At 73.2% G+C, this 56,005-nt stretch carries 54 protein-coding genes, 1 pseudogene and 1 riboswitch (2 of these 56 cut by a window edge); of the genes and pseudogenes, 9 read left to right on the top strand and 46 right to left on the bottom strand.

Annotation, left to right across the window (positions count from 1 at the left end; genetic code table 11):
• From QSK52_RS24605 to pyrR, 9 genes are all read right to left on the bottom strand, one after another.
• Positions 1-380, bottom strand: the 5' portion of a protein-coding gene (locus QSK52_RS24605) for a dihydroorotate dehydrogenase (RefSeq protein ID WP_285738309.1). The gene continues 595 nt to the left of window position 1, outside the view; the window shows 380 of its 975 coding nt (coding positions 1-380); it begins with the start codon at positions 378-380; its stop codon lies off the left edge, out of view.
• Positions 377-1,195: a dihydroorotate dehydrogenase electron transfer subunit gene (locus tag QSK52_RS24600; RefSeq protein ID WP_285738308.1), complete on the bottom strand. Its 819-nt coding sequence runs from the start codon at positions 1,193-1,195 to the stop codon at positions 377-379. Before QSK52_RS24600 ends, QSK52_RS24605 begins: the two co-directional genes overlap by 4 nt.
• Before the next feature lie 70 nt (positions 1,196-1,265).
• On the bottom strand, positions 1,266-2,363 hold the full coding sequence (locus QSK52_RS24595; protein WP_285738307.1) for a quinone-dependent dihydroorotate dehydrogenase: 1,098 nt from the start codon (positions 2,361-2,363) through the stop codon (positions 1,266-1,268).
• 87 nt (positions 2,364-2,450) lie between these two features.
• On the bottom strand, positions 2,451-5,759 hold the full coding sequence (carB, locus tag QSK52_RS24590) for a carbamoyl-phosphate synthase large subunit (protein WP_285738306.1): 3,309 nt from the start codon (positions 5,757-5,759) through the stop codon (positions 2,451-2,453).
• Positions 5,752-6,909 (bottom strand): glutamine-hydrolyzing carbamoyl-phosphate synthase small subunit, encoded by a 1,158-nt coding sequence (carA, locus tag QSK52_RS24585; protein ID WP_285738305.1) that lies wholly within the window; start codon positions 6,907-6,909, stop codon positions 5,752-5,754. Before carA ends, carB begins: the two co-directional genes overlap by 8 nt.
• The gene (locus QSK52_RS24580) at positions 6,906-7,460 is read right to left on the bottom strand and encodes a hypothetical protein (RefSeq protein ID WP_285738304.1); all 555 of its coding nucleotides are present in this window, start codon (positions 7,458-7,460) and stop codon (positions 6,906-6,908) included. The genes carA and QSK52_RS24580 overlap by 4 nt, the downstream gene beginning before the upstream one ends.
• The gene (locus QSK52_RS24575) at positions 7,460-8,752 is read right to left on the bottom strand and encodes a dihydroorotase (RefSeq protein WP_285738303.1); all 1,293 of its coding nucleotides are present in this window, start codon (positions 8,750-8,752) and stop codon (positions 7,460-7,462) included. The genes QSK52_RS24580 and QSK52_RS24575 overlap by 1 nt, the downstream gene beginning before the upstream one ends.
• Positions 8,749-9,741 (bottom strand): aspartate carbamoyltransferase catalytic subunit, encoded by a 993-nt coding sequence (locus tag QSK52_RS24570; protein WP_285738302.1) that lies wholly within the window; start codon positions 9,739-9,741, stop codon positions 8,749-8,751. The genes QSK52_RS24575 and QSK52_RS24570 overlap by 4 nt, the downstream gene beginning before the upstream one ends.
• A gap of 6 nt (positions 9,742-9,747) precedes the next feature.
• Positions 9,748-10,359 carry a bifunctional pyr operon transcriptional regulator/uracil phosphoribosyltransferase PyrR gene (gene pyrR, locus QSK52_RS24565; protein WP_033252037.1) on the bottom strand — a complete coding sequence of 204 codons (612 nt, stop codon included), beginning with the start codon at positions 10,357-10,359 and terminating at the stop codon, positions 9,748-9,750.
• Between the two features lie 263 nt (positions 10,360-10,622).
• On the opposite strand from pyrR, the gene bldD reads away from it, so the two are divergent.
• Complete coding sequence (bldD, locus tag QSK52_RS24560) at positions 10,623-11,126, top strand: transcriptional regulator BldD (protein WP_014134541.1); 504 nt, start codon at positions 10,623-10,625, stop codon at positions 11,124-11,126.
• An 84-nt stretch (positions 11,127-11,210) separates the two neighbouring features.
• On the opposite strand, the gene QSK52_RS24555 is transcribed toward bldD, so the two are convergent.
• The 5 genes from QSK52_RS24555 to QSK52_RS24535 form a co-directional block, all read right to left on the bottom strand.
• Positions 11,211-11,999, bottom strand: a complete 789-nt coding sequence (locus QSK52_RS24555) for a hypothetical protein (RefSeq protein ID WP_285738301.1) — start codon at positions 11,997-11,999, stop codon at positions 11,211-11,213.
• Between the two features lie 185 nt (positions 12,000-12,184).
• A complete protein-coding gene (locus tag QSK52_RS24550) occupies positions 12,185-13,012 on the bottom strand; it encodes a thioesterase family protein (RefSeq protein ID WP_285738300.1) in 828 nt (275 codons plus the stop codon).
• A gap of 106 nt (positions 13,013-13,118) precedes the next feature.
• The gene (nusB, locus tag QSK52_RS24545) at positions 13,119-13,556 is read right to left on the bottom strand and encodes a transcription antitermination factor NusB (RefSeq protein WP_285738299.1); all 438 of its coding nucleotides are present in this window, start codon (positions 13,554-13,556) and stop codon (positions 13,119-13,121) included.
• 2 nt (positions 13,557-13,558) lie between these two features.
• On the bottom strand, positions 13,559-14,122 hold the full coding sequence (gene efp, locus QSK52_RS24540; RefSeq protein WP_285738298.1) for an elongation factor P: 564 nt from the start codon (positions 14,120-14,122) through the stop codon (positions 13,559-13,561).
• Positions 14,123-14,192: 70 nt separating this feature from the next.
• Positions 14,193-15,299, bottom strand: a complete 1,107-nt coding sequence (locus QSK52_RS24535; RefSeq protein WP_285738297.1) for an aminopeptidase P family protein — start codon at positions 15,297-15,299, stop codon at positions 14,193-14,195.
• 132 nt (positions 15,300-15,431) lie between these two features.
• Here QSK52_RS24535 and rpmG point away from each other — a divergent pair, with 132 nt between their 5' ends.
• The gene (gene rpmG / locus QSK52_RS24530; RefSeq protein WP_285738296.1) at positions 15,432-15,596 is read left to right on the top strand and encodes a 50S ribosomal protein L33; all 165 of its coding nucleotides are present in this window, start codon (positions 15,432-15,434) and stop codon (positions 15,594-15,596) included.
• 69 nt (positions 15,597-15,665) lie between these two features.
• Positions 15,666-15,908 (top strand): type B 50S ribosomal protein L31, encoded by a 243-nt coding sequence (locus QSK52_RS24525; protein ID WP_285738295.1) that lies wholly within the window; start codon positions 15,666-15,668, stop codon positions 15,906-15,908.
• 45 nt (positions 15,909-15,953) lie between these two features.
• On the opposite strand, the gene QSK52_RS24520 is transcribed toward QSK52_RS24525, so the two are convergent.
• Entirely contained in the window at positions 15,954-16,529 is a 576-nt protein-coding gene (locus QSK52_RS24520; RefSeq protein ID WP_285738294.1) for a helix-turn-helix domain-containing protein, read from the bottom strand.
• A gap of 119 nt (positions 16,530-16,648) precedes the next feature.
• Here QSK52_RS24520 and QSK52_RS24515 point away from each other — a divergent pair, with 119 nt between their 5' ends.
• A complete protein-coding gene (locus QSK52_RS24515) occupies positions 16,649-17,494 on the top strand; it encodes a DMT family transporter (RefSeq protein WP_285738293.1) in 846 nt (281 codons plus the stop codon).
• 7 nt (positions 17,495-17,501) lie between these two features.
• Here the strand turns inward: QSK52_RS24515 and QSK52_RS24510 are convergent, their stop codons facing one another.
• The 4 genes from QSK52_RS24510 to QSK52_RS24495 form a co-directional block, all read right to left on the bottom strand.
• Complete coding sequence (locus QSK52_RS24510; protein ID WP_285738292.1) at positions 17,502-18,635, bottom strand: HoxN/HupN/NixA family nickel/cobalt transporter; 1,134 nt, start codon at positions 18,633-18,635, stop codon at positions 17,502-17,504.
• A 30-nt stretch (positions 18,636-18,665) separates the two neighbouring features.
• A riboswitch (cobalamin riboswitch) is annotated at positions 18,666-18,876 on the bottom strand.
• 101 nt (positions 18,877-18,977) lie between these two features.
• Positions 18,978-19,670 carry a DUF6445 family protein gene (locus QSK52_RS24505; RefSeq protein ID WP_285738291.1) on the bottom strand — a complete coding sequence of 231 codons (693 nt, stop codon included), beginning with the start codon at positions 19,668-19,670 and terminating at the stop codon, positions 18,978-18,980.
• An 84-nt stretch (positions 19,671-19,754) separates the two neighbouring features.
• Positions 19,755-20,561, bottom strand: coding sequence for an Fpg/Nei family DNA glycosylase (locus QSK52_RS24500; RefSeq protein WP_285738290.1), 807 nt, complete (start codon positions 20,559-20,561; stop codon positions 19,755-19,757).
• 115 nt (positions 20,562-20,676) lie between these two features.
• Positions 20,677-21,243: a helix-turn-helix domain-containing protein gene (locus QSK52_RS24495; protein ID WP_285738289.1), complete on the bottom strand. Its 567-nt coding sequence runs from the start codon at positions 21,241-21,243 to the stop codon at positions 20,677-20,679.
• A gap of 92 nt (positions 21,244-21,335) precedes the next feature.
• Between QSK52_RS24495 and QSK52_RS24490 the strand changes: the two genes are divergently transcribed.
• Positions 21,336-22,238, top strand: a complete 903-nt coding sequence (locus QSK52_RS24490) for an SDR family oxidoreductase (RefSeq protein ID WP_285738288.1) — start codon at positions 21,336-21,338, stop codon at positions 22,236-22,238.
• A gap of 73 nt (positions 22,239-22,311) precedes the next feature.
• Here the strand turns inward: QSK52_RS24490 and QSK52_RS24485 are convergent, their stop codons facing one another.
• From QSK52_RS24485 to QSK52_RS24420, 14 genes are all read right to left on the bottom strand, one after another.
• Entirely contained in the window at positions 22,312-23,160 is an 849-nt protein-coding gene (locus QSK52_RS24485; protein ID WP_435053346.1) for an AAA family ATPase, read from the bottom strand.
• A gap of 73 nt (positions 23,161-23,233) precedes the next feature.
• Positions 23,234-23,677: a type II 3-dehydroquinate dehydratase gene (gene aroQ / locus QSK52_RS24480; RefSeq protein ID WP_285738286.1), complete on the bottom strand. Its 444-nt coding sequence runs from the start codon at positions 23,675-23,677 to the stop codon at positions 23,234-23,236.
• Entirely contained in the window at positions 23,674-24,768 is a 1,095-nt protein-coding gene (aroB, locus tag QSK52_RS24475) for a 3-dehydroquinate synthase (protein WP_285738285.1), read from the bottom strand. Before aroB ends, aroQ begins: the two co-directional genes overlap by 4 nt.
• Positions 24,761-25,291 (bottom strand): shikimate kinase, encoded by a 531-nt coding sequence (locus QSK52_RS24470; protein ID WP_285738284.1) that lies wholly within the window; start codon positions 25,289-25,291, stop codon positions 24,761-24,763. Before QSK52_RS24470 ends, aroB begins: the two co-directional genes overlap by 8 nt.
• The gene (gene aroC, locus QSK52_RS24465; RefSeq protein WP_285738283.1) at positions 25,288-26,472 is read right to left on the bottom strand and encodes a chorismate synthase; all 1,185 of its coding nucleotides are present in this window, start codon (positions 26,470-26,472) and stop codon (positions 25,288-25,290) included. Before aroC ends, QSK52_RS24470 begins: the two co-directional genes overlap by 4 nt.
• 169 nt (positions 26,473-26,641) lie before the next feature.
• Complete coding sequence (locus QSK52_RS24460; protein ID WP_285738282.1) at positions 26,642-27,469, bottom strand: shikimate dehydrogenase; 828 nt, start codon at positions 27,467-27,469, stop codon at positions 26,642-26,644.
• On the bottom strand, positions 27,466-27,951 hold the full coding sequence (locus QSK52_RS24455) for a GNAT family N-acetyltransferase (protein WP_285738281.1): 486 nt from the start codon (positions 27,949-27,951) through the stop codon (positions 27,466-27,468). The genes QSK52_RS24460 and QSK52_RS24455 overlap by 4 nt, the downstream gene beginning before the upstream one ends.
• On the bottom strand, positions 27,948-28,772 hold the full coding sequence (locus tag QSK52_RS24450) for an ABC transporter ATP-binding protein (protein WP_285738280.1): 825 nt from the start codon (positions 28,770-28,772) through the stop codon (positions 27,948-27,950). The genes QSK52_RS24455 and QSK52_RS24450 overlap by 4 nt, the downstream gene beginning before the upstream one ends.
• A 78-nt stretch (positions 28,773-28,850) precedes the next feature.
• Positions 28,851-30,560, bottom strand: coding sequence for an endolytic transglycosylase MltG (gene mltG, locus QSK52_RS24445; RefSeq protein ID WP_285738279.1), 1,710 nt, complete (start codon positions 30,558-30,560; stop codon positions 28,851-28,853).
• 119 nt (positions 30,561-30,679) lie between these two features.
• Positions 30,680-31,876 carry an endolytic transglycosylase MltG gene (gene mltG, locus QSK52_RS24440; protein ID WP_285738278.1) on the bottom strand — a complete coding sequence of 399 codons (1,197 nt, stop codon included), beginning with the start codon at positions 31,874-31,876 and terminating at the stop codon, positions 30,680-30,682.
• Between the two features lie 89 nt (positions 31,877-31,965).
• Positions 31,966-32,454 carry a Holliday junction resolvase RuvX gene (gene ruvX / locus QSK52_RS24435; protein WP_285738277.1) on the bottom strand — a complete coding sequence of 163 codons (489 nt, stop codon included), beginning with the start codon at positions 32,452-32,454 and terminating at the stop codon, positions 31,966-31,968.
• Complete coding sequence (gene alaS, locus QSK52_RS24430) at positions 32,451-35,117, bottom strand: alanine--tRNA ligase (RefSeq protein ID WP_285738276.1); 2,667 nt, start codon at positions 35,115-35,117, stop codon at positions 32,451-32,453. Before alaS ends, ruvX begins: the two co-directional genes overlap by 4 nt.
• Complete coding sequence (locus QSK52_RS24425; protein ID WP_285738275.1) at positions 35,117-35,557, bottom strand: DUF6167 family protein; 441 nt, start codon at positions 35,555-35,557, stop codon at positions 35,117-35,119. Before QSK52_RS24425 ends, alaS begins: the two co-directional genes overlap by 1 nt.
• Before the next feature lie 5 nt (positions 35,558-35,562).
• A complete protein-coding gene (locus QSK52_RS24420; protein WP_285738274.1) occupies positions 35,563-36,042 on the bottom strand; it encodes a DUF948 domain-containing protein in 480 nt (159 codons plus the stop codon).
• Positions 36,043-36,269: 227 nt separating this feature from the next.
• On the opposite strand from QSK52_RS24420, the gene QSK52_RS24415 reads away from it, so the two are divergent.
• Positions 36,270-38,450 (top strand): ATP-binding protein, encoded by a 2,181-nt coding sequence (locus QSK52_RS24415; protein WP_285738273.1) that lies wholly within the window; start codon positions 36,270-36,272, stop codon positions 38,448-38,450.
• On the opposite strand, the gene rpsD is transcribed toward QSK52_RS24415, so the two are convergent.
• The 4 genes from rpsD to ppk2 all read right to left on the bottom strand — a co-directional run bounded on the left by rpsD (position 38,438) and on the right by ppk2 (position 42,202).
• A complete protein-coding gene (gene rpsD, locus QSK52_RS24410) occupies positions 38,438-39,052 on the bottom strand; it encodes a 30S ribosomal protein S4 (protein ID WP_285738272.1) in 615 nt (204 codons plus the stop codon). The genes QSK52_RS24415 and rpsD overlap by 13 nt on opposite strands.
• A 321-nt stretch (positions 39,053-39,373) precedes the next feature.
• Positions 39,374-40,723 carry a replication-associated recombination protein A gene (locus QSK52_RS24405; protein ID WP_285738271.1) on the bottom strand — a complete coding sequence of 450 codons (1,350 nt, stop codon included), beginning with the start codon at positions 40,721-40,723 and terminating at the stop codon, positions 39,374-39,376.
• Between the two features lie 51 nt (positions 40,724-40,774).
• Positions 40,775-41,395, bottom strand: a complete 621-nt coding sequence (locus QSK52_RS24400; RefSeq protein ID WP_285738270.1) for an L-threonylcarbamoyladenylate synthase — start codon at positions 41,393-41,395, stop codon at positions 40,775-40,777.
• Positions 41,396-41,404: 9 nt separating this feature from the next.
• Positions 41,405-42,202, bottom strand: coding sequence for a polyphosphate kinase 2 (gene ppk2 / locus QSK52_RS24395; RefSeq protein WP_285738319.1), 798 nt, complete (start codon positions 42,200-42,202; stop codon positions 41,405-41,407).
• A gap of 288 nt (positions 42,203-42,490) precedes the next feature.
• Here ppk2 and QSK52_RS24390 point away from each other — a divergent pair, with 288 nt between their 5' ends.
• Positions 42,491-43,456 carry a LysR family transcriptional regulator gene (locus QSK52_RS24390; RefSeq protein WP_285738269.1) on the top strand — a complete coding sequence of 322 codons (966 nt, stop codon included), beginning with the start codon at positions 42,491-42,493 and terminating at the stop codon, positions 43,454-43,456.
• On the opposite strand, the gene QSK52_RS24385 is transcribed toward QSK52_RS24390, so the two are convergent.
• From QSK52_RS24385 to QSK52_RS24370, 4 genes are all read right to left on the bottom strand, one after another.
• Entirely contained in the window at positions 43,429-43,935 is a 507-nt protein-coding gene (locus QSK52_RS24385) for a GNAT family N-acetyltransferase (protein ID WP_285738268.1), read from the bottom strand. The genes QSK52_RS24390 and QSK52_RS24385 overlap by 28 nt on opposite strands.
• A gap of 171 nt (positions 43,936-44,106) precedes the next feature.
• Positions 44,107-45,897, bottom strand: a complete 1,791-nt coding sequence (gene aspS / locus QSK52_RS24380; RefSeq protein WP_033211585.1) for an aspartate--tRNA ligase — start codon at positions 45,895-45,897, stop codon at positions 44,107-44,109.
• On the bottom strand, positions 45,894-47,159 hold the full coding sequence (hisS, locus tag QSK52_RS24375; protein ID WP_285738267.1) for a histidine--tRNA ligase: 1,266 nt from the start codon (positions 47,157-47,159) through the stop codon (positions 45,894-45,896). The genes aspS and hisS overlap by 4 nt, the downstream gene beginning before the upstream one ends.
• A gap of 11 nt (positions 47,160-47,170) precedes the next feature.
• On the bottom strand, positions 47,171-47,878 hold the full coding sequence (locus tag QSK52_RS24370) for an MBL fold metallo-hydrolase (RefSeq protein ID WP_285738266.1): 708 nt from the start codon (positions 47,876-47,878) through the stop codon (positions 47,171-47,173).
• A gap of 224 nt (positions 47,879-48,102) precedes the next feature.
• On the opposite strand from QSK52_RS24370, the gene QSK52_RS24365 reads away from it, so the two are divergent.
• Together QSK52_RS24365 and QSK52_RS24360 are read left to right on the top strand one after the other, a co-directional pair.
• A complete protein-coding gene (locus QSK52_RS24365) occupies positions 48,103-48,852 on the top strand; it encodes a peptidylprolyl isomerase (RefSeq protein ID WP_285738265.1) in 750 nt (249 codons plus the stop codon).
• Positions 48,853-49,059: 207 nt separating this feature from the next.
• Entirely contained in the window at positions 49,060-50,289 is a 1,230-nt protein-coding gene (locus QSK52_RS24360; protein WP_285738264.1) for a DUF349 domain-containing protein, read from the top strand.
• A gap of 54 nt (positions 50,290-50,343) precedes the next feature.
• Here QSK52_RS24360 and QSK52_RS24355 read toward each other — a convergent pair whose 3' ends face one another.
• The 5 genes and pseudogenes from QSK52_RS24355 to secD all read right to left on the bottom strand — a co-directional run.
• On the bottom strand, positions 50,344-51,132 hold the full coding sequence (locus QSK52_RS24355) for a hypothetical protein (RefSeq protein WP_285738263.1): 789 nt from the start codon (positions 51,130-51,132) through the stop codon (positions 50,344-50,346).
• A 113-nt stretch (positions 51,133-51,245) separates the two neighbouring features.
• Positions 51,246-53,537, bottom strand: a pseudogene (locus tag QSK52_RS24350) (RelA/SpoT family protein); the annotation flags it as partial.
• Between the two features lie 188 nt (positions 53,538-53,725).
• Entirely contained in the window at positions 53,726-54,280 is a 555-nt protein-coding gene (locus QSK52_RS24345; protein ID WP_285738262.1) for an adenine phosphoribosyltransferase, read from the bottom strand.
• 19 nt (positions 54,281-54,299) lie between these two features.
• The gene (secF, locus tag QSK52_RS24340; protein WP_285738261.1) at positions 54,300-55,412 is read right to left on the bottom strand and encodes a protein translocase subunit SecF; all 1,113 of its coding nucleotides are present in this window, start codon (positions 55,410-55,412) and stop codon (positions 54,300-54,302) included.
• 3 nt (positions 55,413-55,415) lie between these two features.
• Positions 55,416-56,005, bottom strand: the final stretch of a protein-coding gene (gene secD, locus QSK52_RS24335; protein ID WP_435053345.1) for a protein translocase subunit SecD. It continues 1,198 nt past the right edge of the window; 590 of the gene's 1,788 nt are visible here — the last part of the coding sequence; its start codon lies beyond the right edge, outside the window; it ends in the stop codon at positions 55,416-55,418.

Below are 56,005 nucleotides of genomic sequence, written 5' to 3'. Positions count from 1 at the left end.
CGCACCCCGTCCCGTCCGGCCAGCCGGGCCGCCAGCTCGGCGAAGTCCTCCAGCCGGTGCCCGCCGATCGACACCACGGTGCGCACCCCGCGCTCCGCCAGCCAGGGCAGCTCCCGCCGCAGGAAGCCCTCCAGCCCGGGGTTGTGCCCGCCGACCGCGTTCAGCACCCCGGCCGGCACCGGCACCACCCGCGGCCCCGGCGCCCCCGCCCCGGCCCGCGGCAGCACCGTCCGGGTGGTCAGCGTCCCCAGCTCGTCCAGCGGCACGAACCGCGCCAGCTCCCGCCCGAACCCGGCGCACCCCGCCGCCGTCGACAGCGGGTTCGGCACCGTCCCGCCCCCCAACGGCGCGGTGAGGTCCACGTCCTGACGCTCCGTCACTCCCCCGCCCCTCCCGCGTCCGCCCCTTCCACGTCCGCCGGCACGGTGTCCAGCCCGCCCCAGCGCACCCGCACGCCGTCGAACACCGGCCCCTCGGTGCAGGCGCGCACCAGGCGGCTGACGCCGTCGGCGTCGCGCACCGGCAGCACGCAGCCCAGGCACAGCCCGGTGCCGCAGGGCATCTCGGTGGCGACCGCCGTCCAGCTGCGCGCCCCGCGGGCCGTCGCGGCGGCGACCGCGGCGGCGGTGAGTTCGGGGCTCGCGGCGGTGTAGAGCAGGTCGGCGTCGAGCGCGGAGAGGGCCTGGTCGAGGAGGGCGGCGGGGTCGTCGCCGAGCGGGAGCCCGGCGCTGCCGTCGGCGGTGAGCAGCAGGACGTCGGCGGTCAGTTCGCGGGCGGCGTCGACCCCGTACAGCCGCCCGGCGCTCTCCGCGACGAGCACGAAGGCGACCTGGCTGCCCGCCGCGAGGAGCTGTTCGGCGAGGGCGAGCAGCGGCCCGGCCTGGGTGTCCTCGCCCAGCAGCAGGGCGCAGCCGGGGGCGTCGGGCTGCGGGTAGGGGGTGCCGAGGGGGGCGATCAGGTCGAGCAGCGGCGGGGGGTCGGCGGGCAGCAGCAGGTCGAGCGTGTCGCCGTCGGCGCGCAGCACGGGCACGGCGTGGCGCAGCACGTCGACGCTGCCCGCGGGGGCGGTCAGGGCCGCGAAGTGCCCGGGCCGGAACCGGGCGGCCGCCGTGGCGCACCGCACGGTGACCCGCCGGGCGGGCCCGTCGGCCCGGGTGCCGACCACCTCGGCCCGGGCCACCACCGGATTGGCCATCCCCGCCGTCCCTTCCTCTCGCCCGTCCCCGCCCGTCCCCGCCCGCCCCGCCGCCGCTCCCGCCGGTCGCTCAGCGGTTGCCCTTGCCCACCGCTTCCCCGATCGTCGCGTACCCGGCCGCCCGCAGCCGGGCCGACAGGCCACGGTGCACCTTGCGCATCCAGAACGGCCCCTCGTAGATGAACGCCGAGTAGCCCTGGACGAGGTCGGCACCGGTCAGGATGCGCTGCCAGGCGTCCTCGGCGGTCTCGATGCCGCCGACGGAGACGATGGCGAGCCGGCCGTCGGTGCGCTTGCGGAGGCGTTCCAGCACCTGCAGCGAGCGCTCCTTGAGCGGGGCGCCGGAGAGGCCGCCCGCGCCGATCTCCTCGATCCGGTCGGCGGGGGTGCGCAGCCCCTCCCGTCCGATGGTGGTGTTGGTGGCGATGATGCCGTCGAGGCCGAGGTGCAGGGCCATGTCGGCGATCTCGTCGATGTCCTCGTCGGCGAGGTCGGGGGCGATCTTCACCAGCAGCGGCACGTGGTGGTTGGTGACCTCGTCGGCGGCCTTGCGGACGTCCCACAGCAGCGGCCCGAGCACCTGGACGGCCTGCAGGTTGCGCAGCCCGGGGGTGTTCGGCGAGGAGACGTTGACGACCAGGTAGTCGGCGTACGGGGCCAGTGCCCTGGCGCTCTTCAGGTAGTCGGCCGTCGCCTCGTCCTCCGGCACGACCTTGGTCTTGCCGATGTTGACGCCGATGACGGGCGTGCTGCTGGTGTGCGGGCGGGCGGCGAGGCGGGCGGCGACCCGGGCGGAGCCCTGGTTGTTGAAGCCCATCCGGTTGATCAGCGCCCGGTCCTCGACCAGGCGGAACAGCCGCGGCGCGGGGTTGCCGGGCTGCGGCTCGCCGGTCACGGTGCCGATCTCGACGAAGTCGAACCCGAGCATCGACAGGCCGTCGATGCCGATGCCGTCCTTGTCGAAGCCCGCGCCGAGGCCGAACGGCCCGGGCAGGTCGAGGCCGAGCGCGGTGGTGCGCAGCCGGGGGTCGCGCGGGGCGAGCACGGCGCGCACCAGCGAGCGCAGGCCGGGCACCGAGGCGGCCAGCCGGATCCAGAAGAACGCCAGGTGGTGGGCCTTCTCCGGGTCCATCTTCTTGAACACCAGGTTGAACAGGAGCTTGTACATCGCGGGTGGGTCCTCCGTGGGCCGGGCCGGGACATGGACGTGGGGGGCACCCGGCAACCGGACCGGCGTGCCCCCCACGGTTTCGACCTAGTTGCGGCCGGAGTTGATCAGCGTCGCGTGCTCCTGCAGCGACATCACGCCGACCTCGCCGCGCCGCAGCTCGGCGATGCCCTGCACGGCCGCGCCCATCGCCTGCACGGTGGTCAGGCAGGGCACGCCCCGGGAGACCGCGGCGGTGCGGATCTCGTAGCCGTCGAGGCGGCCGCCGGTGCCGTACGGGGTGTTGATGATCAGGTCGACCGCGCCCTCGTGGATCAGCTGGACGATGGTCTTCTCGCCGTCCGGGCCCTCGCCGTCGGAGTGCTTGCGCACCACGGTGGCGGGGATGCCGCCGCGCTGCAGCACCTCGGCGGTGCCGGTGGTGGCGAGCAGTTCGAAGCCGAGCTCGACCAGCGCGCGGGCCGGGAAGACCAGGTTGCGCTTGTCGCGGTTGGCGACCGAGACGAACACCTTGCCCTTGGTGGGCAGGGCGCCGTACGCGCCGGTCTGGGACTTGGCGTACGCGGTGCCGAAGACCCGGTCGATGCCCATGACCTCGCCGGTGGAGCGCATCTCGGGGCCGAGCACGGTGTCCACGCCGCGGCCGTGCACGTCGCGGAAGCGCGACCACGGCATGACGGCCTCCTTGACGGAGATCGGCGCGTCGGCGGGCAGGGTGCCGCCGTCGCCCTCGCGCGGCAGCAGGCCCTCGGCGCGCAGCTCGGCGACGGTGGCGCCGAGCGAGATCCGGGCGGCGGCCTTGGCCAGCGGCACGGCGGTGGCCTTGGAGGTGAACGGCACGGTGCGGGAGGCGCGCGGGTTGGCCTCCAGCACGTACAGGATGTCGCCGGAGAGCGCGAACTGGATGTTGATCAGGCCGCGCACGCCGACGCCCTTGGCGATGCCCTCGGTGGCCGCGCGCAGCCGCTTGATGTCGTACCCGCCGAGGGTGATCGGGGGCAGCGCGCAGGCGGAGTCGCCGGAGTGGATGCCGGCCTCCTCGATGTGCTCCATGACGCCGCCGAGGTACAGCTCCTCGCCGTCGTAGAGGGCGTCCACGTCGATCTCGACCGCGTCGTCGAGGAAGCGGTCGATCAGCACGGGGTGCTCGGAGATCAGGCCTGCGTGCCGCTCCAGGTAGGAGGCGAGCGAGGGCTCGTCGTAGACGATCTCCATGCCGCGGCCGCCGAGCACGTAGGACGGGCGGGCCAGCACGGGGTAGCCGATCTCGTCGGCGATCGCCTTGGCCTCCTCGAAGGAGAACGCGGTGCCGTGCTTGGGGGCGGGCAGGCCCGCGTCGCGCAGCACCCGGCCGAACGCGCCGCGCTCCTCGGCGAGGTGGATCGCCTCCGGCGGGGTGCCGACGATCGGCACGCCGTTGTCCTTGAGCGCCTGCGCCAGGCCCAGCGGGGTCTGGCCGCCGAGCTGCACGATCACGCCGGCCAGCGGCCCGGCCTGCTGCTCGGCGTGGACGATCTCCAGCACGTCCTCCAGGGTGAGCGGCTCGAAGTAGAGCCGGTCGGAGGTGTCGTAGTCGGTGGAGACGGTCTCCGGGTTGCAGTTGACCATCACGGTCTCGTACCCGGCGTCGGCCAGCGCGAAGGAGGCGTGCACGCAGGAGTAGTCGAACTCGATGCCCTGGCCGATCCGGTTCGGGCCGGAGCCCAGGATGATCACGGCGGGCTTGGTGCGCGGGGCGACCTCGCTCTCCTCGTCGTAGGACGAGTAGAAGTACGGGGTCTTGGCGGCGAACTCGGCGGCGCAGGTGTCGACGGTCTTGAAGACCGGGCGGATGCCCAGCGCGTGCCGCACCTCGCGGACCACGTCGGCCTTCAGGCCGCGGATCTCGCCGATCTGCTGGTCGGAGAAGCCGTGCCGCTTGGCGTGCAGCAGCAGCTCGGGGTCGAGCTTGTCGCCCTCTGCGAGCTCGACGGCGATCTCGTTGATCAGGAAGAGCTGGTCGACGAACCACGGGTCGATCTTCGTGGCGTCGAACACCTCCTCGGGGGTGGCGCCGGCCCGGATCGCCTGCATGACGGTGTTGATCCGGCCGTCGGTCGGGACGACGGCCTTCGCCAGCAGCTCGGCCTTGTCGCCCGGGTCGCCGACCCAGGTGAACTGGGAGCCCTTCTTCTCCAGCGAGCGCAGCGCCTTGTTCAGCGCCTCGGGGAAGTTGCGGCCCATCGCCATGGCCTCGCCGACCGACTTCATGGTGGTGGTCAGCGTGGCGTCGGCGGACGGGAACTTCTCGAACGCGAAGCGCGGCACCTTGACGACGACGTAGTCGAGGGTCGGCTCGAAGGAGGCCGGGGTCTGCTCGGTGATGTCGTTGGGGATCTCGTCCAGCGTGTAGCCGACGGCGAGCTTCGCGGCGATCTTGGCGATCGGGAAGCCGGTGGCCTTGGACGCCAGCGCGGAGGAGCGCGAGACGCGCGGGTTCATCTCGATGACGATGACCCGGCCGTCGGCGGGGTTGACCGCGAACTGGATGTTGCAGCCGCCGGTGTCGACGCCGACCTCGCGGATCACGGCGATGCCGATGTCGCGCAGGATCTGGTACTCGCGGTCGGTGAGCGTCATCGCCGGGGCGACGGTGATCGAGTCGCCGGTGTGCACGCCCATCGGGTCGAAGTTCTCGATGGAGCAGACCACCACGACGTTGTCGTGCTTGTCGCGCATCAGCTCCAGCTCGTACTCCTTCCAGCCGAGGATGGACTCCTCCAGGAGCACCTCGGTGGTCGGCGAGAGGGCCAGGCCCTGCCCGGCGATGCGGCGCAGGTCCTCCTCGTCGTGCGCGAAGCCGGAGCCGGCGCCGCCCATGGTGAAGGAGGGGCGGACCACGACCGGGTAGCCGCCGAGGGTCTCGACGCCCGCGAGGACGTCCTCCATCGAGTGGCAGATCACCGAGCGGGCGGACTCGCCGTGGCCGATCTTGGCGTTGACGGCCTCGACGACGCCCTTGAAGAGCTCGCGGTCCTCGCCCTTGTTGATCGCCTCGACGTCGGCGCCGATCAGCTCGACGTCGTACTTCTCCAGCGTGCCGGCCTTGTGCAGGGAGATCGCGGTGTTCAGCGCGGTCTGGCCGCCCAGGGTCGGCAGCAGCGCGTCGGGGCGCTCCTTGGCGATGATCTTCTCGACGAACTCCGGGGTGATCGGCTCGACGTAGGTGGCGTCGGCGATCTCCGGGTCGGTCATGATGGTCGCCGGGTTGGAGTTGACCAGGATGACCCGCAGCCCCTCGGCCTTGAGCACCCGGCAGGCCTGCGTACCCGAGTAGTCGAACTCCGCCGCCTGGCCGATGACGATCGGGCCGGAGCCGATCACCAGGACGGACTTGATGTCGGTGCGCTTAGGCACGCTGGCCCTCCATGAGCTGAACGAAGCGGTCGAAGAGGTACGCGGCGTCGTGCGGGCCGGCGGCCGCTTCGGGGTGGTACTGCACGCTGAACGCGGGGGTGTCGAGCGCCTGCAGGCCCTCCACCACGTCGTCGTTGAGGCAGACGTGGGAGACCTCGACCCGCCCGAAGGGGGTGTCGCTCACCTGGTCCAGCGGCGCGTTCACGGCGAAGCCGTGGTTGTGGGCGGTCACCTCGACCTTGCCGGTGGTGCGGTCCTGCACCGGCTGGTTGATGCCGCGGTGGCCGTACTTGAGCTTGTAGGTGCCGAACCCGAGGGCCCGGCCCAGGAGCTGGTTGCCGAAGCAGATGCCGAAGAACGGGGTCTTCTTCGCCAGCACGCCGCGCAGCACCTCGACCTGCCGGTCGGCGGTGGCCGGGTCGCCGGGGCCGTTGGAGAAGAACACGCCGTCGGGCTGCACGGCGTAGATGTCCTCGACGGTGGAGTTGGCGGGCAGCACGTGCACCTCGATGCCGCGCTCGGCCATCCGCTGCGGGGTCATGCCCTTGATGCCCAGGTCGAGGGCGGCGACGGTGAACCTCTTCTCGCCGATCGCCGGGACGACGTAGGCCTCCTTGGTGGCGACCTCGGCGCACAGGTCGGCGCCCTTCATCTCGGGCGCCTGCTGCACCTTGGCCAGCAGCTCGGCCTGGTCGGCGACGGCCGGGCCGGAGAAGATGCCGACCCGCATCGCGCCGCGCTCGCGCAGGTGGCGGGTGAGCGCGCGGGTGTCGATGCCGCTGATGCCGACGACGCCCTGGCGCTCCAGCTCCTCGTCCAGCGAGCGCTTCGAGCGCCAGTTGGAGGCGACCCGGGAGGGGTCGCGGACCACGTAGCCGGACACCCAGATCTGCTGCGACTCGTCGTCCTCGTCGTTCCAGCCGGTGTTGCCGATCTGCGGGGCGGTCATCACGACCACCTGGCGGTGGTAGGACGGGTCGGTCAGGGTCTCCTGGTAGCCGGACATGCCGGTGTTGAAGACCGCCTCGCCGAAGGTCTCGCCGACCGCGCCGTACGCCTGGCCGCGGAAGGTCCGGCCGTCCTCCAGGACGAGCACGGCGGGCACGCGCTCCCGCCTGGTGCGCTGCGTGGTGGGGGCAGGTGCGGTCATGTGGCGGCCTCTTCCGTCTTCATCGTCTTCGTACGTGTCACTAGTGCCTCGACGGCCTCGACCCAGTCCTCGTGCGCGGCGGCGGCGTCCAGCCGGAAGCCGCTCTCCAGCGCGCGGTCGCCGTGCGTCCAGCCGACCACCAGCAGCCCGCTGGGCACGACCTTGCCGGCGATGCCGGAGTCGGTGCGGGCGCCGGTGAGCGCCGCGGCGGGGATCCACAGGTCGGTGTCGCCGGGGCGGCGGGCCAGCAGGCCCCGCTCGGTGAGGGTCAGTTCGGCGAGGCTGCGCGTTCCCAGGCCGTGCGCGACGACCCGGTCCAGCCAGTTCCCCGCGGTGGTGGAGCCGTGGTAGCGGCCGGGCGCCGCGAGCAGCGCCGGGCCCGGGTCCCGCGGCACCGCGGGCAGCTCCGGCAGGTCGGACTGGAGGGTGCGCCGCCAGTTCCAGCCCTGCCGCATCAGCCAGTACACCAGCGCGATCAGGACCAGCAGGCCGACCGTCGCGCCGATGTACCCGGGCCAGTCGGTGACCTGGCCCTTCTCGGTGGCGAGCATCAGCGCTCGACCAGTTCGCCGGCGAGCACGGTGGCCTCGCCGCGCAGGAAGGTGGCGTGCACCCGTCCGGGCAGGTCCATGCCCTTGTACGGGCTGTTGCGGGAGCGGGTCGCGAAGGTGTCGGGGTTCACCACTCCACGGTACGCGGGATCGAACAGCACCAGGTTGGCAGGCTCGCCCACCGAGATGGGGCGTCCGTGCCCGGCGAGCCGGCCGATCCGGGCCGGGCGGTGCGACATCCGGTCCGCGACGCCCTCCCAGTTCAGCAGGCCGGTGTCGACCATGGTCTGCTGCACGACCGACAGCGCGGTCTCCAGCCCGACCATGCCCATCGCGGCGACCGCCCACTCGCAGTCCTTGTCCTCCGCGGGGTGCGGGGCGTGGTCGGTGGCGACGGCGTCGATGGTGCCGTCGGCCAGCGCCTCGCGCAGCGCCTCGACGTCCTCGGCGGTGCGCAGCGGCGGGTTGACCTTGTACACCGGGTCGTAGCTGCGGACCAGCTCGTCGGTGAGCAGCAGGTGGTGCGGGGTGACCTCGGCGGTGACGTCCCAGCCCTTGGCCTTGGCCCAGCGGACGATCTCGACCGACCCGGCGGTGGACAGGTGGCAGATGTGCACCCGGGAGCCGACGTGCGCGGCGAGCAGCACGTCCCGGGCGATGATCGACTCCTCGGCGACGGCGGGCCAGCCGCCGAGGCCGAGCTCGCCGGAGACCCGGCCCTCGTTCATCTGGGCGCCCGCGGTCAGCCGCGGCTCCTGGGCGTGCTGGGCGACGACGCCGTCGAAGGCCTTCACGTACTCCAGCGCGCGGCGCATGATCACCGCGTCGTCCACGCACTTGCCGTCGTCGGAGAAGACCCGGACCCCGGCGGCGGAGTCGTGCATCGCGCCGAGCTCGGCGAGCTGCTTGCCCTCCAGGCCGACGGTGACGGCGCCGACCGGCTGCACGTCGCAGTAGCCGGACTCGCGGCCCAGCCGCCAGACCTGCTCGACCACGCCCGCGCTGTCGGCGACCGGGAAGGTGTTGGCCATCGCGTGCACCGCGGTGTAGCCGCCCATGGCGGCGGCCCGGGTGCCGGTCAGCACGGTCTCGGCGTCCTCGCGGCCGGGCTCGCGCAGGTGGGTGTGCAGGTCGACCAGGCCCGGCAGGGCGACCAGGCCGTGCGCGTCGATGTCGATGTCCGCCCGGACGTCCAGGTCCTCGCCGATCGCGGCGAAGACGCCGTCGACGATGTGGATGTCCCGGGGGGCGCCGCCGAGGATCTGGGCGTTGCGGATCAGGTAGGTGGTCACTGGGCGGCCTCCGGGAGTTCGGTGGTGCGGGGGGCGTCGGCGGGCGCGTCGGCGAAGACCGCGCCGCCGAGCAGCAGGTAGAGCACGGCCATCCGGACGGAGACGCCGTTGGCGACCTGCTCGACCACGGTGCAGCGCGGGGAGTCGGCCACCTCGGCGGTGATCTCCATGCCGCGGACCATCGGGCCGGGGTGCATGACGACGGCGTGCTCGGGCAGCCTGGCCAGCCGGGCGCCGTCGAGGCCGTAGCGGCGGGAGTACTCGCGCTCGGTGGGGAAGAAGGCGGCGTTCATCCGCTCGCGCTGGACGCGCAGCATCATCACGGCGTCGACCTTGGGCAGCACGCTGTCCAGGTCGTAGGAGACCTCGCAGGGCCAGGTCTCGATGCCGATCGGCAGCAGGGTCGGCGGGGCGACGAAGACGACCTGCGCACCGAGCGTGGTCAGCAGGTGCACGTTGGAGCGGGCCACCCGGCTGTGCAGGACGTCGCCGACGATGGCGACCTTGCGGCCCGCCAGGTCGCGGCCCGCGCCGGGGTTGAGGTGGCGGCGCAGGGTGAAGGCGTCCAGCAGGGCCTGGGTGGGGTGCTCGTGGGTGCCGTCACCGGCGTTGATCACCGAGCCGTGCAGCCAGTCCGAGTCGGCGAGCCGGGCGGGCGCGCCGGAGGCGTGGTGCCGGATGACCACGGCGTCGGCGCCCATCGCCTGCAGGGTCAGCGCGGTGTCCTTGAGGCTCTCGCCCTTGGAGACCGAGGAGCCCTTGGCGGAGAAGTTGATGACGTCGGCGGAGAGCCGCTTCTCGGCGACCTCGAAGGAGGTCTTGGTGCGGGTGGAGTCCTCGAAGAACAGGTTGACCACGGTGCGGCCGCGCAGCGTGGGCAGCTTCTTGACGGCCCGTCCGGAGAACTGGGAGAGCTCCTCGGCGGTGTCCAGGATCAGCAGGGCGTCGTCGCGGCCGAGGCCGGCGGTGGAGACGAGGTGGCGCTTCACGCGGTTCTACTCCGGGAGTTCGGGGTCGGCGGCCAGGGCCTGGGAGGAGCGGGCGGCGTAGTCGCGGTCGCCCAGCAGGACGGCGTCCAGCCCGTCGGACTCGGCCAGCCGGACCTGCACGGCCTCGCGCAGCGAGGTGGGCAGGTTCTTGCCGACGTAGTCGGCGCGGATGGGGAGTTCGCGGTGGCCGCGGTCGACCAGCACGGCGAGGCGGACGGCGCGCGGGCGGCCGATGTCGCTGAGCGCGTCGAGCGCGGCGCGGATGGTGCGGCCGGAGAACAGCACGTCGTCGACCAGGATCACCAGCTTGCCGTCGATGCCCTCGGCGGGGATCTCGGTGTGCTCCAGGGCCCGGGCGGGCTTCAGCCGCAGGTCGTCCCGGTACATGGTGATGTCCAGCGTCCCGAACGGGATGTCCCGGCCGGTGATCTGGGTGAGCCTGGCCTGCAGTCGCCGGGCCAGGTGGACACCGCGGGTGTGGATGCCGAGCAGCACCACGTCCTCCGCGCCCTTGGCGCGTTCCACGATCTCGTGGGCGATCCGGGTGATGACCCGGGCGATGTCGGTGGCGTCCAGCACCTGGTGCGGGGCGCGGGGGGCGGAACTGGGTGTGGTCATGCCGAAGCGGACCTCCTTCCCCGCCTCACGGGACGGGTCTTAAAGGATGTCTGGAATGGTTTCCGGCCGCAGCCGGAGCCTCGCCCATGGTAGCAGCGTGCTGATCGGAGCCCGTTCGCCGCCCGTTCGCACGAGTGCCCCATTCGGCTTGACGCGCAACCCTCACTCTACGTAACCTCACAGTGAGTTACGAAGGTGCTCCACAGAGACCCGTCGTCGCTCACATTTCAGCGCACGCGAAGCAATCTCGTCCGGGGAGATCCATGTCCAGCGACTACGCGAAGCAGCTCGGGGCCAAGCTCCGGGCGATCCGCACTCAGCAGGGGCTCTCCCTGCACGGCGTCGAGGAGAAGTCCCAGGGTCGCTGGAAGGCTGTGGTCGTCGGCTCCTACGAGCGCGGCGACCGCGCGGTCACCGTCCAGCGCCTCGCCGAGCTGGCCGAGTTCTACGGCGTGCCGGTCCAGGAGCTGCTGCCCGGCGGCACCCCGGGCGGGGCCGCCGAGCCGCCGCCGCGCCTGGTGCTCGACCTGGAGCGCCTGACCCAGGTCCCGTCCGAGAAGGCCGGTCCGCTGCAGCGCTACGCCGCGACCATCCAGTCGCAGCGCGGCGACTACAACGGCAAGGTGCTCTCGATCCGCCAGGACGACCTGCGCACGCTGGCCGTCATCTACGACCAGTCCCCCTCGATCCTCACCGAGCAGCTGATCAGCTGGGGCGTGCTGAACCCGGACGCGCGCCGCGCCGTCCGCGAGGAGGACGCGGGCTGACCTGCGGTCGGCCGCTCCGTTTGAAGAAACGTCACAGCGGGGCGGGAACCGGTGGCCACCGGTTCCCGCCCCGCTGTCGTCGGTTCAGACCACGGTGCCCAGGCTGAACCCGGGGCCCGCCGCCACCCCGGCCACCGCCAGCTCGGCCGGCGACCACTCGTAGCCGGTGCTCCGCCAGGCCCAGGCGACCTGCCGGTACTCCCCGCACAGCGCGCCCGAGCCCTGCGTCCCGTGCAGCACCGCGGCGCCCGGCAGTTCGCAGTACAGCCCGGCGCAGAGCACCGCGGTGACCAGGTCCAGGTCCTCGTCGTTGATCCGCACCGCGCCGTCCTCCCAGTGCAGCACCCGGGCCCGCGCCTCCAGCGGCCCGCCCGGCGCGTCCACCACGACCCGGAACTCGTAGGCCCCGCACCCGGCGCCGACCAGCACCCGGCGGAACACCTCGGACGCCTGCTGGTACGTCCACCGCACCCGCGGGTCGGCCGGGGCTGGCTGCTCGGTGCCGCACAGCGCACCGTCCGTCAGCAGGTCGGCGTGCCGCAGCACGAGGCCGCCCTCCCGGGCCCGGACCAGCCGCGGCAGGAAGTCGGCGAGGTCCTCGCCGCGGTAGGTCACCAGCTGGGTGCGCAGCGGCGGGTTGACCAGGTAGCCGTCGCGCGCGGCCTGCTCGCGCACGTCCAGCCCGTGGAGCAGGCAGTAGTCCGCGAAGTCCTCCGGGTGGAACATCCGCGCCCGGACCGTCCCGTACTCCTCCACCGCCTCGGCCAGCAGCTGCCCGGTCTCCCGCAGGTAGGCGGCGTAGTCCGCGGCGTCCGTCACCTGCCAGTCCCGCACCCGCTCGAAGTCCGCCTCGCTGGTCAGGATGCCCGTCACGAACGCCTCCTCGCTCCGCCGCGAGGGTGCTGCACTGCAACGGCGCGGCCGACGGCTGTTCCTGGACATCGGTGGCTCCCGGGGGTCTCGCTCTGGCAACTGCTGACCGAGTCCTCCCCGCCCGCACCCGTCCCACACGCACGGCCTGTCACAACTCTGCAACTGACCGTGCACCGTCCGGAGCGTCAGCGGGGCGCCATGGCCAACTGCCGGGACTGGGCGACCAGTCGGCCGCTCTCGTCCCAGACCTCGCAGTCCTCCTCGAAGTACCCGCCGGCCAGGTTGCGGGTGGCGTGCGAGACGCGCAGCCAGCCGTCGGCGGGCAGGGCCCGGACGTGGACGGCGAGCTGGATGGTGGGGGCCCAGCCGGGGCGGCCGAGGTCGAAGGTGACCGGGGGGAGGGCGTCGGCGGTGAGCAGGAGGGAGAGCGCGTCGGCGGGGCGCTTGTCGGCGAGGCGGAACCAGCCCTGGATGCGGCCCTGCTTCGACGGCCGGCCCAGCGCCCAGCCGATGGTGGCCGGGTCCAGGCGCAGGTCGAGGCGCTCCAGCAGGGCGGCCTGGGTGAGGAGTTCGCGCGGGGCGTGCTCGACGCCCACGCACTGCTCGGGCGCGGGCAGCTGCGGCGGGAGCGCGGTGGTGGCGACCTCCTCGTCGAGCGCGGCGAGGTCGGTGAGGGCGGCGGTGACCCGCAGCCGCTCCTCGCCGTCCTGGGAGAGGACGGCGCTGCCGGTGGCCAGGCTGCGGCCGCGCCGGACGATCTCGGTGCGGACGGTGGCGGGCCCGGGCCGGGAGGCGGATATGTAGGTGCCGCTGACGGTGAGCGGGTGCGGGTGGTCGGCCCCGGCCTCCAGGGCGAGCGCGTGCGCGGCGAAGGCGAGCAGCAGGCCGCCGTTGACGCCACCGCCGATCTGCCAGCCCTCGCCGAGCTCGCCGTCGTAGCGGCCGGGCTCGGTGGGGTGCGGGGTGAGCGCGATCCCCTGGTCGAACTCGAAGGCGGGGGTGGTCTCCGGCATGGCTTCGCGGCCCTTCTGCGCGGCGGACAGAGAGATTACTTGCCGGTAGCTTACGCGCGGAGGCCGCCGGACCGACAGGTCCGGCGGCCTCCTGGGGCGTGCGGGCTCAGCGCCGGATGCTCGGCTTGAGCTCCATGAACCGGGCGAGCAGGCCGTTCACGAAGGCCGGCGACTCGTCGGTGGAGAACTCCTTGGCGATCTCCACCGCCTCGTCCAGGACCACCGCGTCGGGCGTCCCGTCCTCCCAGATCAGCTCGTACGCGCCGAGCCGGAGCACGTTGCGGTCGGCGATCGGCATCCGGTCGAGCGTCCAGCCCACCGCGTAGGTGGAGATCAGGTCGTCGATGGTGCGCGCGTGCTGCGCGTACCCCTCGACCAGCTGCATCGTGTACTCCGCGACCTGCGGAATGCCCTCGTCCGGGCGGGGGTCGCGCGCCCGCGCGATCCAGTCGGCGAGCACCCGCTCGGGGGACACACCGCGGTGGTCCGCCTCGAACAGGATCTGGAAGGCCCGGGTGCGGGCCTTGCTACGAGCAGCGGCCACGGTTACTTGACCCGGCCGAGGTAGCTGCCGTCGCGGGTGTCGACCTTGACCTTCTCGCCGGTGGTGACGAACAGCGGCACCTGGATCTCGGCGCCGGTCTCCAGGGTGGCGGGCTTGGTGCCGCCGGTGGAGCGGTCGCCCTGGACGCCCGGCTCGGTCTCGGCGATGGTCAGCTCGACCGCGGCGGGGAGCTCGACGTACAGCGGGACGCCCTCGTTCTGCGCGACCAGGGCCTCGAAGCCCTCCAGCAGGTACTTGGCGGCGTCGCCGACGGTGGCGGAGTCGACCGGGACCTGGTCGTAGGTGTCCATGTCCATGAAGATGAACGCGTCGCCGTCGCGGTACGAGTACTGCATGGTCCGCTTGTCGACGTTGGCGGTCTCGACCTTGACGCCCGCGTTGAAGGTCTTGTCGACGACCTTGCCGGAGAGGACCTCCTTCAGCTTGGTGCGCACGAAGGCCGGGCCCTTGCCGGGCTTGACGTGCTGGAACTCGACGACGGTCCAGAGCTTGCCGCCGTCCAGCTTGAGGACCATGCCGTTCTTGAGATCGTTCGTGGTAGCCACGGGCGCACTTACTCCTGATATGTCCGCTGTCAAGGAACACCAAGCCGCGCGCCACCGGGACCGGTCTCGGTCACAGCGCGAGGAGCTCCTTGGTGGTGATGGTGAGCAGCTCGGGCCCGCCCTCCTCGGGAGGCCGCACCACGAGCGTGTCCTCGATCCGGACGCCGCCCCGACCCGGGAGATGGACCCCGGGGCCGACGGTGACCGGCACGCGGTTGTCCAGTTTACCCATGTCGGCGGGCCCCAGGCGCGGAGCCTCCCTGATCTCCAGGCCGATGCCGTGTCCCAGGGCGTGGACGGAGTGCTCGGCGTGGCCCGCGGCCTGGAGGATCGAGCGGGCCGCGTCGTCCGGCACGTGCTGCTCGACGCCGGGCCCGAGGGCCTCCCGGCCGGCCCGCTGGGCGTGGAAGACCAGCCGGTGCAGCTCGACCTGCCAGGCGGCGGGGGCGGCGCCGATCACGAAGGTGCGGGCGGTGGAGATGCCGTAGCCGCGGTAGCGGGCGCCGAGCGCGACGGTGAGGAAGTCGCCCTCCTCGACCCGGCGGTCGGTGGGCTGGTGGTGCTCCAGGCCGGAGTTGCTGCCGGTGCCGACGGAGACCGGGAAGGCGGCCCGGTCGGCGCCGTGGTCGATCATCCGGCGCTCCAGCTCCATCGCCAGGTGGCGCTCGGTGCGGCCGACCAGGATGGATTCGAGCAGCTCGCCGAGGGCCTGGTCGGCGATCTCGGCGGCGATCCGCAGGTCGGCGATCTCGTACTCGTCCTTGACCACCCGCAGCCGCTCCACCGCCCGGTCCAGGTCGAGCAGCCGGGCCGCCTCGGCCAGCCGGGCGACGGTGCGGTGCCGGGTGACGGTGAGGTCGTGCTCCTCGACCGCGAGGTCGCGCACCCGCAGCCGGGCGGCGGCCTCGGCGGCGGCGAACGCGGCGTCGGCCTCGGCGGGCACCGGCAGCCGGGTGACCTCCGCCTCGGCCTGCCGCTCGCCGCCCTCGACGTCCTCCGCCCCCTCGGGCACCGCGAGCACGGCGCGCTCGCGGGTGAGCAGCAGCGCGGCGCCCACCGGCGGGCAGCCGGTGAGGTAGCGGACGTTGGCTGGGCGCGTGACCAGCGCGGCGTCGGCACCGGAGGCGCTGCAGTACTCGCGGAGGCGTTCACGTCGGGCGGAGTGCGCGTCGGACATGGTCCGAGCGTACGAACGGGGGCGGCGGGGCGCCTGTCGGGACCGGCCGACGGGGCGGGAATGCGGGCGGGGGGCGGCGCGTTGTGGCTTGGTGAAAACGGCAATCGTTGCCGGGAGAGGGAGGCCGAGACGATGGCGCGCAGCGAACTGCGACCGGTGATCACGCTCCGGTCCACGGCGGGCACCGGCTTCACGTACGTGACCAGGAAGAACCGCCGCAACGACCCCGACCGGATGGCCCTGCGGAAGTTCGACCCGGTGGCCGGGCGGCACGTGGAGTTCCGCGAGGCCCGCTGACCGCGCGGGCGGCGCACCCGTCCGATCGCACACGCATCCAGCGAGGGCACCCAGCGAGGAGGAGCAGTCATGCAGCAGGGAATCCACCCCGAGTACCGTCCGGTGGTGTTCCGGGACAGGACCGGCGGCCTGTCGTTCCTGACCAGGTCGACCGCCTCCAGCGACCGCACGGTCGCGTGGGCGGACGGGCGGACGTACCCGGTGGTCGACGTCGAGACGTCCTCGGCGAGCCACCCGTTCTACACCGGCCGGGCCCGCCTGATGGACACCGAGGGCCGGGTCGAGCTGTACCGGCGCCGGTACGGCGGCTGACCGGCACGCACCGCAGGGCCCCGGGGCTTCCCCCGGGGCCCTTCGTCATGCGCCGGGCGGGGGGACGGAGACCACCATGGTGATCCGGCAGGGCACCTCGCCGTCGTTGCGGTAGCCGTGGGCGGTGCCGGCCTCGTAGGAGGCGGTGGACCCGGCGGGGACGCGGTGGTCGCGGCCGTCCAGGACGAGGGTGAGGACGCCCTCGTCGACCCGGGCGATCTCGACGGTGCCGGGCGGGTGCGGGTCGGAGGCGTGCGCCTCGCCGGGGTGCAGGTGCCAGGACCACAGCTCCAGCGGGCCGGGGGCCTCGGTGCCGCCGAGCAGGGTGCCGCTGCCGCCCCCGGGACCGGTCCACAGCCGGACGGCGTCCTCGGCGGGGACGATCCTGACCTCCGAGGCGGCGTCGTAGTCGAGCAGCCGGGCGATCGAGACGCCGAGCGCGTCGGCGAGCCGGACCACGGTGCCGATGCTGGGGTTGGTGCGCGCCTGTTCGATCTGGACGACCATGCCGCGGCTGACCCCGGAACGGGCGGCCAGGGCGTCCAGGGTGTGGCCGCGGTCGAGGCGCAGGCGCTTGAGGTTGCGGGCGAGGGCCTGGGTGACGAGGTCGGCGTCCGGCACGGGCAGTCCAATATTCTGGTTGGGTCGGTGCACTGGGTTGAACTATGCTGCGGCGGCATCGCCAGGTCCACCGACTGTACTGCGGAGTCCACCATGCTGTCCGCCCACCTCACCGCCTCATGAGCGCCGCCCTCGCCCTGCTCGCCAGCCTGCTGTGGGGCGTCGCCGACTACGGGGGCGGGGCGATCACCCGGCGGATGCCCGCGCTGACGGTGGTGGTGCTCTCGCAGACGGCCGCCGCCGCGGTGCTCGCGGTCGCGGTGACCGCCACCGGCGGCTGGCCCGGGGCCTCCCCCGCCCTCTGGTACGCGGTGGCGGCGGGCGTGATCGGGCCGTTCGCGCTGCTGGCCTTCTACCGGGCGCTGGCGCTCGGGCCGATGGGCGTGGTGTCGCCGCTGGCCACCGTCGGCGTGCTGGTGCCGATCGGGGTCGGCCTGTTCCTCGGCGAACGGCCGGGCGCCGTCCAGGGGCTGGGCATCGCGGTGGCCGTCGCCGGGGTCGCCCTGGCCGGCGGCCCGCAGCGCGGCGGGGCGGCGGTGAGCCGGCAGGTGCTGCTGCTCACCCTCGGCGCGGCCTTCGCCTTCGGCGCGGTGCTGGCCCTGGTCGCGCACGCCAGCGCGGGCGGCGCCCTGCTGCTGACGCTGTGCGTGCAGCGGCTGACCAACGCGGTGGTCGGCGCCGGGATGCTGGCCGTCGCGGCCCGCCGACAGCCCCTCGGACTCTCGGCGGGCGCGCGGTCGCTGCCCGCACTGACCGCCGTCGGGGTCGCCGACGTGGCCGCGAACGGCCTGTACGCGGCCGCCTCGCACCTGGGCTCGGTGGCGGTGGCGGCCGTGCTGGCCTCGCTCTACCCGGTGGTCACCGCACTGATGGCGCGCGGCCTGCTGAAGGAGCGGCTGCTGCGGGTGCAGGTGGTGGGCGCGGGCCTCGCGGTGGCCGGGACGCTGATCCTGGCCGCCGGCTGACGCCCCGTCACGACGCGTCGGCCCCCGCCCCTGCAGCCGCTCCCGCGAACGCCCGGGAGCGCTTGGCGATCCGCCAGTAGCCGATCGCGGCGGCCCAGACCACCACGAACAGGCCGACGATCACGAAGCCGACGTTGTCCAGGCTGAGGCCCGCGATCCAGCCGGTGACCGGGTCGGCCAGGTCGAACTTGTCGTGCAGCACGGCGACCAGCTCGATGGTGCCGATCACGAAGGCCACCGCGATCGACAGCCCGGTGATGGTCAGGTTGTAGTACACCTTGCGGACCGGGTTGGCGAACGCCCACTGGTAGGCGAAGTTCATGAACGTGCCGTCCAGGGTGTCGAACAGGCTCATCCCGGCGGCGAACAGCAGCGGCAGGCAGACCACCGCGTACCAGGGCAGCCCGGAGGCCGCGCCGGACCCGGCCATCACCATCAGCGTGACCTCGGTGGCGGTGTCGAAGCCCAGGCCGAGCACCATCCCGACCGGGAACATCTGGCCGGGCCGGCTGATCGAGCGGGTGGCCCGGCCCAGCAGCCGGGCCAGGAAGCCGCGGGCGTCCAGGTGCCGCTCCAGCTCGGCCTCGTCGTACTGCCCGGCCCGCATCGCCCGGAACACCCGCCAGATGCCCAGCAGGGCCACCAGGTTGAGCGCCGCGATCAGGTAGAGGAAGGCGCCGGACGCGGTGGTGCCGATGGTGCCGAGCACCCGGTGGGTGGTGGAGTCCTCGTCCATCAGGGTGCCCGCCAGCGCCGCGCCGCCGGCCACCAGGGCGGCCATGATCACCACCATCGAGGAGTGGCCGAGGGCGAACCAGAAGCCCACCGAGACCGGGCGGCGGCCGTCCGCCATCAGCTTGCGGGTGGTGTTGTCGATCACCGCGATGTGGTCGGCGTCGAAGGCGTGCCGCATGCCCAGGGTGTACGCGGTGATGCCCAGGCCGACGCCGAACACCTGGGTGCCGACCTTGTACTCGTGCGGCGCGACCAGGAACAGCAGCGTCCCGAAGGCCACCACGTGCATGGCCAGGATCACCGCCATCAGGCCGGCCGTGCGCAGGGTGTCCTCGCGCCGCCAGCGGAAGACGGGCAGGGGGGAGCCGGGTTCGTTCCCGGGCAGGGTGATTTCATGCGCGGTCATCCGCGTTCACGCTCCAGCACCTCGTGGATCACTTCGTGAGATGCCGTGGCCGGTCTCCTGGCTGACGGGGTGTTGTGCGCCGGCTCCCGGCCTTCCCGGCCGCGAGCGGCCAGTGGCACGGGGTGGGAGCCGACGACTCCCCGATCACAGTGGCGAGGGCCGCTCCGGACTCCTGCGACCCCCGCTCCCGCGGCGGTCGCAGTGCACCGGCTTCCCGAGCACCACGGCCCGCCCACCGTAGGCCCGCCGCGGGTGCGGCGGCAAGAGCGCACCCCGGCCCGGGTGGCACAGATCACGCCTGATCAGGGCCGTGGTGACGGCGCGTCAGCCCGCCCGGGCGCGTCAGGCCATCCAGAAGAAGACGCAGGTCATCCGCTTCTCCTCCAGCGTCGCGCCGTGGTACTCGGTCGCGGTGTGGATCAGGTTGGCGGTGTAGAGCAGCAGCCGGTTGTAGCGGTGCGGGACGGCCAGGTCCTCGGTGAAGGAGTCCGGCGGGACGAAGCGGGTGCCCAGGGCGTCCACCAGGTTGTTGTGCGGGGCCACCACGCTGTTGCCACCCAGCCGCCCGCCGGGGAGGCTCTGCCGGTAGAAGCTGGTGCCGCAGCGCTTGGGGACGGCCGGGTTCAGGTACAGCACGGCCGCGTACCGGCACAGCGCACGCGAGTCGGTGTGCGGCCGCGGCTCGCACTCCCCCGCCCCGACCACCTGCACGCAGTTGTGGTTGAACGTGCCGCCCTCGGCCTCGTCCAGCGCCCAGATCCGCTCGGCCCCGGTCGCCGCCCGGACCAGCCCCTCCACGTGCGCCAGCTCGTCCGGCTCCAGCCCGGGCATCGCCCGCAGCCCCGGCCAGGGCTCCGGCCGGTGCGGGTAGCCCTCGTCCCAGTCCGTGCGCGCCAGGTGCCGGGCCCGCACCGCGTCCGGGTCGGGGAGGACGTCGTCCAGCACCCAGTAGTCGCGTCCCCTGGTGGGCTTGCGGTACGGCAGGACCGGGAGCGCCGGGGTGGGGCGCGGGCCCTGGAACGGTTGTACGGGCATGGCCCCGACAATAGGAGCGCCGCTCCGGGGCCTCGCCCAAGCGCTGGTCAACCTTGCGTCAAGGCTTGCCGCGGTGACGGAGCGTCAGGCCTGCTGGCAGCGCGGGCACCAGAACAGGTTCCGGGCGGCCAACTCCTCGGTGCGGACCGGCGTTTCGCACACCAGGCAGGGCTGGTCGTGCCGCCGGTAGACGTACACCTCGCCGCCGTGGTCGTCCACCCGCGGCGGGCGGCCCATCGCCTCCGGGGTGTGCTCGGGGCGGACGGTGTCGATCCGGCCCGCGGCCACTCCGTCGTGCATCAGGGCGACCAGGTCGGCCCAGATCGCGTCCCACTCGGGGCGGGAGAGGTCGCGGCCGGGGCGGTGCGGGCTGATGCCGAGGCGGAACAGCACCTCGGCGCGGTACACGTTCCCGACGCCCGCCAGCACCTTCTGGTCCATCAGCAGGGCGGCGACCGTGCTGCCGCTGCGGGAGATCCGCCGCCACGCCTCGTCACCCGCCTCGCCCGGACGCAGCGGGTCCGGGCCCAGGCGGCGGTGGACGGCGGCCTTCTCCGCGGGGGTGAGCAGTTCGCAGGCGGTCGGGCCGCGCAGGTCGGCGTAGCCGCTGTCGTTCACCATCCGCAGCCGGACCTGGCCGACCGGCTCCGGGGGCTCGCCCGCGCCGAAGTCGTACTTCCCGTACAGCCCCAGGTGCACGTGCAGCCAGTGCTCGCCGAAACCCAGGAACAGGTGCTTGCCGTGCGCCTCCGCCTCGTCCAGCACCCGCCCGTCGATCAGCGCGGCGCCCTCCGCGAAGCGCCCCTGCGGGCTGGACACCCGCACCGGACGGCCGCCGAACAGCGCGTCGTTCTCCCTGGCCAGGCGGTGGATCACATGCCCCTCGGGCACCGGCGTCAACTCCTCGGTCGTGGCGGTCGCGGTGGTGGTCGCGGTGGTCGCAGTGGTCGCGAGGAGTCCATTCTCCCAGGCCGCTCGGACACCCGGGGCGGTCCGGCCCGGCGGCTCAGAGCGCGGCGGCGGCCTCGCACAGGGCGGTCAGCTCGGCCAGCGCCAGGGCGGTGAAGTCCTGGCCGGGGCGGGCGGTCCAGCGGGCGAGGGCGGCGCGCAGGGCGAGCAGGCCCAGCACGGCGGCGAGCACGGCGGTGGGCTCGGGGACGCCGCGTTCGCGCAGGGCGGCGGTGAGGGCGGCGGCGAGCGCCTCGCGCTTGAGCAGTTCGCGCTCGGTCAGCTCCGGGTTGGCGGCGACCACCTGCTGGCGCTCCCGGACGGTCTCGTGGCGCTCGGCGGTGAAGGCCTGCGCGCCGACGGCGGCCAGCGCGGCCTCGACGGCCTGCCGCGGCCCCGCCCCGGGCGGGGCGGCGGCGACCGCGCCGGTGAGCAGGCGGGTCAGGGCGTCGCCGCCGGAGAGCACCTCGCGCTTGTCCGCGAAGTGCCGGAAGAAGGTGCTCTTGGCCAGGCCCGCGCGCTCGGCGATCTCGGCGACGGTGGTGCGGTCGTAGCCCTGCCGGACGAAGAGCTCCAGCGCGGCGCGCTCCAGCCGCTGGCGGGCGTTCGGGTCCCATCTGGCCATGATCCGGATTCTACGTGACGGGACATGGTCGCATCACCGGGCCCGGCGAGCTATGGTGATGGGACAAGGTCTCATCACTCGGAGGTCCACTCGTGCACGTCTTCGTCACCGGAGCCACCGGCCACCTCGGCTCGGCCCTCGTCCCCGACCTGCTCGCCGCCGGTCACCGCGTCACCGGCCTCGCCCGCTCCGACGCCTCCGCCGCCGCGCTCACCGCCCTCGGCGCGGACGTCCGCCGCGGCGACCTCGACGACCTCGACGGCCTGCGGGCCGCCGCCGCGGCCGCCGACGGCGTCGTCCACCTCGCCTTCAAGCACGAGGCGATGCTCGGCGGCGACTACGCCGGAGCGATGGCCGACGACCTCAAGGCCGTCCGCGCCCTGGTCGAAGCGCTCGCGGGCACCGGCAAGCCCCTGGTCGGCACCGGCGGGACGGGCGGCGGCAGCGCCCCCGGACAGCTCTCCCTGGAGAGCCGGGTCGCCCCCGGCGCGCCGCGCACCGAGGCCGAACGGGCCCTGGTCGACGCCGCCGCCGACGGCGTGCGCACCAGCGTCGTCCGCCTCCCCCCGGTCGTCCACAGCCCGCTCGACCGGCACGGCTTCGTCCCCCTGCTGATCCGCACCGCCCGCGCCACCGGCACCTCCGGCTACCTCGGCGACGGCACCAACCGCTGGCCCGCCGTCCACACCCTCGACGCCGCCCGCCTCTACCGCCTCGCCCTCGAACACGCCCCGGCCGGCACCCGCCTGCACGCCGTCGACGACGAGGGCGTCCCCTTCCGCGAGATCGCCGAACGCATCGGCATCCGCCTCGGCCTCCCCACCGCCCCCGTCGACGACTCCCGGGCCGACGAGCACTTCGGCTTCCTCGCCCGCGTCGTCCCCCTCGACCTCCCCGCCTCCGCCGAGGCCACCCGCGCCCTCCTCGACTGGCACCCGACCCACCCGGGCCTGCTCGACGACCTGGACGAGGACCACTACTTCACCGAGGACTGACCCCGACCACCGGGCAGCGGAACCTTCCCCGCCCCGAGAACCGCGCGCCCCCGACCGGCCGCGCAGCGGGACCTCAGCGCGCGTGCAGCCGGCTCAGGATCGCGTGGTCGAGCGCCGCCGCCGTCTCCGGCACGGTCAGGTTGGAGTTGTCGATGATCGGCAGCCCCGAGGTGCGCCAGCCCGCCATGCGGCCGTGGATGCGGGCGACCTCGTCGTCGGAGAGGCGGCGATTGCCGGAGCGTTCGGCGTTGCGGGCGAGGACGCGGTCGAGGCCGGGGAGGAGGACGACGGGGATCATGCCGGGGCCGATGTGGCGCTTCCAGCCGCCGAGGCCGATCGCGGGGCGGTCGGGGAAGACCGCGTCGTCGATGATGCAGGAGATCCCGTTGGCGAGGTAGTTGCGGCAGGCGAAGCCGCAGGTGCGGCGGGCCAGGCGGTACTGGGCCTCGGAGGCGGTGTTCCAGCCGGACTGGGGGTTGGCGAAGCCGGACTGGACCCATTCGCGGACGTCGTCGAGGCTGATGTGCGCGGTGGGGGTGGGACGGCGTTCGGCCCAGTAGCGGGCGACGGTGGTCTTGCCCGCACCGGCCGCGCCGATCAGCAGGACGGCGATCGGCCCCATCGGCAGCGGGGCCGGGGGTGCGGGCGACTGGGGCGGCGGGGCGGGCAGCTGGACGGTCCCTCCGGTCGGGAGCAGGAAGTGCCCGGTGCCGCCGGGGGCGACCGGGGCGACGGCCTTGAGCGGGACGGTCGGCCGGTCGGGCCGGGGCGCGGTGGGCCCGAGGACGGGGATCGGCTGGGTGGACCCGGGCGGCAGTGCCGGTGCGTGGTACGGCGGGTGGGGCGCCACCGGCTGCGGGGACGCCGCCGGTCGGGGTGGCACCTGGCCCCCCGCGTGCTGGTTCTGCGCGTACTGGCTCACCGTCACCTCCCTGCGCCGAATGTACACGTGGGCCCGGTGGCGGGCACAAGTCCGCCACCGGGCCGGGGTGCGCTCAGCGGCTGGTCAGCTGCTCCGCGAGGGCGCGCAGGGCGAGTTCGTACGAGCCGAGGCCGAACCCGGCGATGGTGCCGGAGGCGACGGCGGCGACGACCGAGGTGTGCCGGAAGGCCTCCCGGGCGTACGGGTTGGAGATGTGCACCTCGATCAGCGGCGCGGTGCGCTGGGCGGCGGCGTCGCGCATCGCGTACGAGTAGTGCGTGAACGCGCCGGGGTTGATCACCACGGGGGTCTTGGCGTCCGCCGCCTCGTGCAGCCAACCGACCATCTCCGCCTCGGAGTTGGTCTCCCGCACCTCGACGTCGAAACCGAGCTCGGCGCCCAGCTCGGCGCACCGCGCCACCAGCCCCGCGTACGAGGTGGAGCCGTACACGTCGGGTTCGCGGGAGCCGAGCCGCCCCAGGTTGGGGCCGTTCAGGACGAGGACGCGGGTGCTCATCCGGAGACCTCCCCGTAGGCGGCGACCAGCACGGACGGGTCGGGGCCCTCCAGGATGGAGGTCTTGGCCAGGCCGTCCAGGACGACGAAGCGCAGCAGGTCGCCGCGCGACTTCTTGTCGATCTTCATGGCGTCCAGCAGCTTCGGCCAGGCGTCCGCGCGGTAGGTCAGCGGCAGGCCGACGGAGGCCAGCACGGCCCGGTGCCGGTCGGCCGTGGCGTCGTCCAACCGCCCGGCCAGGCGGCCGAGTTCGGCGGCGAAGACCATGCCGATGGAGATCGCCGCGCCGTGCCGCCACTTGTAGCGCTCGTTGCGCTCGATGGCGTGGCCGAGGGTGTGGCCGTAGTTGAGGATCTCGCGGCGGCCGGACTCCTTGAGGTCGCCGGAGACCACGTCGGCCTTGACCTGGATGGCCCGCCGGATCAGCTCCAGGGTGTGCGGCCCGGAGGGGGTGGTGGCGGCCTCGGGGTCGGCCTCGATCAGGTCGAGGATGACCGGGTCGGCGATGAAACCGGCCTTGATCACCTCGGCCAGGCCGGAGACGTAGTCGTGCTTGCCGAGGGTCTCCAGGGTGCCGAGGTCGGCCAGGACGCCCGCGGGCGGGTGGAAGGCGCCGACCATGTTCTTGCCCTCGGCGATGTTGATGCCGGTCTTGCCGCCGACGGCCGCGTCGACCATGCCGAGCAACGTGGTGGGCACCGAGATCCAGCGCACCCCGCGCAGCCAGGTGGCCGCGACGAAGCCCGCCAGGTCGGTGGTGGAGCCGCCGCCGAGGCCGACGACCACGTCGCTGCGGGTGAAGCCGGTCTGCCCCAGCACCGACCAGCAGTACGCGGCGACCTCGGCGCTCTTGGCGTCCTCGGCGTTCGGCACCTGCAGGGCGATCGCCTCGTAGCCCTGCGCGGCGAGGTCCTCGCGGATCGCCTCGCCGGTGGCCTCCAGCGCCTCCGGGTGGATCACCGCGACCCGCTTGGCCTTCGGGCCGATCAGCGGGGCGAGCTCGCCCAGCAGCTGGTGGCCGATCAGCACCTCGTACGGGGCGTGGCCGTCGCTGCCGGCCACCTGGATCCTGACGATGTCGGGGTCAGACATGGGGGTCCTTCAACTCCAGTGCTTCGAGTACGGCGTCGGCGACCTGCTCGGGCGTGCGGCCCTCGGTGTCGACCACGGCGGTGGCGACCTCCAGGTAGAGCGGGCGGCGGGCCTCCATCAGCTCGCGCCAGCGGGCCCGGGGGTTGACCGCGAGCAGCGGGCGGGGGGCGTCCAGGCCGACCCGCTTGACCGCGTCGCCGAGCGCCACCTCCAGGAACACCACGGGCAGCGGGGCCAGCAGCGCCCGGGTCTCCTCGGACGTCACGGCGCCGCCGCCGAGCGCCAGCACGCCGGTGTGGCCGGCGGTGGCGGCCCGGACGGCCTCCCGCTCCAGCTGCCGGAAGTGCGGCTCGCCCTCGTCGACGAAGATCTCCGGGATGGGCTTGCCCGCGGTCCGCTCGATGTCGGCGTCGGTGTCGCGGAACGGCAGGCCGAGGCGCTCGGCGAGGACCCGCCCGACGGTGGACTTGCCACTGCCGGGCGGGCCGACCAGCACCACGGCGGGCCCGGCCGGTGTGCTCATCGGACGATCAGGTTGTCGAGGTAGGACTGCACGTTGCGGCGGGTCTCGGAGACGTTGTCGCCGCCGAACTTCTCCGCCACCGCGTCCGCCAGGACGAGCGCCACCATCGCCTCGGCGACGATGCCGGCCGCCGGGACGGCGCACACGTCGGAGCGCTGGTGGTGCGCCTTGGCGGGCTCGCCGGTGCGCACGTCCAGGGTCTGCAGGGCGCGCGGGACGGTCGCGATCGGCTTCATCGCGGCCCGGACGCGCAGCAGTTCGCCGGTGGACAGGCCGCCCTCGGTGCCGCCGGAGCGGCCGGAGGTGCGCTTGACGCCCTCGGCGGTCGGCACGATCTCGTCGTGCGCCTGCGAGCCGGGGACGCGGGCCAGCTCGAAGCCGTCGCCGACCTCGACGCCCTTGATCGCCTGGATGCCCATCAGCGCGGCGGCCAGCCGGGCGTCCAGCCGGCGGTCCCAGTGCACGTGCGAGCCGAGGCCGACCGGCACGCCGTACGCCAGCACCTCGACGACGCCGCCGAGGGTGTCGCCGTCCTTGTGGGCCTGGTCGATCTCGGCGACCATCGCCTTGGACGCGTCGGCGTCCAGGCAGCGCACCGGGTCCTCGTCGAGCCGGGCCTCGTCGGCGGGCAGCGGCAGCACCCCGGCCGGGGCCTTGGCGGCGGCCAGCTCCACCACGTGGCTGACGATCTCGATGCCGCAGGTCTCCTTGAGGTAGGAGCGGGCGACCGCGCCGAGCGCGACCCGGGCCGCGGTCTCCCGGGCGCTGGCGCGCTCCAGGATCGGGCGGGCCTCGTCGATCGAGTACTTCTGCATGCCCGCCAGGTCGGCGTGGCCGGGGCGGGGGCGGGTCAGCGCCTCGTTGCGGGCCAGGCCCGCGAGCACCTCGGGGTCGACCGGGTCGGCCGACATGACCTGCTCCCACTTCGGCCACTCGGTGTTGCCGACCATGATCGCGACCGGGGAGCCCATGGTCTCGCCGTGCCGGACGCCGCCGAGGAAGGTCACCTCGTCCTGCTCGAACTTCATCCGCGCGCCGCGCCCGTACCCGAGCCGCCGGCGGGCCAGTGCGTCGGCCACCATGGCGGTGGTGACCGGCACCCCGGCCGGCAGGCCCTCCAGCGTCGCGACCAGAGCGGGGCCGTGCGACTCCCCCGCCGTGAGCCAGCGCAAGCTACCCACCGAAAGCTCCTTCGTCAGCGGCCCGCGCCGTGAACGGCGGCCGGCCCGGCGTCTCGTCCTGCCCGGCCGCGGAACGCGACGGGGCGGCTCCGATCCTTTCACGTCCCGCAGGTCACCGGGGCCGCGGTCCGCGTGGCGGACAGCCGACGTCAGGAATTGGACATCCTCGTCACCCCGCGAGCGCCGCCTCCCCCGCCGCCCGCATCGCGGCCAGCGGCCCGCGCGGCACGCCGGTGAACCGCTCGAACTGCAGCACGGCCTGGTGCACCAGCAGGTCGAGCCCGCCCAGCACGGTGCCGCCGCGCTCCAGGCAGGCCGCGGCCAGCGCGGTCGGCCACGGGTGGTAGAGCACGTCGAACAGCACGCCCGGCGCCGCCGTCAGCTGCGCCGCGAAGCCGTCGGTCGCCCCGACCGGCGTGGTGGAGACGGTCAGCGGCCCCTCCAGCGCCCGCGCGCCGTCCGCCCAGTCGGCGGTGCGCACCGGCACGCCGAGCCGCTCCCCGAGCGCCCGCATCTCGGCGGCCCGCTCGGCGCTGCGCACGTACGCGGTCACCTCGCCGTCGCAGACCTGGGCCAGCGCGGCCAGCGCGGAGGAGGCGGTGGCCCCGGCGCCCAGCACCGCGGCCGCCCCGACCCGCTCGACGCCGCGCTCACGCAGCGCGTTGACCAGGCCGGGGACGTCGGTGTTGTCGCCGTGCCGCCGCCCGTCGCGGTCGAGGACCACCGTGTTGACGGCGTCCACCGCGCGGGCGGTGTCGCTGACGGTGTCCAGCAGCGGGCGGATCGCCCGCTTGAGCGGCATGGTCAGCGACAGGCCGGCCCACTCGGCGGGGTCGAGCCCGGTGACGAAGTCCGCCAGTGTCGATTCGTCGACCTCGTGGCGGCCGTACTGCCAGTCGGTGAGGCCGAGCGCGGCGTACCCGGCGTTGTGCAGGGCCGGGGAGAGCGAGTGGGCGATCGGGGAGCCGAGCACGGCGGCCCGGTGCGGGGTGGTCACGTGGTGGGCCTTTCCGAGGGGGCGGGGCGGTGCAGGAAGACGTCGACCGGGTCCTCCGACTCCGGCGCGAAGCCGTGCCGCTCGTACAGCCGCCGGGCGGGGCTGCCCTGCAGCACGTTCAGCCGGACGGCCAGGCCCGCGGCGTCGGCCCGCCGCAGCGCCGCGCGCAGCACGGCGGTGCCCAGGCCGCGGCCGTGCAGCGCCGGGCGGAGGTAGAAGTGCTCCAGCAGCAGGGTGCCGGGGCGTTCGTCGGGGGCGAGCGCCAGGCAGCCGGCGAGCGGCTCCGGGTCGCCGGGCAGTTCGACCACCGAGGTGTGCTCGGGCCGGTACGCGTCGCGCAGCCGCTGCCGGACCCGGTGCTCGTCGTAGCGGCCGAGCCGTTCCAGGTCGGGGCGCATCGCGGCGGCCCGCAGTGCGGCCAGCGGCTCCAGGTCGGCCGCGGTGGCGGGGCGCAGCGTCCAGGCCGGGGCGGCGTCGCTCACTCGGTGCCCCGGCGGGTGCGGGCGGACCAGCGGCCCTCGCTGTGGGAGATCCGGATCGGGTGCCGGAAGCACTCGGAGACCAGCTCGGTGGTCAGCACCTCGCGGGCGGGCCCGGCCGCGGTGGTCAGGCCGTCGCGCAGCAGCAGGGCGTGGCTGGTGGTCTCGGGGAGCTCCTCCAGGTGGTGGGTGACCAGCACGGACGCCACCTCCGGGTAGCGGGCGCGCAGTTCGTCCAGGCTCTCCAGGAGCTGTTCGCGGGCGGTCAGGTCGAGTCCGGTGGCGGGTTCGTCGAGCAGCAGCAGCCGGGGCTCGGGCATCAGCGCGCGGGCGATCAGGACGCGGCCGCGCTCCCCCTGGGAGAGGGTGGTCCAGGGGCTCTCGGCGCGGTGCGCGATGCCCAGGGTGTGGATCAACTCCTCGGCGTGGTCGAGCTGTTCGGCGGTGGGCTTGTGCCACAGGTCGGGCTCGATGGTCTGCGTGGTGCCGGTCAGCACGACCTGGCGGACGGTCAACGGGGAGCGCAGCGGGTGCCGTGGGTTGACGTGCCCGAGGTGGGCGCGCAGCTCCCGGACGTCGACCTTGCCGAGCTGCCGCCCGAGCACCTTCACGGTGCCCGCGGTGGGGTGCTCGACCGCGCCGAGCAGCGACAGCAGGGTGCTCTTGCCCGCCCCGTTGGCGCCGAGCACCGCCCAGTGCTCCCCGGCCCGGACGGTCAGCGACACGTCCCGCAGCAGGTACTGCCCGCCCCGCACCACGTCGACGTGGGCGGCCTCCAGCAGCGCGGGCTCGGACGGGTGCGGGGTGCTCTGCGGTGTCTCCATCCGCCTCACGCTACCCGCACCACCCGCCCGCCCCGCAAAGCCGTACCGCCCACCGGACGCCCGTCGCCCGCGCCCCGGTCAGGACGTGCAGGCGACGTGCTTGGCGTCGTACTTCATGCCCTTGCCCAGGCACCACGCCTCGGTGTTCTTGGCGTGCTCCTCGCCGGTCGCCGCGAACTTGGTCTCCTGCGGCGAGACGGCCAGCCAGTAGGCCCAGTTGCCCGGCGTCGGGTTGAGGACGGCGTCGATCGCCTCCTTGCCGGGGTTGCCGATCGGGGTCGGCGGCAGGCCCGGGTTGACGTACGAGTTGTACTTGTTGGAGCCGTCGTTGATCTCGGCCTCGGTCAGCTTGGTGCGGCCGAGCCCGTACTGCAGGGTGGTGTCCAGGCCCAGCTTGTGCTGGGTGATGTTGGTGGTGAGGCGGTTGGAGATGGCGCGGGCCATCTTGCCGAAGTCCTCGGAGTTGTTGCCCTCGGCCTGCAGGATGCTGGCCTCGGTGATCACCTCGTACGCGTTCTTCAGGCCGAGCTTCTGCGCCGCGTCGTCCAGCTTGAGGTCGCCGTACTGCTGGACGGCGTTGGCGACCATCTGCTTGAGCAGGTCCTCGGGCTTCATGCCGTCGGCGATCGAGTACCGGGCGGGCCACAGGAAGCCCTCCGGGTTGTTGTTGGCGTACGCGGGCAGGCCCAGGCCGCCGGCCTGGTCCTTGGCGACCTTGGCGGTGGTGCCGCCCTGGAGCTTGAGCTTCTCGTCGATCCGCTTGTAGATGTCGACGGCCTTCAGGCCCTCGGGGATGATCAGCGCGTTGCCGCCGTTGGACTCCACCAGTTCCTTGAACGCCTCGGCGGCGGACATCTGGTGCTTCATGGTGTAGACGCCGGGCTGGATGCTGCGGCCCCGGGGGTCCTTCTCGTACTCGGCGCTGAACGCCTTGACGCTCTTGACCACGCCCGCGTCCAGCAGCGCCTTGCCGATCGCGTCGCCGCCGGCGCCGTCCTTGACGGTGATGTTCACCGAGCCGCTGCCCGCGCCCTTGTAGTCCGGCGGGGGGCCGAAGTGGTCCTGGTAGAAGCCGTAGCCCCACCAGCCCGCGCCGCCCAGGCCGCCGAGCAGCACCAGGGCGACCAGCAGGCAGGCGCCGCCGTTGCGGCGGCCCGACTTCTTGCCCTTCTCCTTGCGCTTGCGCTCGGCCTCGCGGGAGTCGTCCTGCTCGGAGAGGAACGAGCCGCCCCGGCCCTCCTCCTCGTCGTCCAGGTACTCGTCCTCGGCCCAGTCCTCGGGCTCCGCCACCGGCTCGGCCGGGCCGTCGAGGGCCGCGGCCTCCGCCTCCCAGTCGATCCCGTCCGGCCCGGGCCCGCCCGCCGGCTCCGGCCGCGGCGCCGGGGGCTGCTGCCCGCCCTGCGGCGGCTGCTGCATCCCGGGCTGCTGCTGGGCGAACTGCTGCTGCCCGCCGAACGAACCGCCCTGCTGCTGCGGGTACCCCTGCTGCTGGACGAACTGCTGCTGCCCGCCGTAGCTGCCGCCCTGCTGCGGGTAGCCCTGCTGCATCCCGGGCTGCGGCTGGGCGAACTGCTGCTGGCCGCCGAACGAACCGCCCTGCTGCTGGGGGTAGCCCTGCTGCGGCTGCACGAACTGCTGCTGCCCGCCGTAGGTACCGCCCTGCTGCTGCGGGTAACCCTGCTGCTGGACGAACTGCTGCTGCCCGTACGGGTCCTGGGGCTGGGGCTGTTCGCCGGGGTACCACGGCTGGTCGCCCTGGGAGCCGTAGCGCCCACTCTGATCAGTCATCGATCCCCTTTGCCGCATCCAGGGTGTCCGTCGAACCGGCGTGCTATCAGCAGCACGTGATGGGAGACGTTACCGTACCGCAGCGTAGCCAAATGGCCCGACCGAGGGGCGTTCACCGTTCACGGGGACGGGGAGGGCTGGGAGGGGGAGGACGGGGCCGGGGAGTGCTGGGCCCGGTGGGCGTTGAACTCCTCGACGTTCTTGCGCTGCTGCTCCTCGCTGTCGGTGAAGCGGGTGTCGCCGGGCTGGACGGTGACGAAGTACAGCCAGTCACCGTCCGCGGGGTTGATCGCGGCGCGCAGCGCGTCCCGGCCGGGGTTGCCGATGGGGGTCGGCGGCAGGCCGGGGTGGGCGTAGGTGTTGAACGGGGAGTCGAGCCTGGTGTCGTCCTGGGTGGTGGTGAGGGTGGAGCGGCCGAGTGCGTAGTTGATGGTGGAGTCGAGTTGGAGCGGCATCTTCTTGGCCAGCCGGTTGTAGACGACCCGGGCGACCTTGGCCATGTCCTCGGGGTTGTCGGCCTCGGCCTGGGCGAGGCTGGCGACGGCCAGCAGCCCGTACGGGGAGACGCCGTTGGCGGCGGCGGCGTCGGCGACGGAGGGGCCGGAGAGGGTGCCCTGGGCCTCCTTGACCATGTCCTGGAGGAGGGTGAGGGCGGTGCTGTCGCCGGTGACGGGGTAGGTGGCGGGGTAGAGGTAGCCCTCCAGGTGGCCGCTGGCCTCGGCGGGCAGGCCCAGGTCGGCGAGGTGCTGCTCGGCGGTGGCCTTGGCGGTGCCGGGCTTGAGGCCGAGCCGGGCGTCGATCGCGGCGAAGACCTGGGTGGAGCGCCAGCCCTCGGGGACGGTCAGCGCGTTGGCGTTGGACGGGTCGAGCAGCACGTTCAGCGCCGAGACCGCCGACATCCGCTCCTTGAGGGTGTACGTGCCGGGGTGGATGTTGCTGCCCGCCGGGCTCTTGGCCGCGGCCTCGGTGAACGCCCGGGTGGAGGCGATCACGTGCTTGTCGGTCAGGGTCCTGCCGATCTGGGTGAGGCTGGCGCCCTGGGCGACCGACACCTGCACCTGTCCGCTGCCGCCGCCCGCGAAGTCGGGTGCGGGCTGCTTGCCCTCGGGCCAGAGCACGAACACCGTGAGCGCCACCGCCATCACCACCCCCAGCAGCCCGGCCACGCTCAGGCAGCACGCGGCGCGGGTGCGCAACTGCTCCGGGTCCGGCGGCTCGACGCCGTACGGCAGGCCGGGCGGGGCGCCCTCGGGCTCGACGACGGGGGCACCGAGGTGGCCGGGGGTGAGTCCGGGCGCGGTGTACGGGTCGGTCACGGGGGCCCTTCCGGCGGCGGGCAAGGAGAGAGGGTCCGTGCGGACGCGCGTCCGCACGGACCCTCTACCGGGAAGCTAGCCCGTACCGATCAGATGACCGGCTCGACACTCTCACCGGGCGCCCGACCGCTCACCCGTTCGGTCTCAAGGGCCGACTGCAGGATCACCACGGCGGCGGCCTGGTCGATCACCGAGCGGCCCTTCTTCGCCGACCGGCCGGAGGCCCGCAGCCCGGCGGCGGCGGTGACGGTGGTCATCCGCTCGTCCACCAGCCGCACGCCGACGGGGTACAGCAGTCCGGCCAGCCGGCCCGCGTACTCGCGGACCTTGGCGGCGGCCGGGCCCTCCTTGCCGTTCAGCGAGCGCGGCAGGCCGACCACCACCTCGATCGCCTCGTACTCCTCGACGATCGCCTTCAGCCGGGCCTGCGAGCGGCCCCCGGCGGGGACGGTCTCCACCGGCGTGGCGATCAGCCCGTCGGGGTCGCAGACCGCGACCCCGATCCGGGCGTCACCCACGTCGACGGCGATCCGCCGGCCGCGCCGGAAGACCCGCTCCTCGATGTGCTCGTCACTCACGCGCGCTCGGCCACCAGCGCCCGCACGGCCTCGATGGCGTCCGCGACGGCGGCCGGGTTGGTGCCGCCGCCCTGCGCCACGTCGTCCTTGCCGCCACCGCCGCCGCCGAGGGTCTTGGCCGCGGCGCGGACCAGCTCGCCCGCCTTGATGCCGCGCCCGCGGGCGTCCTCGTTGGTGGCGATCACGGTCAGCGGGCGGTCGTTCGCGACGGTGAACGCGGCGACCACGGCCGGACGGGAGCCGAGCCGGGCCCGGACGTCCAGCACCAGCTTGCGCAGCTCGTCCGCGCCGGTGCCGTCACCGACCCGGGCGGCGACCAGGGCCACGCCCCGGACGTCCTCCGCGCCCTCGGCCAGGCCCGCGGCGGCCTGCAGGACCTTCTCCGCGCGGAACTTCTCGATCTCCTTCTCGGCGTCCTTGAGCTTGGCGAGCATCCCGGAGATCTTCTCCGGCAGCTCCTCCGGGCGGCCCTTGACCAGCTCGGTCAGCTGGGAGACCACGGTGTGCTCGCGGGCCAGGAACTTGTACGCGTCGACGCCGACCAGCGCCTCGACGCGGCGCACGCCGGAGCCGATCGAGGACTCGCCGAGCAGCTTCACCAGGCCCAGCTGGGCAGTGTTGCCGACGTGCGTGCCGCCGCACAGCTCCTTGGAGAAGTCGCCGATGGTGACCACGCGCACCGAGTCGCCGTACTTCTCGCCGAACATCGCGATGGCGCCCTGCTTGCGGGCCTCGTCCATCGTCATCACCTCGGCGGTGACGTCGAGTTCGCGGACCAGCACCTCGTTGATCTTCTGCTCCACGTCGGTCAGCACCGAGCCGGGGACGGCCGCGGGCGAGCCGAAGTCGAAGCGGAAGCGGCCCGGCGCGTTCTCCGAACCGGCCTGGGCGGCGGTCGGGCCGAGCGCGTCGCGCAGCGCCTGGTGGGTCAGGTGGGTGGCCGAGTGGGCGCGCGAGACGGCCCGGCGGCGGTCGGTGTCGATGGTGGCGTACGCGGACGCGCCCAGCACCACCTCGCCGAACAGCACCCCGCCGGAGTGCACGATCACGCCGGGCACCGGCTGCTGGACGTCCCGGACCTCGACGACCGCGCCGGAGTCCAGCCGGATCCGGCCGTGGTCGGCGAGCTGGCCGCCGCCCTCGGCGTAGAACGGGGTGCGGTCGAGGATCAGCTCGACCTCGTCGCCCTCGGTGGCCGCCGGCGAGGGCACGCCGTCCACCAGCAGGCCGACCACGGTGGCCTCGCCCTCGGTGTTGGCGTAGCCGGTGAAGACGGACGCCCCGGCCCGGTCGGCGACCTCGCGGTACGCGGCGACGTCGGCGTGGCCCATCTTCTTCGCCTTGGCGTCGGCCTTGGCCCGGTCGCGCTGCTCCTGCATCAGGCGGCGGAACCCGGCCTCGTCGACCTGCAGGCCCTGCTCCTCGGCCATCTCCAGGGTCAGGTCGATCGGGAAGCCGTAGGTGTCGTGCAGCTTGAACGCCTGCTCGCCGGAGAGCACCGCGCCGCCGGACTGCCTGGTCTCGGTGACCGCGGCGTCCAGCAGGTTGGTGCCGGAGCGCAGGGTCTGCAGGAAGGCGTTCTCCTCGGCGACGACGACCGTCTCGATCCGCTTGCGGTCGGTCTCCAGCTCCGGGTACTGCGGAGCCATCGCCTTGATCGAGATGTCGATCAGGTCCTTGGCGACCGGCTCGGTGGCGCCCAGCAGCCGCATGTTGCGGATCGCCCGGCGCAGGATGCGGCGCAGCACGTAGCCGCGGCCCTCGTTGCCGGGGGTGACGCCGTCGCCGACCAGCATCAGCGCGGTGCGGAAGTGGTCGGTGACCACGCGCAGCGACACGTCCGACTTGTGCTCGGCGCCGTAGGTGTGGCCGGTGAGCTCGGCGGCGCGGTCGAGGATCATCCGGCTGGTGTCGATCTCGAAGAGGTTGTCGACGCCCTGCAGGACGGCGGCGAGGCGCTCCAGGCCGAGGCCGGTGTCGATGTTCTTGCTCGGCAGGTCGCCGAGGATCTCGAACCCGTCCTTGCCGTCGCCGTGGCCGCGCTCGTACTGCATGAAGACCAGGTTCCAGATCTCCAGGTAGCGCTCGCCGTTGACCGCCGGGCCGCCCTCCTCGCCGTACGCGGGGCCGCGGTCGTAGTTGATCTCCGAGCACGGGCCGCACGGGCCGGGGACGCCCATCGACCAGAAGTTGTCCTTCATGCCCAGGCGCTGGATCCGCTCGGACGGGACGCCGATCACGTCGCGCCAGATCTGCTCGGCCTCGTCGTCGTCCTTGTAGACGGTGATCCAGAGCTTCTCGGGCTCCAGGCCGTAGCCGCCGTCCGCCACCGAGCTGGTCAGCAGCTCCCAGGCGAACTTGATGGCGCCTTCCTTGAAGTAGTCGCCGAACGAGAAGTTGCCGCACATCTGGAAGAAGGAGCCGTGCCGGGTGGTCTTCCCGACCTCCTCGATGTCCAGGGTGCGCACGCACTTCTGCACGCTGGTGGCGCGCGAGAACTGCGGCTTGATCTCGCCGAGGAAGTACGGCTTGAAGGGCACCATGCCGGCGTTGACCAGCAGCAGGGTGGGGTCGTCGGCGACCAGCGAGGCCGACGGTACGACGGTGTGGCCGCGCTCCTCGAAGAAGCGCAGCCAGCGGCGGCGGATCTCTGCCGACTCCATCAGTGGGGGTCCTTCCGATCGGTCGTGCGGCCCGGCAGCTCGCGCTGTCGGGGCTTGGCAACGATGGTCTGGGGGGTGGTGCGGCGCGGGGCGCGCGGGGACGGGGGCAGGGCGGCGGCCGGGGAGCCCGGGGCCGCCGAGATAGCTCGGGCCCCGTCGTCCGCGGGCGCCGACCCGCTCAGCGCGCGGCGGCGCGGCGGCTCGACGACCGCGGTGCCGTCCAGTCCGAGGTCGGCGCGCAGCTCGCGCTCGCGCTCGTCCATGCCGGAGCGGACGTCCCGGGCGAAGCGCCTGGCGGCGTCGCCGAGCTGCAGGGCGCCGCGGGCGGCGGTGCCGGACAGCGAGTCCGGGGTGAGGCGGTGCACCGCCTCGTTGGCCTTGTTCATGGCCCAGACCGTGGCGCCCGCGCCGACGGCCATCCAGAAGATCCTGCGCACCATCGCCGTCAGCCCCTCACGGCCCGGCGGACCCGGGCCAGCAGCCCGCCGCGCGGAGCCGTCGCGGCCCGCACCTCGGCCCGGATCAGCCGGGCCAACTCCTCGCGCTCACCGGCCTGTTGGGGCACCGCGAGCGATCCGTCCCGCTGCCGGGCGACAGCCTTGCGCACCCCGTAGCTGAACGCCGCCACCTTCACCAGCGGCCCGCCCAGCGTCGCGGCCACGGTGGAGGACAGCGCCTTGGCGTCGGCCGCGGCGTCCTGCACGTTGGCGGTGATCTCGTCGACCCGCTCCAGCTGCTCGTGCGCGCTGCGGACGGCGGCGTTCGCGTCCTGCAGCAGCGGCACGGCCTGCTCGGTGACGGCGGCGACCAGCACGGTCGCCTCCCGCAGCACTTTGGACAGCCGCACCAGCACCACGGCGAGCAGGGTGACCAGGACCGCCCAGAAGACGGCGACCAGCAGCCCGGCCAGCTCTCCCACGGACACCTTCGCGCGCTCCCTCGCCTGTGCGGCCAATTCGTCAAGCCTAGGGTTGAACCCTATCGCGACAGCGCCGTCTTCCCCGACCGGTATATCCGCCGGTGGGCCCGTCCCCGGCCCGGCCGGAGGCGCGGACGCCGCGCGTAACCTACCGTCAGGTCACCTCGTTGGGGGTTTGGCTCGCGGAGCGCGGGCCGGCAGGTTCCGGTTCTCCCATCGCGACGGGGGCGTCCATGGTCAGCAGGTCGGCGGCGCCCGGGGGCCCGGGGCGGCTCCCCGCCGAGGTCACCAGCTTCGTCGGCCGGGGCGCCGAACTCGCCGCGCTGACCGCCCTGGTGGGCCGGGCCCGGCTGGTCACGGTGACCGGCCCGGGCGGCGTCGGCAAGTCCCGGCTGGCCCTGCGCGCCGCCGCGCAGCTCGCCGGGGGCTTCCCGGACGGCGCGCACCTGGCCGAGGTCTCCGCCGTGCAGGACCCGCTGCTGCTGGGCCACGCCGTGCTGGAGGCGCTGCGGCTGACCGACCACACCGCCCGCCCGCCGCTGGACGTGCTGGTCGAGCAACTCGCCGACCGCGCGGCCCTGCTGGTGCTGGACGGCTGCGAGCACCTGGTCGACGCCTGCGCCGAGCTGGTGGACGCGCTGCTGCGCGCCGCCCCCGGCCTGCGGGTGCTCGCCACCTCCCGGCAGTCGCTGCGCGCCGCGGGCGAGCACCTGCTGCCGCTGGCCCCGCTGTCCTGCGGGCCGACCGCCGACCGGGACGGCGCGGAGCCCGAGGCGGTGCTGCTGTTCGCCGACCGGGCCGCCGCCGTCCGGCCCGACTTCCGGCTGGACTCCCGCAACCGGGACGGGGTGGAGCTGCTGTGCCGCCGGCTGGACGGCATCCCGCTGGCCCTGGAGCTGGCGGCCGGCCGGCTGCGTGCGCTCTCGGTCGAGCAGTTGGCCGCCCGGCTGGAGGACCGCTTCCGGCTGCTCACCGGCGGCGACCGGACGTCCCCGGACCGGCACCGGGCGCTGCGCACCGCGATCGGCTGGAGCCACGAACTCTGCACCATGCAGGAACGTTTACTCTGGGCCCGCCTCTCGGTCTTCGCCGGGGGCTTCGACCTGGACGCCGCCGAGTACGTCTGCGCGGGCCGCGGCCTGGACGCCGACGACGTCCTGGACCTGGTCGACTCGCTGGTCGACAAGTCCGTCCTGGACCGGCTCGACGACGACGGCACCGTCCGCTTCCGGATGCTCGACACCCTGCGCGAGTACGGCGGCCACTGGCTGCGGGCGGGCGGCGACGAGCAGCGGCTGCTGCGCCGCCACCGCGACTGGTACCTCGGCGTCGCCACCTGGGGCGAGGTCGAGTGGTTCGGCCCCCGGCAGGCCGAGACCGCCGAACGCACCCGGCTCGCCCACGCCAACCTGCGCGCCGCTCTGGAGTTCTCGCTCGCCGAGCCCGGCGAGGAGCAGTTCGCCCTCGTCCTGGCCGGGACGCTCTGGTACTTCTGGGTCGGCACCGGCCACCTCGGCGAGGGCCGGCACTGGCTCGACCGCGCCCTCGCGCTGGCCCCCGAACCCACCGACGCCCGGGCCAAGGCGCTCTGGGTCACCGGCTACCTCGCCACCCTGCAGGGCGACCTGGACCGGGCCCGCCCCGCCCTGGAGGAGTGCCGCCGCCAGGCCCTGGACACCGGCGACGACCGGGCGCTGGCCTACGCCGTCCACCGGCAGGGCTGCGCCGCCCTGATCAGCGACGAACCGGCCCGCGCCGCCGAGCTGTTCGAGGAGGCGCTGTGGCACTACGACGCGCTCGGCGAGCTCAACGCGAACGTCCTGATGGCCATGTTCGAACTCGCCCTCGCCCACCTCTTCCAGGGTGACGAGGAGAGCGGCCGGGCCTGGGTCGAGCGGGTCCGCGAGACCTGCGAGGAGCACGGCGAGCAGTGGGTGTACGGGTACTGCCTGTACGCGATGGCCCTCGCCCGGCGGCAGGCGGGCGACCTGCGGCCGGCCCGGGCCTTCGCCCGCGAGTCGATGCGGCTGAACCACCTGTTCCGCGACCTGCTGGGCATCGTGCTGTCGATGGACCTGCTGGCACTGCTGGCCACCGAGGGCCCGGACGCCGACCTGCACGAGGCCCGGGTGCTGCAGGGCGCCGCGCACCGGCTGTGGCGGGCCGTCGGCACCCCGTTCTTCGGCTCCCGCTCCTTCAACGGCCCGCACCGGGAGTGCGAGCAGCGCGCCCGCGACGGCCTGACCGAGCAGGAGCACGCGGCCGCCTTCCGGATCGGCTCCCGGCTCGACCTGGACGCCGCCGTCCGCCGCGCCCTCGGCGGCGAGCACCCCGGGACTTCCGGCGGGAAACGGGAAACGCCCCCGCGGTCCGAGGACCGAGGGGGCGTTCCGCTCGCGGGTCAGCGCGAGTAGTACTCGACGACGAGCTGCTCGTCGCAGATGACCGGAACCTCGCGGCGCTGCGGCGCGCGGTCCAGGCGGAAGGCCAGGGCCTTCAGGTTGACCTCGAGGTACTTCGGGGTCTGGCCCTCGCCGGCGTTGCCGCCCTCGCGAGCCACCTGGAAGGGGACCTTCTCCTTGGACTTGTCCTTCACCGTGACGACGTAGCCCGGCTTCATCTGGAACGACGGCTTGTTGACCTTCGAGCCGTTGACCTCGATGTGGCCGTGCACGACCATCTGGCGGGCCTGGTAGATGGTGCGGGCGATGCCCGAACGCAGGACCAGGGCGTCGAGGCGGGTCTCCAGCAGGCCGACGAGCGCCTCACCGGTCTTGCCCTCGACCTTCTTGGCGGCCTCGAAGGCACGCGCCATCTGCTTCTCGCTGAGGTCGTACTGCGCGCGCAGACGCTGCTTCTCGGTCAGACGGACCTTGTAGTCAGAGTTCTGCTTGCGGCCGCGGCCGTGCTGGCCGGGCGGGTACGGGCGGGCCTCGAAGTACTTGACGGACTTCGGGGTCAGCGGAACGCCGAGGGCACGGGCGATCTTGACCTTGGGGCGCTTCTGGTTCGCCATGTTTCCTTTTCCTGTTCAGATACGGCTGTCACCAGGTGTTGACGGAGGACGCTCCTCGCGGTCCGGAGAAAAACCGTCCGTTGCCGGACGGTCAGCCGCTCTCCGCGACCGGGCACTATGTGCTTGCACACGAGAGGCCCACCGACCGGGAAGGGTGGTGGGCTGCCCGCGACACCGAAGACCGGTGCGCGCCGCTCCTGGGGGAACTCCCTTGCGGGAGGCCCCGGTTCGGTGCCCCGCTGGTGCGGCCGGTCGCTCCTCGCGGAACCCCGGGCCCGGGACACACCCCCCTACTATACGGGACTCCCCGCTCCCCCCCGGCTACTCCCCCTTGAGCCGGGCCCTGGTCCACTCGGCGATGTCCGCGTACCGGGCCTCGCCGCCCCGCCTGGTCGGCTTGTAGTACTCCTTGCCGTGCACCTCGTCCGGCGCGTACTGCTGGGCGGCGATGCCCTCCGGCAGGTCGTGCGGGTACTGGTACCCCTTGCCGTGCCCGAGCTTCTTCGCCCCGCCGTAGTGGGCGTCCCGCAGGTGCGGCGGCACCGCCCCGGCCAGGCCCTGCCGGACGTCCGCCAGGGCGGCGTCGATGGCCAGGTACGCGGCGTTCGACTTGGGCGCCAGGGCCAGCGCGATGGCCGCCTGGGACAGGATGATCCGCGCCTCCGGGAAGCCGATCAGCGCGACCGCCTGGGCGGCGGCGACGGCGGTGGGCAGCGCGGTCGGGTCGGCCAGGCCGACGTCCTCGCTGGCCGAGATCATCAGGCGGCGGGCGATGAAGCGCGGGTCCTCCCCGGCCTCGATCATCCGGGCCAGGTAGTGCAGCGTGGCGTCCACGTCGCTGCCCCGGATCGACTTGATCAGCGCGCTCGCCACGTCGTAGTGCTGGTCGCCGTCCCGGTCGTAGCGCACCGCGGCCTGGTTCACCGCCGTCTCGGTCGCCGCCAGGGTCAGCACCTTCTCGCCCTGCTCCAGCGCCGCCCCCGCGGCCGCCTCCAGCGTGGTCAGCGCCCGCCGGGCGTCGCCCCCGGCGAGGCGCACCAGGTGGTCCTCCGCCTCCGGGCTGAGCTCCACGCTGCCGCCCAGGCCCCGCTCGTCCACGGTGGCGCGGCGCAGCAGGGCGCGGACGTCCTCGTCGGTGAGGGACTCCAGGGTCAGCAGCAGGCTGCGCGAGAGCAGCGGCGAGATGATCGAGAAGTACGGGTTCTCGGTGGTCGCGGCGATCAGGGTGACCCAGCGGTTCTCCACCGCGGGCAGCAGCGAGTCCTGCTGGGCCTTGGAGAAGCGGTGGATCTCGTCCAGGAACAGCACCGTCTCCCGGCCGCTCATCCCCACCGCCCGCCGGGCCCCGTCGATCACGGCCCGGACCTCCTTGACGCCGTGCGTGATCGCGGAGAGCTCGACGAACCGGCCCTCCACCGCCCGGCTGATCACGTGCGCCAGCGTGGTCTTGCCCGTCCCCGGCGGCCCCCACAGGATCACCGAGCTGGTCGCCGCGGGCCCCTTCGCCCCCGCGACCAGCCGCCGCAGCGGGGAGCCGTCCCGCAGCAGCTTCTGCTGCCCGGCCACCTCCTCCAGCGTCCGCGGCCGCATCCGCACCGCGAGCGGGGCCCGCCCGGGCTCGGCGCTCTGGCGTTCCTCGGCAGCGTGCGTGAAAAGGTCGGGCTCGTCCACGCCACGAGCCTATGCGACGGCTCCGACAGTTCCCCGCCCCTCCCCGTTCCGCTACTCGAAGCGCTCCGGGTCCCCCGCCCCGTACCGGACGATCTCCGCCACCCCGTCCGAGAAGTCGACGACCGTCGTCGGCACCGTCCCGCACTCGCCGGAGTCGACGACCGCGTCGAGCACGTGGTCGAGGCTCTCCTTGATCTCCCAGCCCTGGGTCATCGGCTCCTCCTCGCCGGGCAGCAGCAGGGTGCTGGAGACCAGCGGTTCGCCGAGTTCGGCCAGCAGGGCCCGGGTGACGGCGTGGTCGGGGATGCGGACGCCGACGGTCTTCTTCTTGGGGTGGAGGAGCCGGCGCGGCACCTCCTTGGTGGCGGGGAGGATGAAGGTGTAGCTGCCGGGGGTGGCGGCCTTGACCGCGCGGAAGACGTTGTTGTCGAGCTGGGCGAACTTCCCGAGCTGGGCGAAGTCCTCGCACATCAGGGTGAAGTGGTGGCGCTCGTCGAGCCGCCGGATGGTGCGGATGCGGTCCAGTCCCTCGCGGTTGTCCAGGCGGCAGCCGAGGGCGAAACAGGAGTCGGTGGGGTACGCGATGAGGGCGCCGTCCCGGATGCTCGCGACCACGGTGGAGATGGTGCGCGGCTGGGGCGTCTCGGGGTGCACGTCGAAGTACTTCGCCATTGCTCGACCCTACTGCCCGGACTGCGCCAGCACCGTCGCGGCGTGGTCGAAGACGTACTTCTGGAGGTCGCGCGGGGGCCGCTGGTAGCCGCGGGGCCCGGGGCGGGGCGGCAGGGTGACGGCGGGCTTGACGACCTCGTGGTACGGGACGGTGGAGAGCAGGTGGGCGATCATGTTGAGGCGGGCGCGGCGCTTGTCGTCGCTCTCGACGACGTTCCAGGGCGAGTCGGGGATGTCGGTGTAGACGAACATCTCGTCCTTGGCCCGCGAGTAGTCCTCCCAACGGGTGAGGGACTCGACGTCCATCGGGGAGAGCTTCCACTGCCGCATCGGGTCGTCGAGCCGGTCGCGGAAGCGGCGCTCCTGCTCGACGTCGCTGACCGAGAACCAGTACTTGCGCAGCAGGATGCCCGCCTCGACCAGCATCCGTTCGAAGGTGGGGCACTGGTGCAGGAACTGCCAGTACTCCTCGTCGGTGCAGAAGCCCATCACCTTCTCGACGCCGGCCCGGTTGTACCAGGAGCGGTCGAACAGGACCATCTCGCCGGCGGCCGGGAGCTGCTCGACGTAACGCTGGAAGTACCACTGGCCGCGCTGGCGCTCGGTGGGGGCGGGGAGGGCGGCGATCCGGGCGACCCGGGGGTTGAGGTACTCGGTGACGCGCTTGATCGCGCCGCCCTTGCCCGCCGCGTCGCGGCCCTCGAAGACGACGACCATCCGGACGCCCTCGGTGCGGACCCACTCCTGCAGCTTGACCAGCTCGCCCTGGAGGCGGAGCAGTTCGTCCTCGTAGACCTTCTTGGGCATCCGCTTGACCCGGCCGGTCCTCTTCCCCGCCGTGTCGCCCTTGCTCGCCTTGCCGCCCTTGCTCGCCCTGTCGCCCTTGCTCGCCGCCACTGCGTGCCTCCGCTCACCGCGCCGTTGACGATCCCTCAGGCTAAGCCGCTGCGGGCCTCCGCGCAGGTCGAGCGCCTTCCCCCGGTCCGGCACCGGCGGCCCCCCGTACCGCCGGTGCCGGTCGCGCCGGGGAAGGCCGGACAACTGTGCGACACCCCTGGGGGCCGGGTCCAATGCATTGGTCCATAACCTGGTGGCATGGACGTGGACACCCGGATGTTGCGTTACCTGGCGGTGGTCGGCGAGGAGGGGCAGCTGACCTCGGCCGCGGCCCGGCTGGGGGTGAGCCAGCCGACGCTGACCAAGCAGGTGCGGGCGCTGGAGCGGGAGTTGGGGGTGGAGCTGTTCCGCCGCTCGCGGGCCGGGGTGGCGCCGACGGCCGCGGGCGCGGAGCTGCTGGCGCACGCCGCGCCGCTGCTGGCGGGCTGGGAGGAGGCGCTGCGGGCGACCCGGCGGGCGGCGGCCGAGGCGGGCGGGGAGCTGCGGGTGGGCTTCGAGGGGTCGACGATCAACCTGCTGGGCCGGGCCGCGGTGGAGGACTTCGCCCGCCGGATGCCGGGCTGGCGGGTGCGGATGCGGCAGAACAACTGGTTCGACGAGTCCTCCGGCCTGGCCTCGGGCGAGCTGGACCTGGCGCTGTGGCACGCCCCGGCCTCGATGACCGAGCGGTACGCGCACGTGCTGCTGGGCACCGAGGAGCGCTGGGTGGTGCTGGCGGCCGACCACCGGCTGGCGGCCCGGTCCGCGGTGGACGCGGCGGAGCTGTGGGACGAGCCGTTCGTGGCCGTCCCGGAGCAGGCCGGGGTCTGGCGGGACTACTGGCTGGGCGCGCCGGACCGCGGCGGGCGGCCGGCCCGGATCGGGGCGGTGGCGCACAACTCGGACGAGTGGATGGCCGCGGTGGCCTGCGGGCAGGGGGTGGGGTTCGCACCGCGCTCGGTGGGGCGCTGGGCGGGCCGTCCGGACGTGCGCTGCCTGCCGGTGCACGGGCTGAGCCCGAGCCTGGTGGGGCTGTTCCGACTGCCCGGCCGGGCGGCGACACCGGCCATGGAGGCGTTCACGGAGTCCTGTCGGCTGCACCTCGAGGTGCAGTTCCGGGCGACCGGTGGCGGCCGGTCACCTGCGGGAACGGGGGCTCAGACCTCGGCGAACGGCGCGGGGTAGCGGCACACGCCGTGCGGGGCGCCGTCGGCGCCGGGCAGCCGCAGGGCCTGGAAGTACCCGTCGGGGACGTCGAACGGCCCGGTGATCCGGTGCCCGGAGGCCGGGGTGAAGCCGAACCGGCCGTAGTAGCCCGGGTCGCCGAGCACCACCACGACGCGCTCCCCGGCCTCGGCGGCCGCCTCCAGGGCGGCCCGCACCACGGCGGTGCCGACGCCCTTGCGCTGCCACTCGGGGGCGACCGCGACGGGCGCCAGCGCGAGGCCCTTGCCGTTGCCGATCCGCAGCCGGGTGAGCAGCGCGTGCCCGATGACGACCTCGCGCTCGTCCACCGCCACCAGGGACAGGGCGGGCAGCCAGGCGGCGTCGCGGCGCAGCGCGTCCACCAGGTCCGCCTCTTCGGGGCCTGGGAAGGCCGCCATGTGCACCCGCCGGGTCTCGGCGGTGTCGGAGGGGAGTTCCACTCTGGTTCGTACGGTCATCCTCGACCCTTCTTGCGCTCTGCACCCCGTTGTGCAGCGTTCCGGGTGGTGCAGCGTTCCGGCCCCGGGCGGTGGCAGCCTACTCCTGGCGGGCGCGCACCGGCCGGGGCCGGAACAAATCGTGATCTCTGTGATGCCCCGTCAGGATCGGACGGGTCTTGTGACGGACCGTCAGGCGGTCGGCTCGGCCTCGGCCTTGGCGGTCTCCTTGGCCTTGGGCTGGGCGTCCACGCCCGCCTCGCGGCGCTGGGCCGGGGTGATGGCGGTGGGGGCGCCGGTCAGCGGGTCGCCGCCGGTGGAGGTCTTCGGGAAGGCGATGACGTCCCGGATGGTGTCGTAGCCGCCCAGCAGGGTGACCACGCGGTCCAGGCCGAGCGCGATGCCGCCGTGCGGCGGCGGGCCGTAGTTGAAGGCGTCCAGCAGGAAGCCGAACTGCGCGGCGGCCTCCTCCTCGGACAGGCCGATCGCGTCGAACGCCCGCTTCTGCACCTCGCGCTGGTGGATGCGGATCGAACCACCGCCCAGCTCCGAGCCGTTGAGCACCAGGTCGTACGCGTTGGAGAGCGCGCTGCCCGGGTCGGTGTCGAAGGTGGCGAGCGACTCGGCGGTCGGCGCGGTGAAGGGGTGGTGCACCGCGTGCCAGCCCTGGAACTCGCCCTTGTCGTCCTCGATCGGCTCGAACATCGGGAAGTCCACGACCCAGAGGAAGGCCCACTGGGACTCGTCGATCAGGTTGCAGCGGCGGCCGATCTCCAGGCGGGCGGCGCCGAGCAGTTCCTGCGAGGCGGTCTTCTTGCCCGCGGCGAAGAACACCGCGTCGCCGGGCTTGGCGCCCGCGGCGGCGGCCAGGCCGGACAGGTGCTCCTCGGACAGGTTCTTGGCGACCGGGCCGCGCAGCTCGCCGGTCTCGGCGTCCACCAGGACGTACGCGAGGCCGCGGGCGCCGCGGGCCTTCGCCCAGTCCTGCCAGGCGTCGAGCTGCTTGCGGGGCTGCGAGGCGCCGCCGGGCATCACGACCGCGCCGACGTACGGCGCCTGGAAGACCCGGAACTCGGTGCCCTTGAAGTACTCGGTGAGGTCGGTCAGCTCCTGGCCGAAGCGGACGTCCGGCTTGTCGGAGCCGTAGCGCGCCATGGCGTCGGCGTAGGAGAGGCGGGGCAGCGGGTTGGGGATCTCGTACCCGTGCACCTCCTTCCAGATCCGGCCGACGATCTTCTCGCCGAGGGCCAGCACGTCCTCCTGGTCGACGAAGGACGCCTCGATGTCGAGCTGGGTGAACTCCGGCTGCCGGTCGGCGCGGAAGTCCTCGTCGCGGAAGCAGCGGGCGATCTGGTAGTACCGCTCCATGCCGGCCACCATCAGCAGCTGCTTGAACAGCTGCGGGGACTGCGGCAGCGCGTACCAGTGGCCCGGCTGGAGGCGGACCGGGACGAGGAAGTCGCGGGCGCCCTCGGGGGTGGAGCGGGTCAGGTACGGGGTCTCGATGTCGAGGTAGTCGTTCTCCTCCATCACCGTGCGGATGATGTGGTTGACCTTCGAGCGCAGCCGCAGCGCGCGGGCCGGGCCCTCGCGGCGCAGGTCGAGGTAGCGGTAGCGCAGCCGCACCTCCTCGTTGACCGAGCCGGGCTCGTACTCGGCGACCTGGAACGGCAGCGGCGCGGCCTCGGACAGCACCTCGATCGACTCGACGACGACCTCGACCGCGCCGGTCGGGATCTCCGGGTTCTCGTTGCCCTCGGGGCGGACCCGGACCTCGCCGACCACCTTCACGCAGTACTCGGAGCGCAGCCCGTGCACCGACTCCAGGTCGCGGACCACGACCTGCACGGTGCCCGAGGCGTCCCGCAGGTCGATGAAGGCCACGCCGCCGTGGTCGCGGCGGCGGGCCACCCAGCCGGCCAGGGTGACGGTGGTGCCGGCGTGCTCCGCGCGGAGCGTGCCTGCGTCGTGCGTGCGGATCACAGCTGCTTCTCCTTCAGGGTGGTGACGAGCGCCTCAAGGGCGACGGGGGTCTGCTCGCCGGACTCCATGTCCTTGAGCTGGACCACGCCCTCGGCGAGGTCCCGGTCGCCCGCGATCAGGGCGTAGCGCGCACCCGACCGGTTGGCGGACTTCATGGCGTTCTTGATGCTCTTCACGCCGAAGGCCAGGTCGGTGGCGACGCCGGCCCGGCGCAGCTCGACCACCTTGGCGAACAGCACGTTCTTGGCCTCCTCGCCGAGCGCCACCGCGTACACCTCGGTGGTGGCGGGCAGGTCGAGGACGACGCCCTCGGCCTCCAGCGCGAGGAAGGTGCGGTCCACGCCCAGGCCCCAGCCGACCGAGGGCAGCGCCGGGCCGCCGAGCATCTCGGACAGGCCGTCGTAGCGGCCGCCGCCGCCGATCGCGGACTGCGCGCCCAGGCCGCCGTGCACGAACTCGAAGGTGGTGCGGGTGTAGTAGTCCAGGCCGCGCACCAGCTTGGGGTCGTCGACGAACGCGACGCCCGCGGCGGTGAGCAGCTCGCGGACCTTCTCGTCGTACGCCTTGCAGTCCTCGCACAGGTAGTCGCGCAGCTTGGGCGCGTCCACCAGCTGGGCCTGGACGGCCTCGCGCTTGTCGTCCAGGACGCGCAGCGGGTTGATCTCGGCGCGGCGGCGGGTCTCCTCGTCCAGGTCGAGACCGGCCAGGAACCCGACCAGCGCGGTGCGGTAGACCGGGCGGCACTGCTGGTCGCCGAGCGAGTTGAGCAGCAGGCGGTAGTCGCGCAGCCCGAGCGCGCGGAAGGCGTCGTCGGCCAGGATGATCAACTCGGCGTCCAGCGCCGGGTCCTCGGCGCCGATCGCCTCCGCGCCGACCTGGGAGAACTGCCGGTAGCGGCCCTTCTGCGGCTTCTCGTAGCGGTAGAAGTTGCCGGAGTACCAGAGCTTGACCGGCAGGTTGCCGAGCTTGTGGAGGTTGGCCTCCAGCGCGGCGCGGACCACCGAGGCGGTGCCCTCGGGGCGCAGCGCGAGGTCCTCCTCGCTGCGCTTGGTGAGGGTGAACATCTCCTTGGTGACGATGTCGGTGGACTCGCCGACGCCGCGGGAGAACAGCTTGACGTCCTCGAACACCGGGGTCTCGACGTAGCCGTACCCGGCCCGGCGCAGCGGCGCGGACAGCCGCTCGCGGATCGCCAGGTAGGCGGCCGAGTTGACCGTGGGCAGCAGGTCGTAGGTGCCCTTGGGGGCGGTGAAGGTGCTCAACTTCTCTTCCGTCACATTCCTCGTCGCGGGAAGGCCGGCGCGCCCTGCGCACCGCCCGCCTGCTGGAGGTAGGGGTTGGTGGCGCGCTCTCGGCCGATGGTGGTCTGGGAGCCGTGGCCGGAGAGCACCACGGTCGCGTCGTCGAGGGGCAGGCACACCCGGGCCAGCGAGCGCATGATCGCCGCGCTGTCTCCGCCCGGGAGGTCGGTACGCCCGATGGAGCCGGCGAACAGCAGGTCGCCCGAGAACAGGACCGGGGGGATGTCCTGGGAGGCGGGCGTCCTGAACGTCACCGACCCCCCGGTATGGCCCGGGGCGTGGTCGACGGTGAGCTGCAGCCCGGCGAGTTCCAGCACGCCGCCGTCGGTCAACTCGCGGACGTCGTCCGGCTCGCCGACGGTGATCGAGCCCATCAGCTGCTGCCCGAGCGAGCGGCCGAGCGCCTTCTCCGGGTCGGCCAGCATGTAGCGGTCCTCGGGGTGGATCCAGGCGGGGACGCCCCGCGCGCCGCAGACCGGGACGACCGAGGCGACGTGGTCGATGTGCCCGTGGGTGAGCAGCACCGCGACCGGCTTGAGCCGGTGCTCGCGGACCAACTCCTCGACGCCGCGCGCCGCTTCGTGGCCCGGATCGACGATCACGCACTCCTCGCCGGCGGCGGGAGCGACCAGGTAGCAGTTGGTGCCCCAGGCCCCGGCGGGGAATCCGGCGACGAACACGCGAGTCCTTACGTTTCATGGCGGCGGTCTGCTTTTCCCCCGCAGCCTACCGGCGCCACCGGGCCGCGGGCGAACCGGTTACCTGGCGCGTTCAGCCGTTTCTCATGTCGAGCTGATCCCGTACTGACGCGCGGGGTCCTTACACTGGGCCGCCAGCGGGTGCGATGATCCGCACACAACAAACCAAGTCCCCCGTTCCCACAGTCCGGCAGGAGAGACGCCCGGTGGTCAGCAGCGAACAGCGGCGGCGGCAGCTCGCCCGTGAGAAGTACGAGCGCCAGATGCAGGCCCGCGCGGAGGCCGCCGCCAAGCGCAGGAAGCGCAACGCGGTGGTCGCCTCGGTGCTGGCGGTGCTGGTGGTCGCCGGCGTCGCGACCGTCGCCGGCGGCGTGTTCGACTCGGACAAGAAGAAGGACAGGACGGCGTCCGCGGCGCCCTCCCCGTCCGCCAGCGGCAAGCAGTGGGCCGCCGAGCCGGCCATGTCGATCGACACCGCCGCCCAGTACACCGCGACGATGGACACCTCGGCGGGCAAGGTCACCTTCACCCTGGACGCGGCGAAGGCCCCGCACACCGTCAACTCCTTCGTGTTCCTGGCCGGTCAGCAGTTCTGGGACGGCACCAAGTGTCACCGGCTGACCACGGAGGGCATCTACGTCCTGCAGTGCGGCGACCCGACCGGCACCGGATCGGGCGGCCCCGGCTACTCGTTCGCCGACGAGAACCTGACCGGCGCGACCTACCCCGCGGGCACCGTGGCGATGGCCAACTCCGGGCCGAACACCAACGGCAGCCAGTTCTTCCTGGTCTACAAGGACACCCAACTGCCGCCCAACTACACCCCGTTCGGCAAGATCACCGGCGGTCTGGACGTGCTGCAGAAGATCGCCGCCGCCGGTGTCCAGGGCGGTGGCGGCGACGGCGCGCCCGCGACCCCGGTCAACGTCACCGGCATCACCACCGCCAAGGGCTGACCCGCCGCGAAAATCGACCGGCGCCGGATGCGGACAGCACCGGCGCTGGTCGCCTATGTTGCTGTTGTATAGGGTGCCCTGACCGTCGGCCGTCACCCTCGGCACAACCCAACGACGGCTCGGGACGGCGGACTCCATCGGTCCGCCGCACATCAACTGTGGACGACGCTCCCGCCCGTGGGCGTGGCGTCATGTGGAGGAGGCGCTGTGAGCAGCGACCCGTGGGGCCGTGTCGACGAGCAGGGGAACGTCTACGTGAGGACGGCCGACGGCGAACGCCAGGTCGGCTCCTGGCAGGCCGGCTCCCCCGAGGAGGCCCTCGCCTACTTCGAGCGCAAGTTCCAGGGCCTGGAGGCGGAGACCGCCCTCCTGGAGCACCGCGTGCGCAAGACCGACCTGGCCGCCAAGGAGGCGCAGACCGCGCTGGAGCACCTGCGTGCGCAGGTCACCGAGGCGCACGCGGTCGGCGACCTGGCCTCGCTGGCCGCCCGCCTGGACGCCCTGGCCGGTGAGATCGAGACCCGGCAGAGCGAGCGCAGGGCCGCCCGGGCCAAGGCCCAGGAGGAGACCCGCGCCGCCAAGGAGGCGCTGGTCGCCGAGGCCGAGCAGCTCGCCGAGTCCAACCAGTGGCGGGAGGCCGGCGACCGGCTGCGCGCCCTGGTCGACAACTGGAAGGCGCTGCCGCGGCTGGACCGCAAGAGCGACGACGAGCTGTGGCACCGCTTCTCGCACGCCCGCTCGGTGTTCTCCAAGCACCGCAAGGCGCACTTCGCGGCCCTCGACTCCGAGCGCGAGACCGCCCGCGCGATCAAGGAGAAGCTGGTCGCCGAGGCCGAGGCGCTGTCCGGCTCGACCGAGTGGGGGCCGACCGCCGCCGCCTACCGCGACCTGATGACCCAGTGGAAGGCCGCCGGCCGCGCCCAGCGGGACGCGGAGGAGGAGCTGTGGGCCCGCTTCCGCGGCGCCCAGGACGTCTTCTTCCAGGCCCGCTCCGGTGCGTTCTCCGAGCGCGACGCCGAGCAGGGCGAGAACCAGAAGGCCAAGGAGGCGCTGCTGGTCGAGGCCGAGGCGATCCTGCCGGTCACCGACCTGAAGGCCGCCAAGGCCGCGCTGCGCTCCGTCGCCGAGCGCTGGGAGGCCATCGGCCACGTCCCGCGCGACGCCCGTCCGAAGCTGGACGGCCGACTGGCCGCGGTGGAGCGCGCCGTCCGCGAGGCCGAGGAGGCCGAGTGGCAGCGCTCCAACCCGGAGGCCCGGGCCCGGGCCACCGGCATGACCGCCCTGCTGCAGGCCGCCGTGGACAAGCTCCGCGCCGACCTGGACAAGGCCCGCGCCGCGGGCAACGCGTCCAAGGCGGCGAAGCTGGAGGCCGAGCTGGAGGGCCGCCAGGCGCTGCTCGACCAGGCGCAGAAGTCGCTGCAGGAGTTCACCTCCTGAACCCCGCTCGCACCGAGGGCCCCCGTCCGCGCCGGACGGGGGCCCTCCGCGTGGTCAGACCACGCTGGCGGAGGGGCCGGGCGACTGCAGCTGGTCGAGGTCCAGGCTCTGCTCCGGGCCGGGGGTGGCGCTGGGCACCGGGGTGCCGAAGTCGCTGAACTCGACCGTCCCGCTGTCCCTCTCCAGCTTCAGCGGCACCGGTGAGCCGGTGGTGGCCACGTACAGGGTGCCGGTGCCGGTGCCGGAGTCGGCGGTCAGGGTGAGCGCGGGGCGGCCCTGCACGGTGGTCGGGGCGCCCTTGGCCAGGCCGGTCTTCCCGGTGCCGAGCTGGTCGGCCAGTCCGGTGAGGTCGCACAGCTCGCCGATCTCGGCGAAGTCCGGGTTGTCGCTGGTGGTCTTCAGGTAGCGGTCGCCGACCAGCTGGGAGAGCGCCTCGCCGCCGTGGGTCCGCCAGAACTCCTGGTCGGGCTTGACCCACAGGTCGGGCCCGGCCTCGACCACCTGGAAGCTGCCGACGCCGCTCTGGCCCAGCGTGCCGGTGCAGTGGCCCGCGGTGTCCAGCCGCAGGTCCAGGTCGATCCGGGCGCCCTGGCTGCTGACCGCGCCGACCGTCCGCACCGCGCCCGCGCCCTTGAGCGCCTGCACCGCCTGCTGCAGCACTTGGTCGGCGGGCAGTTGTCCGACCCCGTTGTCGCCGTCGCGGGTGGCGGCCGCCGCGGAGGCCGAGACCGCGCTGCCGGTGCCGCTCGCCGCCGGTCCGCTCCCGGCGCCGTCCGGGCCGCCGGAGCCGCCGCACCCGACCACCAGCGCCGCGGCGAGCGCCGCGCCGGTCACTGCCGTCATCACCCGTATCCCGTGCACGGTGCCTCCAGGAAAGCCGCCCGCCCCCACCCGGCCAGTGTCGGCGGGGAGGGGGCGGGCGGCGACCGGAGCGGCGGCGCGCGGTGACCGGGCGGCTACTTGTTGCGGGCCGAGGTGACCCGGTAGACGTCGTACACGCCCTCGACGCCGCGCACCGCCTTGAGCACGTGGCCCAGGTGCTTGGGGTCGCCCATCTCGAAGGTGAACCGGCTCATCGCGACCCGGTCGCGGGAGGTCTGGACGGCCGCCGACAGGATGTTGACGTGCTGGTCGGAGAGCACCCGGGTGACGTCCGAGAGCAGCCGGGAGCGGTCCAGCGCCTCGACCTGGATGGCGACCAGGAAGACCGAGGACTGGGTGGCCGCCCACTCGACCTCGATCATCCGCTCGGGCTGCTGCTGCAGGGACTCCACGTTGACGCAGTCCGCGCGGTGCACCGAGACGCCGTTGCCGCGGGTGATGAAGCCGACGATCGGGTCGCCGGGCACCGGCGTGCAGCAGCGCGCCAGCTTCACCCACACGTCGTCCACGCCCTTGACGATGACGCCCGGGTCTCCCTTGGCGCGGCGCCGCATCGCGCGCGGCTGGTGCGAGGGGGTGGCGGTCTCGGCGAGGTCCTCGACCGCGCCCTCCTCGCCGCCCATCGCCTGGACCAGCTTCTGCACGATCGCCTGCGCGGCGACGTGGCCCTCGCCGATCGCCGCGTACAGCGAGGAGATGTCCGGGTAGCGCATCTCGTGGGCCAGCGTGACCAGCGAGTCCCCGGTGAGGATCCGCTGGATCGGCAGGCCCTGCTTGCGCATCGCCCGGGCGATCGCCTCCTTGCCCTGCTCGATCGCCTCCTCGCGGCGCTCCTTGGAGAACCAGGCGCGGATCTTGTTGCGGGCCCGGGGCGACTTGACGAAGCTCAGCCAGTCCCGGGACGGGCCGGCGTTCTCCGCCTTGGAGGTGAAGACCTCGACGGTGTCGCCGTTCTCCAGCGTCGACTCCAGCGGCACCAGGCGGCCGTTGACCCGGGCGCCGATGCACCGGTAGCCCACCTCGGTGTGCACCGCGAACGCGAAGTCCACCGGGGTGGCCTGCGCGGGCAGCGCTATCACGTCGCCCTTCGGGGTGAAGACGAACACCTCGTTGCTGGACAGGTCGAAGCGCAGCGACTCGAGGAACTCGCTCGGGTCCTCGGTCTCCTTCTGCCAGTCCAGCAGCTGCCGCAGCCAGGCCATCTCGTTGACCGCGTCGGCCTTGTCGTGCTGCCGCCCGTGGGTGGGCGTGTCGGTGCGCACCTTGGACGCCCCGGCCACCGCGCGCTGCTTGTACTTCCAGTGCGCGGCGATGCCGTACTCGGCGCGGCGGTGCATGTCGAAGGTGCGGATCTGCAGCTCGACGGGCTTGCCCCCGGGACCGATCACCGTGGTGTGCAGCGACTGGTACATGTTGAACTTGGGCATCGCGATGTAGTCCTTGAACCGCCCCGGCACCGGGTTCCACCGCGCGTGGATGGTGCCCAGCGCCGCGTAGCAGTCGCGGACGGTGTCGACCAGGACCCGGATGCCCACCAGGTCGTAGATCTCGGCGAAGTCCCGGCCCCGGACGATCATCTTCTGGTAGACCGAGTAGTAGTGCTTGGGGCGGCCGGTGACCTGCCCGGTGATCCGGGCCCCGCGCAGGTCGCCCTGCACCTGGTCGATCACGGTGGCCAGGTACTCGTCGCGCTTGGGGGCGCGCTCGGCCACCAGCCGGACGATCTCGTCGTACATCTTGGGGTAGAGGATGGCGAAGGCCAGGTCCTCCAGCTCCCACTTGATGGTGTTCATGCCCAGCCGGTGCGCCAGCGGGGCGTAGATCTCCAGCGTCTCGCGGGCCTTCTTCTCCTGCTTCTCCCGCTTCAGGTAGCGCATCGTGCGCATGTTGTGCAGCCGGTCGGCGAGCTTGATCACCAGGACCCGCGGGTCCTTGGCCATCGCCACGACCATCTTGCGGACGGTCTCCGCCTGCGCGGCCTCGCCGAACTTCACCCGGTCCAGCTTGGTCACGCCGTCGACCAGCAGCGCCACCGAGTCGCCGAAGTCGACCCGGAGCGTCTCCAGGCCGTAGTCGGTGTCCTCCACGGTGTCGTGCAGCAGGCCCGCCATCAGCGTCGGCGCGTCCATCCCCAGCTCGGCCAGGATGGTCGCCACCGCCAGCGGGTGGGTGATGTACGGGTCGCCGCTCTTGCGCTTCTGCCCGCGGTGCCACTTCTCCGCGACGGCGTACGCCCGCTCGATGTCCTTCAGCAGCCCGGGGTCGGCCTTGGGGTCGTTGGCCCGGATCGTCCGGAACAGCGGCTCCAGCACCGGGTTGACCATCGAACTGCGCTGACCGCCCAGCCGCGCAAGCCGAGCCCGCATCCCGCCCGGCGAGGGACGGGAACTGGCGGCAGCGGCCGTGGGCACAACCTCGTCGGGCAAGGACACTCCTACGTCGGATCAACCTTCATCGTACCGACAGCGCGCACCCCCGCGGCGGCGCGTCCGCCCCGGGAACGGGAGCGCCCGGGAACGGTCGCGTTCCCGGGCGGCTCTCGAACAGCGCGGTGTCACACCACGACGAGCGTCTCCAGCGGTGCGCCGTGCAGGTGCGAAGCGAGCTTCGCGCGCCCCGGCAGGAAGCCGAGCTCCATCAGCACGACCACGCCGACCAGCTCGGCCCCGGCCTCCTGCACGAGGTCCAGCGAGGCGGCGATCGTCCCGCCGGTGGCCAGCACGTCGTCCACCACCAGGACCTTCTCGCCCGGCTCGAACGCGTCGCACTGGACCTCCAGCGTCGCCGACCCGTACTCCAGGTCGTACGAGCGGGAGAACACCTCGCCGGGCAGCTTGCCCTTCTTGCGGATCGGGACGAACCCGAGGCCCGCGGCGAACGCGGCGGGCGCGGCGAGGACGAACCCCCGCGCCTCCAGCCCGACCACCTTGGTGGCGCCGAGCTCCCTGGCCCGATCGGCCAGCGCCCGGGTCAGCGCGCCGAACGCCTCGGCGTCGGCGAGCAGGGGGGCGATGTCCTTGAACAGGACGCCCGGCTTCGGGTAGTCCTGCACGTCCCGGATCCGGCTGTTGAGCAGCTCGGACAGGACGGGATCGGTGGTGGAGGTCACGGGGGTTCCTTCGCGGGGGTCAGCGCTTGCCGGACGGCCGGCCCTTGCCCCTGGTGCGGCTGGTCGGCTGGTTACGCTGTCCGACCATACCGGCCGGGACGCCGTCCTCGGCGTCCTGCTCGCTGTCGGGCTCCTCACCCCGGGCGGCGGCCTCGGCCGCGGCCTTGGCCTCGGAGGCCCGGCGCTGGGCGACCCGCTTGGCCAGCGCCTTCATCTCCGGGGCCTGCTCCTTGAGCTGCGCGAGCAGCGGGGTGGCCACGCAGATGGAGGAGTAGGCACCGGCCGCGAGGCCGATGAACAGGGCCAGCGAGATGTCGTTCAGGGTGCCCGCGCCGAGCAGGCCGCCACCGATGAACAGCAGCGCGGAGACCGGCAGCAGTGCCACGACCGTGGTGTTGATGGAGCGCACCAGGGTCTGGTTGAGGCCGTGGTTGGCGGCCTCGCTGTAGGTGCGGCGGCTCTGCTTGGTGATGCCCCGGGTGTTCTCCTTCACGGTGTCGAAGACGACGACCGTGTCGTAGAGCGAGTAACCGAGGATGGTCAGGAAGCCGATCACGGTGCCCGGGGTGACCTCGAAGCCGACCAGGGCGTACACGCCGATGGTGATCAGGAGGTCGTGGACCAGGGCGACCAGGGCGGCCACCGCCATCCGCCACTCGAAGGCGATCGCCATGTAGACGGTGACCAGCACCATGAAGACGATCAGGCCGGTCAGCGCCTTCTTGGAGATGTCGGCGCCCCAGGAGGGGCCGATCACCTGGGCGTTGATGTCCTTCTCCTGGACGCCGATCGCCTGCGAGAACTCCTTGGTGAAGGTGGTCGCCGGGATCGACTCCTGCGCGCTGACCTGGACCCGGACGTCGCCCTTGTCCGTGGTCTGCACCAGCGCGGTCTTGGAGCCGATGATCTTGTCGGCGGTCTCCTTGGCCTGCGAGGCCGACAGGCCGGGCTTGTGCACGGTGTAGACCGAGCCGCCCTTGAACTCGATGCCCAGGTGCAGGCCCATGGCCAGGCCGACGGCCGCCACCAGGACGATCACCGCCGAGATCGAGTACCAGATCTTCCGCTTGCCGACGAAGTCGAAGGAGACCTCGCCCTGGTAGAGGCGGTGACCGATGTTGCGGAGCGACATGGGTCAGACCTCCTGGGTCGTGGTGGGACGGCGGCGGGAGCCGCGGATCGGCGGACGGGCGCCGAGCCGCTTCGGGTCCAGGCCGGACATCGGGTGACCGCTGGCGAAGAACTTGGTGCGGGCGAGCAGGCTGATCAGCGGCTTGGTGAACAGGAAGATCACCACGACGTCGAGCAGGGTGGTCAGGCCGAGGGTGAAGGCGAAGCCCTGCACCTTGCCGACCGACACCAGGTACAGCACCGCGGCGCACAGGAAGGACACGAAGTCCGAGACCAGGATGGTGCGCCGGGCCCGCGGCCAGGCCCGCTGCACGGCGGCCCGCAGCTGGGCGCCCTCGCGGACCTCGTCGCGGATGCGCTCGAAGTACACGATGAAGGAGTCCGCGGTGATGCCGATCGCGACGATCGCGCCGCAGACCGCGGGCAGGTTCAGCGCGAAGCCGATGCCCGCGCCGAGCAGGCTCATGATCGACCAGGTCAGGACCGCCGAGACGATCAGGCCGGCGATCGAGATCAGGCCCAGGCCCCGGTAGTAGACCAGCGAGTACGCGACCACCAGGACCATGCCGATCAGACCGGCGATCAGACCGGCCT

The organism is Kitasatospora phosalacinea (assembly GCF_030268885.1).
Classification (GTDB): domain Bacteria; phylum Actinomycetota; class Actinomycetes; order Streptomycetales; family Streptomycetaceae; genus Kitasatospora; species Kitasatospora phosalacinea_C.
The sequence above is the reverse complement of the archived record's forward strand: the minus strand, read 5'-3'. Positions and strand labels throughout refer to the sequence as shown.

Coding starts and splice junctions, on each gene's coding strand:
- QSK52_RS24600 (WP_285738308.1), bottom strand. CDS start 1,195: ATGGCCAATCCGGTGGTGGCCCGGGCCGAGGTGGTCGGCACCCGGGCC.
- QSK52_RS24595 (WP_285738307.1), bottom strand. CDS start 2,363: ATGTACAAGCTCCTGTTCAACCTGGTGTTCAAGAAGATGGACCCGGAG.
- carA (WP_285738305.1), bottom strand. CDS start 6,909: ATGACCGCACCTGCCCCCACCACGCAGCGCACCAGGCGGGAGCGCGTG.
- QSK52_RS24580 (WP_285738304.1), bottom strand. CDS start 7,460: ATGCTCGCCACCGAGAAGGGCCAGGTCACCGACTGGCCCGGGTACATC.
- pyrR (WP_033252037.1), bottom strand. CDS start 10,359: ATGACCACACCCAGTTCCGCCCCCCGCGCCCCGCACCAGGTGCTGGAC.
- bldD (WP_014134541.1), top strand. CDS start 10,623: ATGTCCAGCGACTACGCGAAGCAGCTCGGGGCCAAGCTCCGGGCGATC.
- QSK52_RS24550 (WP_285738300.1), bottom strand. CDS start 13,012: ATGCCGGAGACCACCCCCGCCTTCGAGTTCGACCAGGGGATCGCGCTC.
- QSK52_RS24535 (WP_285738297.1), bottom strand. CDS start 15,299: ATGTCCGACGCGCACTCCGCCCGACGTGAACGCCTCCGCGAGTACTGC.
- rpmG (WP_285738296.1), top strand. CDS start 15,432: ATGGCGCGCAGCGAACTGCGACCGGTGATCACGCTCCGGTCCACGGCG.
- QSK52_RS24525 (WP_285738295.1), top strand. CDS start 15,666: ATGCAGCAGGGAATCCACCCCGAGTACCGTCCGGTGGTGTTCCGGGAC.
- QSK52_RS24515 (WP_285738293.1), top strand. CDS start 16,649: ATGAGCGCCGCCCTCGCCCTGCTCGCCAGCCTGCTGTGGGGCGTCGCC.
- QSK52_RS24510 (WP_285738292.1), bottom strand. CDS start 18,635: ATGACCGCGCATGAAATCACCCTGCCCGGGAACGAACCCGGCTCCCCC.
- QSK52_RS24505 (WP_285738291.1), bottom strand. CDS start 19,670: ATGCCCGTACAACCGTTCCAGGGCCCGCGCCCCACCCCGGCGCTCCCG.
- QSK52_RS24495 (WP_285738289.1), bottom strand. CDS start 21,243: ATGGCCAGATGGGACCCGAACGCCCGCCAGCGGCTGGAGCGCGCCGCG.
- aroQ (WP_285738286.1), bottom strand. CDS start 23,677: ATGAGCACCCGCGTCCTCGTCCTGAACGGCCCCAACCTGGGGCGGCTC.
- aroB (WP_285738285.1), bottom strand. CDS start 24,768: ATGTCTGACCCCGACATCGTCAGGATCCAGGTGGCCGGCAGCGACGGC.
- QSK52_RS24470 (WP_285738284.1), bottom strand. CDS start 25,291: ATGAGCACACCGGCCGGGCCCGCCGTGGTGCTGGTCGGCCCGCCCGGC.
- QSK52_RS24450 (WP_285738280.1), bottom strand. CDS start 28,772: ATGGAGACACCGCAGAGCACCCCGCACCCGTCCGAGCCCGCGCTGCTG.
- mltG (WP_285738279.1), bottom strand. CDS start 30,560: ATGACTGATCAGAGTGGGCGCTACGGCTCCCAGGGCGACCAGCCGTGG.
- alaS (WP_285738276.1), bottom strand. CDS start 35,117: ATGGAGTCGGCAGAGATCCGCCGCCGCTGGCTGCGCTTCTTCGAGGAG.
- QSK52_RS24425 (WP_285738275.1), bottom strand. CDS start 35,557: ATGGTGCGCAGGATCTTCTGGATGGCCGTCGGCGCGGGCGCCACGGTC.
- QSK52_RS24415 (WP_285738273.1), top strand. CDS start 36,270: ATGGTCAGCAGGTCGGCGGCGCCCGGGGGCCCGGGGCGGCTCCCCGCC.
- rpsD (WP_285738272.1), bottom strand. CDS start 39,052: ATGGCGAACCAGAAGCGCCCCAAGGTCAAGATCGCCCGTGCCCTCGGC.
- QSK52_RS24400 (WP_285738270.1), bottom strand. CDS start 41,395: ATGGCGAAGTACTTCGACGTGCACCCCGAGACGCCCCAGCCGCGCACC.
- ppk2 (WP_285738319.1), bottom strand. CDS start 42,202: ATGCCCAAGAAGGTCTACGAGGACGAACTGCTCCGCCTCCAGGGCGAG.
- QSK52_RS24390 (WP_285738269.1), top strand. CDS start 42,491: ATGGACGTGGACACCCGGATGTTGCGTTACCTGGCGGTGGTCGGCGAG.
- QSK52_RS24385 (WP_285738268.1), bottom strand. CDS start 43,935: ATGACCGTACGAACCAGAGTGGAACTCCCCTCCGACACCGCCGAGACC.
- QSK52_RS24355 (WP_285738263.1), bottom strand. CDS start 51,132: ATGACGGCAGTGACCGGCGCGGCGCTCGCCGCGGCGCTGGTGGTCGGG.
- secF (WP_285738261.1), bottom strand. CDS start 55,412: ATGTCGCTCCGCAACATCGGTCACCGCCTCTACCAGGGCGAGGTCTCC.